Genomic DNA, 54,207 nt, shown 5'->3' with positions numbered 1-54,207 from the left:
CGACACCAACCTCGCCGCCTTCCGCACCGCGCTCGACGACGCGGCGGTGGCGGGCACCGTGTACTTCGCGAAGAAGGCCAACAAGGCGGCCGCCTTCGTCGAACGCTGCGCCCGCACGGGCGCCGGGGTGGACGTCGCCGGCCACGGCGAGCTGCGCGAGGCCCTCGGCCACGGCGTCCGCGGCGAGGACCTGGTCGTCACCGGCCCCGCCAAGAACGAGCGGCTGCTGCGCGTCGCCGCCCTCCACGGCGCCCTGATCGCCGTCGACGCACCCGACGAACTGGAACACGTCCTGCGCCTCGACGTGCCGCGGCCCGTCCGCGTCCTGCTGCGCCGCCTCCCGCCGGGCCCGACCGGCAGCCGGTTCGGCCTGGACGGAGCCCAGGTGCACGCGGCCCTGCTGCGCTGCGCCGACGCCGGGGAGCGGGTCCGGATGGAGGGCTTCAGCTTCCACCTGTCCGGCTACGCGGTGCAGCCCCGCACCGACCTCGCCGGCGACCTGGTCGAACTCTGCCTCAAGGCCCGCACCCTGGGACTGCCGGCGGACCGGATCAGCATCGGCGGCGGCTTCGCCGTCGACTACACCTCCGCCGAGCACTGGCGGACCTTCCTCGCCACCCAGACCCCCGACGACTACCACGCCCAACGGTCCTTCGAAGCAGCCGACTTCTACCCCTACCACTCGCCCGTCGCCGGGGCCGACGCACTGCGTGCCGTCCTCGCCGCCCGGCCCCACGGCGCGGGCGCCCCGCTCGCCGCCCGGCTGCGCGAGGCGGGCGTCAGGCTGCTGCTGGAACCCGGCCGTGCCCTGCTGGCCGGCGCCGGATCGTCGGTCTTCGCCGTACAGGGCGTCAAGGACCGCGCCGGGTACGGCATCGTCACCGTCGACGGCACCAGCCTGAGCCTGTCCGAGCAGTGGTTCAACAGCGAGTACCTGCCCGACCCGCGGCTCCTCACCGCGGACACCGGCTCCCCCGCCGAGGAGTACCGGGCCTGCGTGGGCGGCGCCAGCTGCCTCGACTCCGACCTGCTCACCTGGCGCAAGATCGCCTTCCCGCGCCGCCCCGCACCCGGCGACCTGCTGGTCTACCCCAACACCGCCGGCTACCAGATGGACTCCAACGAGTCGCCCTTCCACGACCTCCCGCTGCCGCCCAAGGTCGTCGTCCACCGCGAGGACGGCCGGCTGCGCTGGCACCTGGACCGCCGTCCCGCCTGCTGACCACCCCCTGCCCCCGAGGGAGCCCCACCGCCATGACCGACGCCCTGCACCGCCCCCCGGTGGTCACCCGGATCTCCGAACTCATCGGCTTCACACCGCTGTTCGAGCTCGCCCGGGCCGACAACGGCGCCCGCCTGCTGCTCAAGCTGGAGATGTACAACCCCACCGGCAGCGCCAAGATCCGGATGGCCCGCCAGATGGTCCTCGACGCCGAGGAGCGCGGCGAACTGCGCCCCGGCGGCCACATCGTCGAGTCCACCTCCGGCAACACCGGCCTCGGCCTCGCCGTGGTCGCCGCCGAACGCGGCTACCGCTTCACCGCCGTCGTCGACAACCACGCCGCGGCCGACAAACTGCGCGCCATGCGGGCCATGGGCACCGAACTCGTGCACGTCGCCGAGGACGGCGGCGAGGAGCTCAACACCGCCGCCCGCGAGGAGCTCGCCGAGGAACTGGCCAGGGGAAAGGACAACACCTTCTTCACCGAGCAGCACAACAACCCCAGCAACGCGGTCGGTTACCACCCCGTCGGCCGGGAGATCGCCCAGGCCCTCGGCAACCGCGTCGACGTGCTGATCGGCGCGGTCGGCACCGGCGGCGGCCTGTGCGGCACGGCACGGGAACTGCGCAAGCACGTCCCCGGCGTCGCGGTGATCGGCGTGGAGCCGAAGGGCTCGATCGCGTTCGGCCCGCCCGCCCACGACTACTACCAGTCCGGCACCGGCACCCCCGAGGGCGCCAGCATCGGCCTGCTCGTCGACTACGACCTCATCGACGAAGGGGTGAAGGTCGGCGACATCGAGGCGTTCGCCACCGCCCGCGTGGTCGCCCGCCGGACCGGCCTGCTGATCGGCGGCTCGGCCGGCGGCGTCGTCCACGAGGCCCTGGCCCGCCTGCGCTCGCTCCCGCCGGACGCCACCATGGTCGCCTTCGTCAACGACGGCGGCGAGAAGTACCTGGACACCGTCTTCGACGACGACTGGATGAACGCCCGCGGTCTCATCGACCCCGCCGTCGAGGCGGACGTCGACGAGACCCTCACCAAACTCCGCAGGCCCTGACGGTCGGAGACGTGAAACCCGCCATGCAGCAGCTGACCACCCTGGCCCGCGACAGCCGGGCCCTCGCCGTCCTCGCCGTCCCCCTCGCGCTCACCCAGCTCGCCCAGGTCGCCCTCACCACCACCGACACCGTCATGATGGGCGTGCTCGGCACCGAAGCCCTCGCCGCGGGCGGCCTCGCCCTGGTCGTCTTCAACCAACTCCGCACCATGGGGGTCGGCCTGGTCACCTCCGTCGGCAACCAGGTGGCGGCCGCCGCGGCCCGCGCCGAACGTACCGGCCACCACCCGGCCGCCGGCCAGGACACCGAGGTCCGGGACCTGGTACGGGCGGCGATGGCCGTCGCCACCCTCGCCGGGATGGCCGGCGCCGTCCTGATGGTCCTGATCGGCCAGGCGGCGACCCTGCTCGGACAGGACCCCGCCGTCGCCCACCGCACCCAGGGCATGCTCGCCGCGCTCGCCCCCGGGCTGATCCCCTGCCTCTGGTTCCAGGCGATCCGGCAGTTCACCGTCGGCATGCGCCGCCCGCAGGCGCTGCTGCGGATCACCATCGCCTCCGTCGCCGTCAACGCCGCCCTCAACTGGGTCTTCATCCACGGGAGCTGGGGCCTGCCCGCACTCGGCCTCACCGGCATCGGCGTCGCCACCAGCAGCGTCCACCTGCTGTCCTTCCTCGCCCTGCACACCGCCGCCCGCCGGGACCCGCAGCTCGCACCGCTGCTCTCCCTGGCCTTCTGGAAGGCCGACCCGAGGACCGTCGGCCGCCTGCTGGGCCTGGGCACCCCGATCGCCGCCACCTACGGCTCCGAGGCGGGCTTCTTCTCCGTCACCGCCCTGCTCGCCGGCACCTTCGGACCGGCGGCGCTCGCCGCGCACACCGCCGTCAACCAGCTCGTCTACATCGTCTTCCAGGTCGCCGTCGGGCTCTCCCACGCGGCGTCCATCAACGTCAGCCGCCACCTCGCCCTCGGTGCGTACGGCGCCGCCCGCCGCATCCGCAACACCGCCCTCGCCTGCGGGGCCGCCGTCACGGCCGCCGTCGGCGCCCTCTACCTGGCGCTGCCCGACCTCGTCCTGCGCCCCTACTTCGACCCGCACTCCCCCGCCGACCGGCCGAGCCTGGCCATCGCCACCGGCCTGCTCGCCGTCGTCGCGCTGCTCCAGCTCTTCGACTGCGCCCAGAACATCGGCATCGGCCTGCTCCGCGGCCTCGACGACACCGGGAGCGGCTTCCGGATCACCCTGATCGGCTACTGGGGCGTCGGCCTGCCCGCCGCCTGGCTGCTCTCCCACCCCTTCGGCGGCGGCACCCGCGGCCTGTGGCTCGGCCTGCTCGCCGGCCTGGCCACCACCGCCGTCCTGCTGCTGCGCCGCTACGGCCGGGCGCTCACCGCCCGGGAGAGCACGGCTGCGGCCACCGCCGTGGCCGCGACCGCCTGACCCTCCGCCGGGGCACGCCAGGAGGCCCCACCGGCCGGCCGGTGGGGCCTCGTCCAGGCCCGGAGGGCACCGGGCGGCGTCGGCCGCCCCGGTCTCACGCGGTCAGCAGCCGCCGCAGGCCTCCCGCGCGGGCCCGCTCCACCACCGGGCCGGCCCGCCCGGCCGCCGCCGTCAGGGCGAACCCGGCGGCGGTGCCGAGGACCGCGGCGAGCACGACGTCGTGCGGGTAGTGGACGCCGACCAGCACCCGGGAGAGCCCCATCGGCACCGCGAGAAGCAGCGCGAGCCGGCCGATCCGCCGCTCGACCTGCCACAGGGCCGCGGCGCCCGCGAACACGATGACGGTGTGGTTGCTCGGCAGCGACCAGTCCCCGGCGGCGGGGCAGGCCTCCAGCGTGCGGCCGGCGTCCAGGACCTGGCACGGGCGGGGCTCGGCCAGCACGGACTTGAGCAGGGTGTCGGCGGCGAACACCGCGGTGACCACCAGCGGTACGGCGAGCGCCCGCGCCATGGTGACGCTGTCGGCGCCGCGGGCGCGCCACCAGGCCCACACCATCAGGGCCGCCAGCAGCACCAGCCCGTAGGCGGAGAACGCGGTGACCGCGTGCTGCACGGGGGCGGGCAGCTGCTCGGCCCAGTGGTCGACCCGCAGGTAGAGGCCGCCGTCGAGGCCGCGGCCGTCCACCGCGAGGGCGGTGCCGGGGGCCGTGCCGGGGGCCGTCATCGGGCCCTGGCCTGACGGCGGGAGCGCAGCAGCTCCAGCAGGAGCGGCAGCAGCGACAGGGCGACCACGACGGCGACGATCGGGAGGAGGTAGTGGTCGACGTTGGGCACCGAGGAACCGAGGGCGTAGCCGGCGAGGACCAGGCCGAAGGTCCAGGCGAGTCCGCCGACCACCTGCCACAGGGTGAAGGTGCGCAGGCCGACGCCGAGCGCCCCGGCGAGCGGGTTGAGGACGGTGCGCACGACCGGGACGAACCGGGCCAGCACCACGGCCTTGCCGTGGCCGTAGCGGCTGAGGAGTTCCTCGGCCCGGACCGCGCCTTCGTGCAGGTGCCTGTTGCGGGAGCGGGCGAGCAGGGCGGGGCCGCCGCGGCGTCCGATCAGGTAGCCGGTCTGGGCGCCGGCGAGGGCGCCGACCGCGGCGGCGGCCAGGACCTGGGCGAGGTCCAGGTGGGGCCCGCTGTGGGCGCCGGTGGTGCAGAGCAGTCCGGCGGTGAACAGCAGGGAGTCGCCGGGCAGGAAGAAGCCGACCAGCAGGCCGGTCTCGGCGAACAGGACCACGGCGATGCCCAGCGCGCCGAACGCGCCGAGCAGTGAGCCCGCGTCCAGGGGGTTCACGGCCAGCAGGGCCGATGAGGACAACATCGTGGTGGCGCCTTTCCTCGTAGGGACGGGTCCGGGTCGGGGGACGGATTCAGGTCCGAGGGGGACGGTTTCGGGTCCGGGGGACGGTTCAGTTCAGACGGCGGGCCGCGGCGCCCGGCGCGCGGCGGCCGTCAGGCAGGCCACGGCGAGCGCGATGACGATCCCGAGGACGAGGCTGACGGGTCCGGTGCCGAGGTCGAGGCCGCCGCGCTGGCGGCTGACGCCGGCCCAGTCCGCGAAGCACGCGCCGAGCGGGCGGGTGAGCACGTACGCCCACCAGAACGCCAGGACGGGCGGTGTCCGCAGGGCACGGTGGCCGAGCGCGGGCACCGCGATCAGGCCGAGGAACAGGAGGCCGGAGGGCAGGTAGCCCCAGCCGAGGGTGGCCGCGGTCAGGTCTCCGACCGCCGTGCCGAGCGCGAAGGTGGCCATCACCGTCGCCCAGTAGAAGACCTCGCGGCGCCCGCCGTCGACCGTCCCGACCGCGAGCGTGCCCTCGGTCCTGCGCCACACCCCGAACAGCGCCGCGAGGGCGAGGGCGAAGGCGAGCGCGGAGGCGGCGTACGGCACTCCGAGCGCGACGTGGGCGACGTCCGCGGCCATCGTGCCGAACACGCTGACCATGACCACCGCCGACCAGTACACGGCCGGTACGTACCGGCGGCTGCGGGCCTGCGCAAGCAAGGTGACGGCGAGGAGCAGCGCCGCCGCCGCGACCGCCGGGACGGGGCCGAGGGCGCGGGCCAGGTAGTCGGAGGTGGTCTCGCCCATGCCGGTGGTGAGGATCTTGACCAGCCAGAACGCCGCGGTCACCTGCGGGACCTTGCTCCGGACGGTCGCGCCGGGCCCGGTGCGGGGGACGGCCTGGGCGGGTGCGGTGGTGCTCACGGGATCAGCCGCCCAGCGTGGTGTTGCCGGTGATGGTGTCGCTCGTCCCGTCGACGGTGACCAGGTGGCGTATCCCGTCGGGGCCGAGGACGACGGCCTGCCAGGCCCGGCCGCCGCCCTGCTCGGGCACCGCCCGCAGCGACTCCACCTTGCCGCCGGGCACCCCCGAGGAGGCCTTCACCACGGCGTCGGCCGCGTCCAGGGCCGGCAGCGGCGCGGGCGCGCGGCCGCCGTCCCGGCCTTCGTCGTGGCCGCCGTCGCGGCCCTCGCGGCCCTCGGCCCGCCCGGCGCCGTCCCCGGCCGCGGCCGCGTGCCCGCCGTGCGCCTCCCGCTCGTGGTGCAGGGCGACGGCGGCGCCGCCGCCCACGACCACCACGGCGGCCGCACCGGCCGCGATCCAGCGCGCGGAACGTCCGCGCGCCCACCGCCGGACCAGCACCGCCCTGCCCGGCTTCCCCTGCGACTGCTCCGCACCGACCGGCTCGCTCATGACGCCCACCCCGACTCCCTACCGGGTCCGGGACCCTCGCCCGGACGACACGATCAGCTTGACCGGACGGGGCTGAAGGGTTCCTGAAGACCTGAAGAAGCCTTCAGCCGACCGCCCGCGGGACCTGCCACCCTGGGGGTATGCGAGTACTGGTGGTGGAGGACGAGCGCAGGCTGGCGCTGGCGTTGCAGCACGGTCTGACCGCGGAGGGGTTCACCGTCGACATCGTCCACGACGGCCTGTCCGGCCTCGCCCGGGCGACCGACCACCCGTACGACGTGATCGTGCTGGACATCATGCTGCCCGGCCTGAACGGCTACCGGGTGTGCTCCAGGCTGCGGGCGGCCGGGAGCGACGCCGGCATCCTGATGCTGACCGCGAAGGACGGCGAGTGGGACGAGGCCGAGGCGCTGGACACCGGCGCCGACGACTACCTGACCAAGCCGTTCTCCTTCGTCGTCCTGGTCGCCCGCCTGCGGGCGCTGGCCCGCCGGATCGGCAGCCGGGCACCGCGGCGCACCGTCCTCGGGGACCTCGTCGTCGACTCCGCGGCCCGTACCTGCACCCGGGGCGGCACCGCCGTCGCCCTCACCCCCCGCGAGTTCGCGGTGCTCGACCACCTGGCCCGGCACGCCGGTGAGGCGGTCTCCAAGCGGGAGATCCTCGAGGAGGTCTGGGACAGCGGCCCCGACAGCGACCCGAACACCGTCGAGGTCCACATCAGCGCCCTGCGCCGCAAGATCGACACGCCGTTCGGACGCGCCGCCGTGCAGACCGTGCGCGGCGCCGGCTACCGGCTGGCGGCCGACGGTGGCTGACCGGTCCGTCCCCGCCCTGCTGCGGGCCGTGCGCCGCCGGACGGCCGCGACGGCCGACCGGCTCACCCGCCACCCGCGCGTCGCCGCCCTGCTGCACCTGCTCGCACCCCGGTCCGTGCGGACCCGCACCACCGCCGCGGCCTGTGCCGGGGTCGCCGTCGTGCTGCTGGTCGCCTGCGGCGCCGTACTGCTGGTGCTGCGCGTCAACCTGGAGCGCAGTGTCGAGACCGGCGCCCGCGAACAGGCCCAGGTGGTCGCCCACCTCGCCGCCGGCGGCCACCTCGCCTCGCCACTGCCGCTCGACCACGGCACCGACTTCATCCAGGTCCTGGACGCGGGCGGCAACGTCGTCGCCGCGAGCCAGAACCTGCTGGGCCGCCCCGGGCTCGTCCCCACCGACGGCAGCTACAACCTCGGCCACCGCGGCGAGGACTCCCACCAGCGCGTCACCACGGTCACCACCGACACCCCGGGCGGACCCGTCACCATCCACGTCGGCGCCTCCCTGCGGACCGCCGACACCGCCGAGGACCTCACCACCGCCGCGTTGGCCGCGCTGAGCGCCCTGGTGCTGGTCACCGTCGCGATCCTCACCTGGCGCACCACCGGCCGCGCCCTGCGGCCGGTGGAGGCGATCCGCGCCGAGGTCGCCGCGATCAGCGACCGCGACCTCGCCCGGCGCGTCCCCGATCCCCGCAGCGACGACGAGATCGCCCGCCTCGCCCACACCATGAACGCCATGCTGGCCCGCCTCGAGGCCGCCGGAGACCGCCAGCGCCGCTTCATCGCCGACGCCTCCCACGAGCTGCGCAGCCCGCTCGCCGTGCTGCGCACCCAGCTCGAGGTGGCCCACACCCACCCCGACCCGGCGGTGCGCCGGACCATGGTCGAAGGCGCGCTCCAGGACACCGAACGCCTGCAGGACCTCGCCGGCGACCTGCTGCTGCTCGCCCGCCTCGACAGTCCCGGCCGGCCCCGGCCCGACGACGCCCTCGACCTCGCCGACCTCGTACGCTCGACCGTCCACGGCCGCATCCCGCCGCCCCACCCGATCGAGCTCCGGGTCCCGGACAGCGTGACCGTGCACGGGCAGGCGCAGTGGCTCGGCCGCCTGCTGACGAACCTGCTCGACAACGCGCAGCGGCACGCCGCCCACCGGGTCACCGTCCACCTGCACCTGGACCCGGCCACCGGGAACGCCGTCCTGGACGTCACCAACGACGGCGCCCGGATCGCCCCCCGGGACCGCGAGGCCATCTTCGAACGGTTCACCAGACTCGACGACGCCCGCAGCCGCGACGACGGCGGCAGCGGCCTGGGCCTGTCCATCGCCCGCGAGATCGCCACCCTCCACGCGGGCACCCTCACCGTCCACGACACCCCCGGCGGCACCACCTTCCGCCTGACGCTGCCCACCGCCCCGCCCCCCGTACCGCACGCCCCCACCTGACCGGCCACCTGACCGGGCACGCGGGGGCCGGTGCTGCCCGGCCGGGGCAACCCGGTTGCCGGGGAGGCGGGTTCGCGGGTTCAGCGGCCGGTTCGGCGGGCCGCCGGGCCGGTGGCGGGCCGGGCGGCCCGGGCCAGCAGGGTGATGTCGCCGGCGACGGCCTCCGGGGCGGGCGCGACGGTGATCCCGGCGACGGGGTCCAGACCCGGGTGCGAGCCGACCCGTACCGCCCGCTCCGCGTGCCGGAGCAGGTCGAAGTCGTCGATGTCGTTGCCGAACGCGACGTACTCCGTGATCCCCATCGACGCCAGGGCCTCCCACTTGGTCGTCGAACCCGGTGCGAAGCCGATGATCCCCTCGTCCAGGTGTGGTTGACCGTCACCCCCAACCCGCGCCCGGCCTCGGCGAGTTCCGCCATCTCCGCGCGGCGCGAAGACCGGTCATCAGCGGATCCTGTCCGGATGCCCCACGGGTCACGCCAGGTCGAGGAGTTGCTCGTGGAAGCCGCCGAATCCGCGCACCTCGTCGACCAGGTGGACCTCCAGGATCCAGTGGCAGCGCCGGCCGGCCCGGTCCGTGCGGCGCAGCGGACGGTCGTTGTCCGGGGTGATGTAGGACTCGGCCTTGGCGCCGTCGACGGTCTCGTGCGGGAACTCCCCCACCAGGTGCCCGGCGTGCCAGCCGCCCAGGCCCCAGCCCCGTTCGGCGGCGAGCCGTTCGACCTGTGCGTACAGTCCGCTGCCGGTGATCGCCGGGTCGGCGTGGAAGGCCGCCCGGCCGGCGTCGAAGACGGCCGTGAGGTCTTCGCGCAGGCGGTGCTTGTGGGGGTCGTCGCCGAGGACGAAGGTGCGCCCGAAGTCGGCCTCGTACTCCTCGAAGATCGGCCCGAAGTCGGCGAAGGCGATGTCGTCCTCGCCGATCACCCGGTCCGGCGGGTTCTCCTGGTACGGGAACTGGGTGTGCGGGCCGGAGCGCACGATGCGCTTGTGCCAGTGCTTGGTGGTGCCGAACATCTCGTTGGCGAGGTCGCGGATCCGGTCGCTGACCTCGCGTTCGCCGGCGCCGGGGGCCACCAGGCCGCGTGTCCGGACCTCGGCGAAGAGCCGTTCGGCCTTGCCCTGGGCGTGGACGAGACCCAGGGCGCGCAGCTGCTCGTCCATCCGGTCGGGTGTTCCCATGGTGCGTTTCCTCTTCCTGATGTGCTGTCACGGGGTCGCGCGTACGGGGACGGAGGGCCGGCCGGAGCCGCCGTCCCGGGCGTCGCGCCGGTGGCGCAACCGGGTGTGGGCGCGACCCCTGGCCCACTGCTTCGACAACCCCGTGGAAGCATCCTGCATCTGCGAGGGACAGTTCGTAAAACGCCTGGCAGATACTTGTCATTTCGGCCAATTCGCCCGCAGCTGCCAGGTCCGTGAATCGTTCTCCCCGCCGAGTGCCACGGCCGCCCGCGCCGGGCTTACGCCCGTGCGACCAAGCGGGTGGGAAGGCGCGGTCCCCGGCGAGGCGGCGGAGCCACCGTCGGCGGCCCGCGGACGCTGGGAGCCACAGACCGGCTGCCGAGGAGGTAGAGCCCATGAGGTTCGTTCAGATCATCGAGTTCAAGACGCGTCGCATCGACGAGTTCACCGCGCTGCTCAACAGCTGGGTCGAGCAGAACGCCGGCCGGTCGCTGGTGACGCGGGCTCTGCAGACCCGCGACCGCGACCAGGAGAACGTGTACCTGAACATCGTGGAGTTCCCGTCGTACGAGCAGGCGCAGGAGAACTCCGACCGCCCCGAGACCGCCGCGTTCGCCGCACAGCTCGCGGCGCTCTGCGACGGTCCCCCGGTGTTCCGCAACCTCGACCTGCTGGACGAGATGCACCCCCAGGGCTGACGGATCAGCTGAGGCTCGCCCGGGTGAGACCGGGTCAGGTCACGCCGGGTCAGATCAGGTGAGCACGAAACAACCCCGCCGCTCCAGCTCGCCGAGCACCGGAAGGGCGGGGTCCACCTCGTTCCAGCGCAGATCCAGCTTCTCCAGCGACGGCAGTAGGGCGAGCCAGTCGGGTACGTGAGTGAGGCGGTTGCTCCGCAGGTCGATCTGGCGCAGGCGCGGCAGGCCGGCCAGCGGTTCCGGTACCCGGGTCAGGGCGTTCTCGCGCAGGTCCAGGTGGCGCAGTTCGGACAGCCCGGCCGCCGACGCCGGGAGGCGGTCGACGGCGTTGCCCCGGAGCCACAGCTCCCGCAGGTTGCGGAGCCCGCCGATGCCGTCCGGGAGGGTGGTGAGCCGGTTGTGCTGGGCCCTGAGCTCGATGAGGCCGCTCATGGCGCCGATGGTGGGCGGGAGAGCGGTGAGGGAGTTCTCACCGACGTTGAGGTACCGCAACCGGGCCAGGCCACCCAGCGAGTCCGGCAGCCGGGTCAACCGGTTGTCGTGCAGGTAGAGGCAGCCGCTGAGGCCGGTCAGTCCGCCGAGTTCGCCGGGCACCGAGGTCAGTGCGTTGTGTCCCAGGTCCAGGGTTTCCAGCTGGTGGAGCCGCCCGATGTCCGGCGGGAGCGCGGTGAGTCCGTTGTCCGCGAGGATCAGCACCCGCAGGCCGGTCCGCCGCCAGACCGACTCCGGTACCGCTCCGAGCTCCTGACGCCACAGATTCAGGGTGTGCTCCACTGCCGTCCCCCTTCGCGGGCCGTGGACGGCCGGGACCGGCTCGACCTCGGCCAGCCTAGGCGGCCGGGCGGCCGGGCGGCCACGAGGCGGTGCGGGGACCCGGCAGCGGGTGCGCGGGCCCGGTGGGGCCGCTGGTCCGGATGGCGCCGTGCGGGTGCGGCCGGGCGGCCCGGCGGCCACGGTGAGGGGATGAACATCGTGCTCGTACTGGAACTGGACGTGCCGACCAACGTGCGGCTCCTGGGAACCGACCGCTCGCCGGCGGACCCGCAGGGGCCGGTGCGGCACGCCCATGCCGCTCCCCTGGACGCCTCGGGAGCCTGCGGCCCCCTCACCCTGTGCGGCCGCGACACCGGCGAGATGACCCTCGCCCCGCACCGCGCGCCCGACCCGGACCAGCCGTGGTGGCCGACCCAGTGGCACGCGTGCCACACCTGCCGGACCACCAAGGGCGGCGCCGCTCCGGTCGCCGACACCCCGGCCGTCACCGCCGTCACCGCCGACGACCCGGCCGGCGGTGACGGCGACGGGCCGGCGGCGGACCGGGCGGCGCGCCGGACCTGATCCTCCGGCACCCGTTCACCCGGCGGCGCGCTGCCGGCGGCCGGTCCGCCGCGCAGCCGCCGACCCACCCGGGACGGCGCCGGGGAGGGCCGGGTGGTCAGCCGTACCGTCAGGGCACCCGGATCGACCGCCAGGCCCTACCGCGTACGGGGCCGAGGGTCGCCGCCGTCCCCGTACCGGCACGGCACGACCCTCCTCAGTGGACGCAGAACTGGTTCCCGTCCGGGTCCCGCAGCACGGTCCAGGTGAGGCCCGGAGCGCTGTGCTCGCCGACGACGCTCGCGCCGAGGGCGACCAGCCGCTCCACCTCCCCCGCCATGCCCCGGTCGGGGGCGGCGGCGAAGTCGACGTGGAGGCGGTTCTTGTCCCGCCGCTCGTCGGCCACCCGCTGGAAGCCCAGGGCCAGCGGCTGCGCCTTGACGATGACGAAGTCGCCGTAGTCCTGGGCGATCTCGCCTCCGACCGCGGTCGCCCACCACCGGGCCAGCTCCTGCGGCTCCGCGCAGTCCATCGTGATCATCACTGGTGTCAGACTCATGATCGTCACCCTAGCCACGACCGCCGACAGCCGTCAGTGCCGCGCGGCGTGCGCTGGTGCCGGTGGGCGGGCGGGAGCAGGCTGAGAAGTGCACACCCGATGCCCGCCGAAGCCTCGGAGGCCTTCCGTGACCGATGCTCCTGTCCCCCACCCGGCCGGCCCGATCGTGGTCGGCACGGACGGTTCGGCCCCCGCCACGCAGGCCGTCGCCTTCGCGCTCCGCGAGGCCCGCCTGCGCGGTACCCGGCTGCGGGCCGTGTGCGCGTACGAGTACGCCCCCACCCAGCACTCCGGTTTCGAGTGGACGGCCGCCGCCGGGCCGGGCAGCGGTCCCGTCCCGCAGCAGAGCGATCTCGTCGCGCAGGCCGTCGCCGACTCCGTCGAGGACCTGCAGCGGCAGCTCGGCGGGCCGTCCGTGGAGGTGGAGATCGTCTGCAGTCCCGGCCGCCCGGCGCAGGTCCTCCTCGACGCGAGCGAGGACGCCGCTCTGCTGGTGGTCGGCTCCCGGGGATCGGGCGCCTGGGGACGGCTGACCCTCGGCTCCACCAGCACCGAGGTCGTCCACCACGCCCGGCTGCCGGTCGTGGTCGTCCCGGCGGACCACGTCGCCGCGTCCTGAGCGCCGATACCGCGGCCTCCCCCCACCCGGCCACCCGCTGACCTGCTGGAATGGAGAACACCGCCGGGAGCATTACGGTGGAGGCATGGGCCGTTTGGAGTCTCCGGGCGGCGCGGACCGAATGAGGCGTTTCGCCCGCGCCCTGTCCGCGGACCCCGTGGAGACCCTCCTCTACCTGCCGGAGGAGCTGAGCCGGCACCTCGAGCACCCGGTGGCGTACGACGTCGACACCGCGTGGGAGGAGCACCTGCACAACCTGCTCGGCGCCCCGTGGCCGTGCCCGGAGGCGCCGCACGCGGCCGAACTGTGGGGGTCCGTCGAGCGGGAACTGCACGACCGGGGGCTCGCCTTCGGGCGGCACACGTACGGCGGCTACAGCGACGCGGACGAGTCGCTCGCGCGGGCCGTGCGGTGCGTGGTGCTGCACCGGCACGCCGAGGTCGTCGTGGAGACGGGGGTCGCCCGCGGTGTGATCAGCCGGTACGTCCTGGAGGCGCTGGAGCAGAACGGCCGCGGCCACCTGTGGAGCATCGACCTGCCGCACCCCTTCCGTCCCGGCCTCCGCCCGGAGACGGGCGCGGCCGTCCCCACCCGCCAGCGACGGTCCTGGTCGTACATCGAAGGGTCCAGCCGGCGACGCCTGCCGCGGCTGGGACGGCAGTTGGGCCGGGTCGACGTCTTCGTCCACGACAGCCTGCACACGGCGCGCAACACCCGGTTCGAGATGGACCGGATCGGCCGGATCCTGGCGCCCGGCGGTGTGATGCTGATCGACGACATCAGCACCCACCAGGGCTTCGCCCGCTGGACCGGGGCCGCCACCGGCATCACCTCGCTGGTGTGCCCCTCCGCCGACGGCGAGGGACTCTTCGGGGTGGTCTGCGCGAGCGGCGCCTGACCGCCCGCGGGCCGCGGCCCGGGCGGCGGGCGGCGCGGTGCGGGGCGACCATGGGCTGAGGGACGCCCGTGAGTCCCCGTTCCCGCGACGACGTGACCGCCGATCCGAGGAGGGTCCCGTGACCGAGCAGGTGCTGGCGAGCTGGCGCGAGGGTCCGGCCAGGCGGGCGGTGCTGGACCACCTCCGCGGGGCGACGACGCCGGGGGCTTCGTTCGTCGAGCCGGCCGACCGGATCGCCACCTTCGACAACGACGGCACGCTGTGGGTCGAGCAGCCGCTGCCGCCGCAGTTCGACTTCGTGTTCCGCGCCTGGGAGCAGGAGGTGGAGGCCGACCCCGCACTCGCGCAACGGCAGCCGTACAAGGCGCTCGTGGAGCGGGACCAGGGGTTCTTCGAGGGCCTGGCCACGCAGGAGCCGGAGGCGGTGGCGAGCCTGCTGGAGGCGTTCGCCCGGTCCTGGGCGGGCACCACGCCCGAGGAGTTCGACGCGCGGGTACGGGAGTGGACCAGGACGGTGCGGGACCCGCGGTTCGGCGTGCCGTACGTGGAGCTGGTCTACCGGCCGATGCTGGAGCTGTTCGACCTGCTGCGGGGAGCCGGGTTCCGGGTGTTCGTCTGCTCGGGCGGCGGCCGCGACTTCATGCGGGTGTTCGCCGAGGAGACCTGGGGGATCCCCAGGGAGAACGTCATCGGTTCGGCCGCCGCCTACACCTACACCGACGGCCGGATCGTCCGCTCCCCCGAGCTGCTGGGCGGCCTGGACCTGGGCCCGGGCAAACCCGAGCACATCTTCGCCCACACCGGCCGGCTGCCCGCCTTCGCGGGGGGCAACGCCGACGTCGACATCGAGATGCTCCGCAGCGCCGCGTTCGCCCTGCTCGTCCGGCACGACGACGACCGGCGCGAGTACGCCTACACCAAGGGCGCCGAGGCGTCGCTCGCCACGGCCGAACAGCTCGGCTGGACCGTGGTGAGCATGAAGGACGACTGGACCACACTGTTCTGAGATCGGAGTTCTGAGATCGGACCAGGAGGACCCGATGAGCGACCTGACCGCCGTGGACGTGCTCGTCGACCCGGACGAGGCGACGGTGCGGCACGCCCACGCCTGGAACACCCGGATGCGCGGCAGCGTCCCCGACGGCTTCGCGCTCGACGCCTCCCACCGGCCGCACATCACCACCCTGCAGCGCTACGTCCGGACCGCCGAGCTGGACGACGTGTACGAGGCCGTCCACCGGACCCTGGCCGCGACCGACACCGGTGCGCTCTCCTACCGGGCGGTCGGCATCCGGCACGCAGACTGGGGCGTGCCCGGCCAGGGCCTGGCGGTCATCCTGCTGGAACCCGGTCCGCAGGTCCTCGACCTCCAGGCCGCGCTGCTGGCCGCGGTCTCCCCGTTCACCGGGTCCGGCGGCACCGCCGCCGCCTTCGTCACCGACCCGGGCGGGGGCATCAGCCGGTCCACCCTCGACTGGGTCGACGGGTACGTCCCCGCCCAGATCGGGCCCGGCCGGTACACCGCGCACATCACCGTCGGCTTCGCCACCCTGGCCGACCTCGCGGAAATCGAGGCCGAACCGTTCGACGCTTTCACGGTCCACCCGGCCGCCGTCGCCGTCCACCAGCTCGGGGACAGCGGAGCCGCCCGCCGGCTGCTGCGGAGCTGGCCCACCCCGAACTGACCCGCCCACCCCGAACCGACCGGCCCCGCCCGGGCGGCGGGGTCAGACGACCGGGGCCGGCGGACGTGGCACCAGGATCTCCTCCACCGGGCGGCGCGGGGTGGCGGCACCGGGCGGCCCGTAGCCGAGGCGGAGCACCGCGTGGACGTGGCCGGGGCCTTCCGCCGGGTCACGCAGCGCCCACCTGGTCCCGGCCCATTCGACGGCCTGGTGCAGGACGGTCAGCCGTACGCCGTGCAGGGTGGCGAGCAGCCAGACGTGCTCCAGGGCCTGGCCGCTGCGCAGCCAGTCGGGCGGGGTGTCCGCGCGGGTGGTGAGGGTGCACAGCTGGGGCAGTGCCTCGAAGCGGCGGGTGGGCGGGGCCTCGCCGGGCCGGTACGGCGGCGGGCCGGCGAACTCCCGCATCGGGATGCGCGCGTCGTGGTCCTGCGGTCCCAGGGCGGACAGCGGGATGCCGTCGGCGGCCCCGGACCCTGCGCGCAGCCAGCCCCTGGTCTCGGCCAGCCGGCCGGGGTCGGCGGTGAGCCGGTGCTCGGCCTCGTCGGTCAGCTCGAGCACCCGGCGCACCGCGGCCTCCTCGAGCGGGGCGAACTCCACGCCCTCCGCCGCGGCGGCGGCGGCCAGTTCACCGAGGACGGACTCCGGCACGTCCCGGTTGGCGAACGGTTCGCGGCTGGAGTGGCGGAGGGTGATCGCGGCATCGAGCCGGGCGAGCCCGGCCGGCTCGGCGCGGTCGTCCGCTACGGCTGACGGTACGACAGCGCGCCCGGCAGGCACGGCGGCCAGGGTGACGACGGCCAGCAGGTCGGGTTCGGCCGGGTCCGGCAGCATCCGTACGCGGGCCGTCCGCCCGAGGCGGGCCGCGGCGGCCACCCGGAGGTTGAACACGGCGGCTCCGACGGAGACGTGCAGCGCGGCGCCGTCCGGATCGGCGAGCGGTACGGCCCGGCGGCGGTCCGCGTACACGGCGATCCCGGTTCCGTCGGCGGTCGGCCGGAACTGCCAGGGCTGGCTGTTGTGCAGCGACGGGGCGGCGCCCGCGGCGGAGACGAGCAGGCGCAGATCGGCCTGGGTGAGGGCGGGATTGGACATGCTGATCCTCTCCTTACCGGTTGCCTCACCGGTGGCCGCGCGGCGGCGGCGTTCACCCGGATTCGGTACTCCTGAGCCTCCGCCGCCGGCCGGGCCAGGGCCAGGGCCCAAGGGCCCGACCTGCGGGGACCTCCGTCGGACGGGTCAGGCCGGGCCGGTCCGGGGGTCACCAGCCCAAGGTGCCCGGGCCGCCCTTGTACGGGCCGGTGATCTCCGCGGTGATCCACCCTCCGTAGAAGTCGCCGTCCTGGGCGCGCACCGCCTCGCCGTCCACCGTGCAGCGGTCCACCCGTCCCGGGTAGAACGCCAGCAGGTCGCGCAGCTCCCGGTACGCGGGCAGCGGCTGCGGGTAGCTCCACGCCGCCTGCCCGGCACGGCGGGGGCCCGCCGCCAGGTCCCAGTACCGGGCGCGTCCCTTCCACTCGCAGAAGCTCGCCCCCTCGGCCGGGGTGAGCAGTTCGGTGGCGACGTCGCCGGGCGGCAGGTAGTACACCGGCGGATGGCTGGTCTCGAGCACCCGCACCGCGGACCTGGTGGACGCGACCAGCAGGCCGCCGAACCACACCTCGACCAGCCGGCCGGCGGCGGACCTGACCTCCGGCGGGCGCGGGTAGTCCCACACCGACTCCACGGCTCGACCGGCGTCCGTCATCGGGTCCCTCCCCATCGGTACGAGGACACGTCCACCGTGCCCGGCCGGTCGGGGTCGAGCCCGAACGCGGTCCTGAGCCGCGTCAGGCCGCCCCGGATCCGGGACTTGACGGTACCCAGCGGCACGTCGAGCAGCCGCGCGATCTCCCGCTGCGAGTACCCGCCGTAGTACGCCAGCACCACCGCCTCGCGCTGCACCCGGCTCAGGCCCGCGAGGGCGGACCTCACCTCCGCGCCGTCCAGCGAGCGGACCACCTGCTCGTCCGCGGGGTCGCTCCGGCCGCCCGCCGGCGGCTCGCGCAGGGCGCTGCGCCGCTCGCGGTCGGCGGCCGCCCGGGCGGAGCGTACCCGGTCGACGGCGCGGTGGTGGGCGATGGTCAGCACCCAGGCCAGCACCGATCCGTGCTCGGGGCGGTAGGTCGCGGCGGTGCGCCACACCTCGAGCAGCACCTCCTGGGCGACCTCCTCGGCGTGGGCCCGGCTGCGCAGCACGCGCAGCGCGACGCCGTACACCGGTCCGGCGATGGCGCGGTACAGCAGCTCGAAGGCCGCCTCGTCGCCGCCGCCCGAGCGTGCCAGCAGCCGGCGCAGCTCGCCGCCCGGCACCGGCTCCGGTACCGGCCCCGGCCGTTCGGCGGGGGGTGCGGCTGCGCGGGTCTGCGTCGGCGTGGTCACGACGCCACGGTGCAACGGTCCGACCTGATCGGCCCAGTTGCACCGTTTGTGCGGCGGTCGGCCGGGTCGGCTCACGGAAGCGGTGCGGTACCGCTGCGACTGTCGGATCCCGCTCCCGGGGCCGAGGCTGGCACCCGGGCCACGTCCTGCCCGCCGGTCCGCGAGCAAGGGAGCCTGACCATGGATCTGCCCGGCGAACCCCCGCACCGGGGCCCGGAATGACCGGCCCGCGCCCGCACTGGGTCTTCGGCGACCAGCTCGGACCGCACTTCCTCACCCCTGCCGCGGACGGTCCGGGCGGCGACGGCCCGGACCCCGGCGCGCCCGTGGTGATGATCGAGGCCCGGTCGGTGCTGCGCCGGCGGCGCTTCCACCGGGCCAAGGCCCACCTGGTGCTGTCCGCGATGCGCCACGCCGCGGCCGCTCTCGGGGACCGGGTGCGCTACGTGCAGGCCGACACCTACCGCGAGGGCCTGGCCGCGGCGGCCGGACGGCGGCGGGTCACGGTCTGCCATCCGACCTCGCGGGCGGCGCTGCGCCTGGTGGAGGGCCTGCCGCAGGTCACGGTGGTGGCGCCCCGGGGGTTCCTGGTGCCGTTCGCCGACTTCCGCAGGTGGGCCGGGGTTCCGGGCGAACGGCGTCTGCTGCTCGAGGACTTCTACCACCGGGTGCGCCGCGCCGAGGGGTTGCTGCTGGAGCCCGACGGCACCCCGGTCGGAGGCCGGTGGAACCTCGACCGGGACAACCGCGAGCCGCCGCCGAGGGGTGCGGCCACCCTGCCGGTGCCGCCGCCGTTCGAGCCTCGGGAGGACGAGATCGACGACGGGGTGCGGGCCGATCTGGACCGGTGGGAGCGGGCCGGGGAGGTGGCGTTCGTCGGCCGGGACGGCCCGCGCCGTTTCGCCGCGACCCGGTCCGAGGCCGAGCAGGCGCTCGGCCATTTCGTCGCCCACCGCCTCGCCGACTTCGGCCGCTACGAGGACGCCGTGCTGGGCGCCGATCCGTGGATGGCCCACAGCGCCCTGTCCGTCCCGCTCAACCTCGGGCTGCTCGACCCGGGTGAGTGCGTGCGCGCCGCCGAGGCCGCGTACCGCGAGGGGGCGGTCCCGCTCAACAGCGCGGAGGGGTTCGTGCGGCAGGTCGCGGGCTGGCGCGAGTACGTCTGGCAGCTGTACTGGCACCTGGGCGCCGAGTACCGCGACGCCAACCGGCTGGGCCACCACGAGCCGTTGCCCGCCTGGTTCCGGGAGCTCAACGCGGAGGCGGTCACCGCCCGCTGCCTGGCCCGCACCCTGGCCGAGGTCCGCGACCGCGGCTGGGTCCACCACATCCCGCGCCTGATGATCCTCGGCAACTGGGCGCTGCAGCACGGCTGGGACCCGCGCGAGCTCACCGACTGGTTCCACCGCTGCTTCGTCGACGGCTACGACTGGGTGATGGCCGCCAACGTCATCGGCATGTCCCAGTACGCCGACGGCGGGCTGATCACCACCAAGCCCTACACCGCCGGCGGCGCGTACCTGCACCGCATGAGCGACCACTGCGGCCCGTGCCGCTACCGGCCCACCGACCGGCTCGGCCGGTACGCCTGCCCCTTCACCACCGGCTACTGGGCGTTCGTGGACCGCCACCGCGACCTGCTCGCCGCCAACCACCGCACCTCCCGCGCGGTCGCGGGCCTGCGCCGCCTGGACGGGCTCCCCGAACTCCTGGCCGCCGAACGCGCCCGCGGCCAGGCCCCGCCGTGACCGTCCGGCCCGGCGGGGGGCTACCCGACCGGGTCGCCGGGGGCGTGGGTGATGATCTCGTACAGGCCGTGGGCCACCTTGCGGAACCGGCCGCCGACGGACCGGGCCAGGCGGGCCCGCTGCACGTCCATCGGGTCGATCGCGACGCCCGGCGGCACTTCCACGTACTCGTGGACCAGTGCAACGTCCTCGGGAGTCAGCGTGCTGTCGGACATCCGGCCACCTCCGCGTCGACGGGGCTCCTCACCTCCAGCGTCCGGGACCACCGGGCCCGGACCACCCGCAACCATCCTGCATCGATTCCCCGCACCGCTTCCCCGCACCGACCTGCGGGCCCCGGCAGCGCCGCTGCCCTCGCCACGCAGCCGCTACCGGGGCCGGGCCGCCACCCGGCCCTCGGGGCGGCCGGGCCACCAGAAGCGCCGGCCGGTGAGGAGGACCAGCGCGGGGACGAGGACGGTCCGCACCAGCAGGGTGTCCAGCAGGACCCCGATGCCGACGATGACCCCGATCTGGGTGAGCGTGATCAGCGGGAGGACGCCGAGGACCGCGAAGACGGCGGCGAGCAGGACGCCGGCGCTGGTGATGACGCCGCCGGTGGAGGCCAGGGCGCGCAGCACGGCGCGGCGGGTGTCGTGCCCGGCCAAGGTGTCCTCGCGGGTGCGGGCGATCAGGAAGATGTTGTAGTCCACGCCCAGCGCGACGAGGAACAGGAACGACAGCAGCGGGACGTTCGTGTCCAGGGCCGGGAAGTGGTACACGGCGCGGAACAGCAGCCAACTCGCCCCGAGGGCGGCGAAGTAGGAGGCGATGACGGTCGCGACGAGCAGCACCGGGGCGACCAGCGCGCGCAGCAGGAGGACCAGGACGGCCAGCACGATGGCCAGGACCAGCGGGACGACGACCCGGGTGTCACGGGCGTTGGCCCGGGCCGTGTCGTAGGCCTCCGCGCTCGGGCCGCCGACCAGGGCGTCGGCTCCGGGGATCCGTCCGAGATCCGTGCGCAGCTGCTCGATGGTGCGGTCCGACTCGGCGGTGCCGGGGGCCGCGACCAGGACGGCCTGGGCGGTGGCGTACCGGTCGGTGGCCGGGCCCTCGGTGACGGAGGCGACGCCGGGCACCCGGCGGGCGGCGTCGAGGACCTGGCCCGCCGCGCCGCGGGTGGCCGTGAGGGTGAGCGGGGCGGCGGACCCGGCGGGTTGGACCGCGGCGAGGGTCCGCTGCCCGAGGACCGCCTCCGGGGTCCTGCGGAAGGAGTCGGACTGCGCAAGGCCGGTGTGCAGGCCGAGCGCCCCGGAGGCGAGCAGGACGAGGACCGCGCTGCCGGCGGCCGCCGTACAGGCGGGGTGTCCGGCGACGGCCTGGCCGATGCGCGCCCAGACTCCGTGCCGGTCCGCGGCGACCGGCTCGCCGACCTTGGGAACCAGGGGCCAGAAGAGCCGGCGTCCGGGCAGGACGAGGGCGGCGGGCAGGACCAGCAGCCCGAAGACCATGGCGGTGAGGATGCCGACGGCTCCGGCGAATCCGAGGCCGCGGTTGCCGGTGAGTTGGGCGGCGAGCAGGGTGAGCAGGCTGAGGACGACGGTGGTGCCGCTCGCGACGACGGCGGGGGCGGTGCCGCGCCAGGCCCGGGCCATGGCGGTGAACCGGTCGTCGGTGCGGCGGAGTTCGTCGCGGTAGCGGGAGACGAGGAGCAGCGCGTAGTCGGTGCCGGCGCCGAAGACCAGCACGGAGAGGATGCCGGCGGCGGAGGCGTCGACCACGACGCCGGCGTGCGGGGCGAGGGCGCCGACCAGCAGGCCCGCGGTGCGGTCGGCCGCGCCGACGACCAGCAGCGGGACCAGCCACAGGACCGGACTGCGGTAGGTGATCAACAGCAGGACGGCGACGACGGAGGCGGTGGCGATCAGCAGGCTGACGTCGGCGCCGGCGAAGACCTGGGCGATGTCGGCGCGGAACGCGGGGCCGCCGGTGACCTCGGCGCGCAGCGGTGCGGGCAGGTCGGCGGCGGCGGTCCGGCGGATCAGGTCGACCGTGGCGGTGTTCGAGTCGTCGGGGGCGTCGGTGCGCAGGAGGACGGCGACGGTGGCGACCTTGTCCTGGACGGTCCGAGGGCGGGCGGCCTCGGGGGCGAGCCCCAGGGCGCCGAGGGCCGAGGCGCGCTCGGTGATCAGGGTGCGCTGGGCGTCGGTGAGCGGGCTGCCGTCGGTGGTGCTGTAGACGACGACGGCGGGCGCCGCCGCGCCGGTCGGGAGGGTCTTGAGGATCTCGGCGACCTCGGCGGACTGGGACCCGGCGGGCAGCGCGGCCCCGGTGGCCCGGGTGGTCGTCGCGTCGGCGGGCCCGAGGGCGAACGCGGCGCCGAGGCCGAGGACGGTGAGCAGGAGGACGATCCAGGCCGTCACGCGGGGCCGTCCCGGGCTGCCGGCGGGGACGGGCGGCCGGGCGGGAGCGGACAGCCGGGCAGGGCCGGCCGGGCTTCGTGACACGGGGCGCAGCCTCATTCGCAAGTAGTTAAGTAACTTAGCGATAGTCACCGTGCCAGAATTCCCGGTATGGCGCAACGTCCACCCACCGGACCGGGCGGCGCGGCGGGCCCCTCCGACGGGCCAGCCCCGCCACCGGCAGGCGACGAACTCTCCCAGGCCCTGCGTGAGGTACTGACCCTCACCCAGCTGGCCCGGGCCACCCTCGCGGAGCGCCTGGAGATGCCCCTGACCAACGTCGAAGCGGTCGAGCACGTGGTCATGGCCAGGGCCGCGGGCGAGCCGATCGGCCCCGCCGCGCTCTCACGCCGACTCGGCGTCACCACCGCGGCCGGCACCCAGTCGGTGAACAGGCTGGTCGCCGAGGGCCACCTCACCCGCGAGCCGCACCCCAGCGACGGGCGCCGCCAGGTCCTCGACGTCACCGCGGACGGCTTCCACCACGTGATGGGCGAACTCGCCCCCCTGCTGCGCCTGCTCCACCAGGCCGGCGAGGATCTCGACGACCACGACCGGGCCGCCGCACGGCGCTACCTCCTGAACGTGGCCGACGCCTACCGCACCTACCTGGCCGCCGACCCGGGGGCCGCCGGGCCGGGCTGAGCACACCGGTCGCGGCACCGTCGCGCACGGGTGGACGGCGGTGGAGCCGGGACGGCCGCGAGCACGACGCACTGATTCCGCGACAACTCGGCTTCGCGGAGCCGTTCGACGGCCTGTACCGCACCTGGCGATCCCGCCTGCCGACCGGGGCCGCGCCCGGACGCGCCGTCACGTGCCCGGCCGCCGCGGCCGTCACCCGGCTGCGACGATCTCCACGCCGAGTGCCTCGAGTTGCCCGATCACCGGGTCGCGGGGGTCGGCGTCGGTGATCACGCCGTCGACCTTCGCCCACGGCAGCACCCGGAACTGCGAGGCCGTACCGATCTTCTCGGACGAGGCGAGGATGTAGGTGTCCGCGGCCCGCGCGGCGAGCGCCCGCTTCATCGCCGCCTCCTCCGCGTCCGCGGTGGTCAGTCCCGCCTCGGGGTGCACGCCGGTGACGCCGAGCAGGCAGAGGTCGGCCGAGACGTTCTGCGCGGCCTCGACCGCCGCGGCCCCGCAGGCGACCGCCGAGTGCTTGAAGACCCGGCCCCCGAGGAGGAAGAGCTCCGCCCGCGGATGCTCGAGCAGGGCGACGGCGATCGTCGGACTGTGGGTGATCACCGTGCAGGCGAGGTCCGGCGGGAGGGCGTGGGCGACGGCGAGGGCCGTGGTGCCGCCGTCCAGGATCAGCGTGCCGCCCGGCCGCACCAGCGCGGCCGCCGCCGCGGCGACCTTCCGCTTGCCGTCCGGGGCCAGCTGCTGCCGGGCGGCGTAGTCCACCACCGCCGGCGAAGCCGGGAGCGCGCCGCCGTACACCCGTTGGCACAGCCCCTCGGCGGCGAGGTCGCGCAGGTCGCGCCGCACGCTGTCCTCGGAGATGCCCAGGTCGGCGGCGACGTCCTTGGCGACGACCTTGCCCTCGCGGGCGAGCAGACCGAGCAGGTGGTCGCGCCGTTCAGCAGCCAGCATGCGTATTCTCTCCTGTTCTTGCACGTTTCTGCATGTATCGTAGCGCGTATGACCGACAAGCCCATGCTCATCCTGATCGCCGGCCCGTACCGCTCCGGCACCGGCGGCGACCCGCAGGCCATGGCCGCCAACCTGGCCCGGCTCGAGGCCGCCGCCTGGCCCGTCTTCGCCGCCGGGCACGTCCCCGTGATCGGGGAGTGGATCGCCCTGCCCGTCCTGCGCTCCGCCGGCGCCGGACCCACCGATCCGCTGGCCGACCAGGTCCTCCACCCGACCGCCGACCGCCTGCTCGCCCACTGCGACGCCGTCCTGCGCCTGCCCGGTGCCTCCGTCGGCGCCGACCAGGACGTCGCCACCGCCCGCCGCCGCGGCCTGCCCGTCTACCAGGACGCGGCCGAGATCCCCCACCGCACCCCGCAGGTGACCGCGTGACCGGCCGCCCCGGGATCGACGTCCCGGACCACCGCGGCCGCACCGGCCTCGACCGGGCCGGACGCGACCTGGACCGCAACCCCGCCGTCCGGGTCCGGGACGTCGAACTCACCTCCCGGGGCTGGCACGTCCTGCGCCGCACCACCTTCGACTTCCGGCGCCGCGACGGACGTTGGGAGACCCAGCAGCGCGAGACCTACGACCGCGGCAACGGCGCCGTCGTGCTGCCGTACGACACCGGGCGCGGCTGCGTGCTGCTCACCCGTCAGTTCCGCTACCCGGTCTACGTCAACGGCCACCCCGACGGCATGGTCGTCGAGGCCGCCGCGGGACTGCTCGACGCGGACGACCCCGCGACCGCGATCCGGCGCGAGAGCGCCGAGGAGCTCGGCGTCACCCTCGGACCGCTCACCCACGTCCTGGACGCCTACATGAGCCCCGGCTCCGTCACCGAGCGCCTGCACTTCTTCGCCGCCGCCTACACCCCGGCCGACCGGACCGGGACCGGCGGCGGACTCGAGGAGGACGGCGAGGACATCGAGGTCCTCGAACTGCCCTTCGCCGAGGCCCTCGCCATGACCCGCGACGGACGCATCACCGACGCCAAGACCGTCATGCTCCTGCAGTGGGCCGCACTCGACGGTCCGTTCGCCCCGGCGACGGCTCACCGCTGACGCCACCGCCCGCCTCGGCGGCGGTCAGGCTGCTGCGGGCCGGTGGCGCTGCGGACCGGTGGCGGTGAGGTACGCCGACCGGAGTGCCCGGCGCCGGGGGTGCACCACCGTCCGCTACCGCCTCGGTCCGGCGACGGCGTACAGCGCGGTGCCGACCGCCAGCAGGGCCCACGCGGTGGCGGTCGAAGCAGCCGTGCCCGGAGGCGCGACCATCCAGCCGACCACCTTGCCCGCGGTGCCGCCGGGAGCCGGGGCGAGCAGGGAGTACGCGAGCCAGCCGGTCGGCAGGCTCCATGCGAACGGGGCCCCGCACAGCACCGCCCCGAGCGCGGCGAGGCCGGCCAGGCCGGCGCTGTCGCGGACGATGAGCGAGGCCGGGGCGAGGTCGGGCCCCGCGGCCCGGACCGCGAGCAGCACCGCACCCGCGGCCGTCCCGATCACCAGCACGTGGGCTGCCCGGCGGGGGATCCACCGGATCGCCGCGGTCCTGTCCAGCAGGTCGTCCGGCCCGCCGAGTCCGATGGCGGCGGCCGCCACGTTCGTGGCGAGGGCCAGGAGCACGATCCCCAGGTCCGTCGGGCCCCGGCCGCTGCCGTGGGCGAAGGCCAGCACCGCCAGTGCCACGAGTGCGGCCGCGGCCGCCGAGGTCGGCACCTGCCGTGAGCGCGCGTACAGCGTCAGCCACCTCATGGGGACGGCTCCCCGGTGAGTGCCGCGTGCTTGTCCTCGCAGGAGAGCGCGGCGGCGTGCGCGCCGGCGATCCGCGAGCGCTGCTCGGCCGGCGGCAGGGCCGTCAGCTTCGCCCAGGATGCTTCGGCGCCCGCCCAGCGGTACTGCGAGTACGTGTCGGGCTTCTGCAGCGGCTGGAGCCGGTGATCGCCCAGCGCCCAGCTCGCGGCGATGCTCTGGAGCGGGACGTCGGCCAGCCCGCCGCTCTCCCAGGGGGTGCGCGGTGCGCAGTTCGGCACCAGGCCCTGGGCGAGCAGGACGCGGGTCAGTGCGTCGCCCGAGGCCCCGGCGATCAGCGGGTCGTCGAAGTCGACCAGGACGACGCCACCGGTGAGTTCGCGCGGGTCGCCGAGCGCGCGCAAGGCGGTGTTCTCCCGGATCTCCGTCGGGGCCTGCCCGCCCAGGGCGTCGCGCATCAGGCGCAGCGCCTCCCTGCCGCGCACCGCGAGTTCGGGCAGGTGCGAGCGGTTCGCCCGGGTCACGCACACCGGGCCGTCGCAGACCATGGCCGCGGCGGCCTTGTCGACGACGTAGGTGCCGTGTGCGTCCGCGGGGAGGACCAGCAGGGCCAGGACCGCACCGGCCAGCGCGGGGACGGCTGCGAGCAGCCGCGCCCGCTTGCCCGCGGCCGACAGCAGCGCGAGTCCGGTGGCGAGCAGACCGAGCAGCCACAGGGCCTGGCCCAGGTCCACCGACGCGGACAGGGTCAGCAGCAGCTGCCTCGGTTGCGCGGTCGCCGGGGACAGCAGGGCGATCCGGCTGGGCACCGACGGCAGTCCCTCCTCCGCGTTCTGCTGCAGGATCATGCACGCCATCAGGAGCGTCAGCACCAGGACCGGCGGGGTGAGCACCGACGGCAGGGCCCGCGCGATGCCCATGCCGAACACGGCGGCGGCGACCAGCGCCAGCACCGCCACCAGCGAGATCGGCAGCCAGCCGAGCGGCAGGTAGGTGGTGGGGCCGAGAGCGACCCGGACCGCGCCCACGGCGGTGAGGAGGCCGAAACCCGCCGCCAGCGGGAGCGCCATCGCGCCGGCCGACAGCGTCGCGCGCCGCCAGGCCGGGCGCGGGGTGGTCGCCACCAGTTCGGTCATCCGCGAGCGGGACTCGCGCAGCCCGTGCACCGCGCCGAGGCCCGCCGCGAGGGGCCACCAGTAGAGCAGCCAGGACCGGGTCCACAGGGCCATGGGGGTCCAGTGGGCCGTCCACCCGGCGGTGCCGCGCCACCAGATTCCGTCGAACAGGAAGAAGATCGCCAGGCTGCCTGCGAGAACGACGAGGCCGGGCCACGGGGCGGCCGACCGCTTGAGCTCGGTACCGAGCAGACGCCGGTTCACCAGACACCCCCCTGGCGCCCGGAGCCCTGGAGGAGCGCCGAGTAGCCGCGCTCCAGCGGGCTGTCGCCGGGGTGTTCGGGGCGGCCCGCGGCGGCCAGGTCCTGCGGCGTGCCCTGGAAGACCAGTCGGCCGTTGGCGAAGAGCACCACGTCGCTGCAGGCGGCGGCGACGTCCTCGACCAGGTGGGTGGAGACCACCACGCAGGTGTCGCGGCCCAGTTCCTGCAGCAGCTCGCGGAAGCGCAGCCGCTGTGCGGGGTCGAGGCCTGCGGTCGGTTCGTCCAGGAGCAGCAGGACGGGGTCGTTGACGATGGCCTGGGCGATGCCGGCGCGGCGCACCATGCCGCCGGACAGCGTCTTCATCCGGTGGTCGGCGCGGTCGGCGAGGCCCACCCGCTCCACGGCCCGTTGGACGGCTGCGGGGATGTCGGCCTTGGGGACCTCCTTCAACCAGGCCATGTACTCGACGAACTCACGGACCGTGAACCGCTTGTAGTAGCCGAAGTCCTGCGGCAGGTAGCCGATGCGGCGGCGCAGGGCCCGCAGGTCGCCCTGGGCGCTCATGCGGGTGCCGCACAGTTCCAGTTCCCCTTCGGCGGGGCGCAGCACGGTGGCCAGTGAGCGGATCAGGGTGGTCTTTCCGGCCCCGTTGGGTCCCAGGAGCCCGTGGGCGCCGGTGCCGAGGGCGAGGTCGAGTCCGTCGACGGCCATCTTCTTGCGGCCGGCCCGGACCTTCAGGCCGGTGGCCCGGATTTCCCAGGCGTAGGTCTTCGGCGCGGTGTCGGCCGCGCTCGTTGCGGGTGTCATGCGGCGGTCCCTTTCGGGGGTCGACGGTGGTTTCACAGGGTCGAGTAGGCGTTTCGGCGGGCGATCACGGCGCCGGTGCCGAGCACGAGGAGCAGACCCCAGACCGGGAGCTGGTCCGGGTGCAGGACGGCGGGGAGACGGCCGGCGAACCACGCGGGTGCCGCGATGACGACGACCCAGGCGGTCACCAGCGCGACGGCCGCGCGGGTCACCCCGATGACGCTGCCCAGCGCCAGGGCGGTGGAGGTGAACGCCAAGGAGGGCAGCAGCCACTGGGCGGCCGTCATGGCCCCGGTGAGCCAGCCGCCCGCGAGGAGCGCCGGCACCACCACGGCCAGGGCGGTGGTGGCGCGCCGGAGGAGCAGGGGCAGGCCGGCCCGGGCGGTGGAGGCGGTCAGTTCGTGCGCCGGGTCCAGCGCGCGCGACCACGACGCGGCGACCGCGCACAGCGGCAGCACCGGCGCGACCAGGACGACGAGCTGGGCGCCCCCCAGGTGCATCGGCGGCGCGGCCACGGCCAGCAGCAGTGCCAGCAGGGTGATGCCGAGGATCATGGCCAGCCACGGCGCCATGACCGGGGCCAGCCAGGCCGGTACCCACCCGGGGCGGCGGCGCCAGGAGGTCGCCGGGGCGGCCGCGTCCAGCTGCGGTTCCAACCCGGCCCGCACGGTGGCGACGAGCGCGGCGATGTCGGGTGCCTCGGTGGCCACGGACGTCGCCAGGCGGCCGCGGCACGGGGCGCAGGTCTCCAGATGGGCCTCCAGGGCCCACAGGGTGTCGGCGGCGATCGTCGTGTCACCGCGTGCGTAGTCGTCGATCAGACGCATCGAGGCGTGTTCGCCGCTCATGCCAGTGCCTCCCGCATTGCGATCCGGGCCCGGCGGGCGCGGGTCTTGACCGTGCCTTCGGGCAGGTGCAGCAGCACGGCGGTCTCCCGTACCGTCAGTCCGTCGAGCACCAGGGCCTGTAGGACCTGTCGCAGTTCCGGTGCCAGTTGCCGCAGCGCGTCGCCGATGTCCCCGCCGACGGTGGCGGCCAGTGCCTCGTCCTCCGCCGCGGGTGCCACGGCCCGCTCGGCGGCTGCGGCCGGCGGGTCGGCGTGGTGGGCACGACGCCGGAAGGCGTCCACCAGGCGGCGCGCCGCGATGGTCCACAGCCACCCGACGGCCGTCCCGCCGGCCGCGCTCCCCGCGAACGCGCCGGCGGCGCGCCACACCGCCAGGAAGGTCTCCTGCATGACCTCGGCGACGATCTGCTCGTCCGCGCAGCGGCGGCGCAACCGCACCGCCAGCCATGGCGACGTGCGCCGGTACAACTCGTCGAACGCCCTGCGGTCGCCCCTGGCCACCAGCCGGAGGAGGCGTTCCTCGTCCAGCTCGTCCAGTGCTCTCCTGCGTGATCTCACACCTGCCAGACGGCGTCGGTGCCGTCCAGGTTCTCCGTAATCCGTGACCTCCGTCACAGTGCCGGGCGCGGCGGACGCGTCCCCTCCGGCGGAGCCGGGCGTGACCGGGGTACCCGCCGGGCACACCCGGTCCGCACCACGGCGAGAATCACGTCAACGAGCCGCCACCGCGGACGCGGCTCCCGCTGCTTCTCCCGCTGCTTCTCCCACCGATCGGCCTTCGGACCCACCCACGCCAACGGCAGCAACGGTTCCACCAGCGCCCGCTGCTCGCCCGTCAGGTCCCGGCGGGCATCCCCCGGAACCACTCACCCCAGGCTCGACAACCCCGTCGCCCCCACAGCACGGCAGATCTCAGACGCGGTCCGAGGCCCCGCCCTCGGCCGCGCCCGCTCGGCGGACGGGGCGTCCGCATCGGCCACGACACAGGCCGCCCGTGCGCGGCGCGCCGCCCCCAGGCGTCCGGCGTCAGTCGTGTCCGCGGCCGGAAAATGGCGAAGGCAAGGAGATCCAGCTCTCCTTGCCTCTCCTAACGTATAGCGCACCCGGGGGCTTGCGGCAAGGCCCCGGTCAGGGCGCAGAATCGTCGGCCGAGGCCACTACCTGCGGAAATGAGGGCACACGACGTGCGGGTGTTGTTGTCGACGTACGGGGGACGCAGTAGCGAGGGACCGGCGGCGGGAGCGGCAGCACGGCTGCCGGCCGGTGCGCTGCGAGGGGACACGGCCGGTTCGGAGGTGTCGCGATGAGCGAGCAGTACGTGCTGGACCTCCAGGAGGTCGACGAGACGCAGACCGCGGTCGTCGGCGGCAAGGGCGCGCACCTGGGCGGGCTGTCGGGGATCGAGGGCGTCCACGTGCCGCCCGGTTTCTGTGTGACGACGACGGCCTTCGGGCAGGTCGTGGCGCAGCACCCGGCGTTCGTCGACCAGCTCGACCGGCTGTCGCGCCTGGCCCCGGACGACCGGGAGGCGGTCCGCGCGCTCGGCGCGGAGATCCGCCGGACCGTCGAGGGGATCGCCGTCCCGGACGGTCTCGCCGCCGCGGTCACCGCCGCGCTGGCCCGGCACGGCGAGCAGGCGGCGTACGCCGTCCGGTCCAGCGCGACGGCGGAGGACCTGCCGACCGCGTCCTTCGCCGGCCAGCAGGACACCTATCTGAACGTGGTGGGCCCGGCCGGGATCCTCCGGCACATCAGCCGGTGCTGGGCCTCGCTGTTCACCGAGCGGGCCGTGACCTACCGTCAGCGGGCCGGCATCGACCACCGCACGGTCCGGATGGCCGTGGTCGTGCAGCGGATGGTCCTCCCCCGGGCGTCCGGCATCCTGTTCACGGCCGACCCCGTCACGGGCAACCGGAAGGTCGCCGCCGTGGACGCCGGCTTCGGCCTCGGGGAGGCGCTGGTCTCCGGGCTGGTGAACCCGGACGTCTTCAAGGTCCGCGACGGCGAGGTGATCGCCAGGACGGTCGCCGCCAAGCAGCGCGCCGTCCTCGCCGTGCCGGGCGGCGGGACGCAGGAGGTGGCGGTCGACCCGGAGCAGCAGGAGCAGCCCTCGCTGACGGATGCCCAGGTCCTGCGGCTGGTGGCGCTCGGGCGTCGGATCGAGGCGCGCTTCGGCCGCCCGCAGGACATCGAGTGGTGCCTGGTCGACGACGACTTCCGGATCGTGCAGAGCCGGCCGATCACCACGCTGTTCCCGGTCCCCGAGGCCGGGGACACGGAGAACCGCCTCTACGTCTCGGTCGGCCACCAGCAGATGATGACCGACGCCATGAAGCCGCTGGGGCTCTCGATGTGGCAACTGACAGCCATGGTGCCGATGCACGAGGCCGGCGGGCGGCTGTTCGTCGACGTCACCGGGCGCCTGGCCGCGCCCGCGAGCCGCGCCGGCCTCCTGGACCTCATGGGCAAGGGCGACCCGCTGGTCAGGGACGCGCTGGAGACCGTCCTCGACCGCGGCGACTTCATCCCCTCGCTCCCGGCGCCCGATCCGGCCTCCGGTGGCGCCGCGACGCCCGCCCGCGGCACGCCCGCCCCGGCCGGGACCGACCCGGCCGAGGCCGACCCGGCCATCGTCCCCGAGCTGATCGAACGCAGCCGGGCCTCCCTCGCCGCCCTGCGCCGCGACATCCGGACGAAGACCGGACCGGCGCTGTTCGAGTTCCTGCTGGACGCCTTCGAGGAGCACAAGCGCCTCCTCGGCGACCCGCTGAACATGCGGGCGATCATGGCGGGGATGGAGGCCACCTGGTGGCTCAACGACACGCTGCTCGACTGGCTGGGCGAGAAGAGCGCGGCCGACACGCTCACGCTGTCCGCGCCCGGCAACATCACGTCCGAGATGGGCCTGGCGCTGCTGGACGTCGCCGACGCGATCCGCCCGCACCCGGAGGTGGTGGCGTACCTGCGGGGTGTCACGGGCGATGACTTCCTGGACGGGCTGCCGAAACTCGCGGGTGGCACCGAGGCGCACGACGCCATCGAGGGGTACCTCGACCGGTACGGCATGCGCTGCGTCGGCGAGATCGACATCACCAGGCCGCGGTGGGACGAGCGGCCCGGCACGCTGCTGCCGGTGATCCTCGACAACGTCAGGCTCTTCGGACCGGGCGCCGCCGAGCGCCACTTCGAGCAGGGGCGACAGCAGGCACAGCAGAAGGAACGGGATGTCCTGACCCGCCTGCGGGCGCTGCCGGACGGCGAGCGGAAGGCCGACCGGACCAAGCGGATGATCGACCAGGTCCGGGCCTTCGCCGGGTACCGCGAGTACCCGAAGTACAACATCGTCAGCCGTTACTCCGTCTACAAGCAGGCCCTGATGGCGGAGGCCGGGCGTCTCGTACGGGCCGGCGTGCTGCGCGACGCGGAGGACGTCTTCCACCTCACCTTCCAGGAGTTCCACGACCTCGTCCGCACCCACCGGCCGGACGTCCGGCTCATCGAGCGCCGCAAGGAGGACTTCCGCGCGTACGAGACGCTCACCCCGCCCCGGGTCCTCACCTCGGACGGCGAGGCCGTCGCGGGCGCGTACCGGCGCGAGGACGTGCCCGACGGCGCCCTGGCCGGCCTGCCGGTCTCGGCCGGGACGGTGGAGGGGCGGGCCCGCGTCATCCTCGACATGGCGCAGGCCGACCTCGAAGCGGGCGACATCCTGGTCACCGCGCACACGGACCCCAGCTGGTCACCGCTGTTCGTGGCCATCGCGGGCCTGGTGACGGAGGTGGGCGGCCTGATGACCCACGGCGCGGTGATCGCCCGCGAGTACGGCCTCCCCGCCGTCGTGGGCGTGGACGGCGCCACCCGCCTGATCCGCGACGGCCAGCGAATCCGCGTCCACGGAACCGACGGCTACGTCGAACTCCTGCCCTGACCGCCCTCCCTCCTCGGCCGGCCCGGCGATCGTTCGCCGTGCCGGCCCCCGCCCTGTGCGGACGGGACGACAGCCGCTCGGTCCGCCCACTGACGCGCCCCGCAACCCGGCGACCCCGCCCTGTGCACCGGCGATCCCCCGATGCGCCCTTGATCCGCGGCGCCGGTCAGCGGACCGTCAGCGTCTGTCGCCGTTCGCAGGACCACCGATCGGGGGATTCACGTGCCCGTTTCAGACTCCACCAGCCCTTGGGCGCACCTGGTCACCTCTGCCGAGCTGCTACCGAGCAGGGCCTGCCAGGGTGCTGATGGGCAGCAGCGGCGAGGTCTCCCGCTCGGGCTTCGGGATGCGCCGGACCAGTTCCGCCGGGGGCTCCTCCCCGTCCTTGACGGCCGTGACGTACGCCTTCGCCTGGTCGGGTCCCAGCAGCGGTGCCTGCTTCCGCAGGTGTCGCATCGCGGCCATCGTCCCGGCGGACCGAACGAGTGCCTGGACAGCCGTGAGCAGCGGATCGGGCTCGTCCGCCGGCCGGACACCCTTGCCCTGCTGGAGGTGGAGCTCCTCCCAGCGGCCACTGACGAAGGTGGTGACCGGGATGTGGTGGATGCTCCCGTCCTCCCGGTCGACCAGATACGGGCCTTGGCCGATGAGCATGTCCTGGGGATCTCGGCTGCGGATGTACTCCACCGACTGCACGGAGACCAGCCACCCGAAGGCGTGCTCGTGTACACCGGCCACGACCCGCTCGGGTTCCCGCGCCATCCATGGTGACTCCCGCCGCTCTCGCGGCAGCAGTGCCTCGACCAACTCCACCGCGTGTTCCCTGGTGACCACGGCATCCATCCTTCACCACGGCGCAACCGGGTTTCCGACCCGCCCACCGCTCGGAGCTGCGCGGGCAAGACCCTGCCCCCGTCCGGGCGGCGCCTTCTCCTGCTCCTACTGCCCGGGGCCGGGCGGGGGTACGACGGCGACCGGGCAGTGGGCGTGGTGGACGACGGCCTGGCTGACCGATCCCAGCCGTCCGAGGGGGCCCTCGGGGGTGCGGTGGCGGCCGACCACGACCAGTTGGTGCGTCTTCGACAGGGCCACCAGGTGTTTGGCGGGCCCGGCGCGTACGGCGTCCTCCTCCACCGGGACGTCGGGGTACTTCTCCTGCCAGCCGGCCATGACCTCGGCGAGGAGCCGCTGCTCCTCGGCCAGCACGTGGCCGGACTCGTACACGGGCGGGAGCGCGTGACCCGGGCCGAGGACGATCGGGTAGCTCCAGGCGTGGATCGCCCGCAGCGGCAGGCCGCGCCGGCGGGCGCTGTCGAAGGCGAAGTCGAGGATCTCGTCCGACGGATCGCGGCCCTCGACGCCGACCACCACGCCGTCCGACGCCTCGGCGGCCGCGGCCCGGACGGCCACGACAGGACAGGCGGCATGGGCGGTCACATGCAGGCTCGTGGATCCGACGAGCAGGCCCTGGAACCCGCCGCTCCCGCGCGAGCCCAGGACCAGCAGGCCTGCCTCGGCGCTGACGGCGACCAGTGCCTCGCGCGGGCTCGCGTCCACGACCTCGCTGCCGACCTCGAGGCCCGGGTGCCGGGCGGCGACGCGGTCGGCGGCCAGCCGCAGCGCCTCCTCGCCCGCCCCTCGTGCCGCGCGGGCGTCCAGCGCTTCCGGTGCCTGGTCGGGCTCCCACAGCCAGGCGTGGACCAGGCGCAGGCTCATCCCCCGGGACCGGGCCTCGTCCGCGGCCCAGTCGACGGCCGCGCCCGCGCTCTCGGGATCGTCGACCCCGACGATCACTGGATATGCCATGACTCGCTCCTTCGCTGGCTCGCCCATCGCCGGCATGCCCCTTGAAGCACTCCTCGGCGCCGGGAACGCTGCCCTACCGGCGCTGCCGTACCGGCGCTGCCCTACTGTCGATCGTCGGACGGCGGTACCGCACCGGCAACCGGCACCGGCACCGGCGACCGGCAACCGGCGACCGGCCGGAGCGGTGCGAGGCACCGCGGGCGGAACCCTCCGCGCGGGCACCCGCGTACGACACGCCGCGGAGAGCGCCGGATGAGCGTGCACCGGCACTCCGGCCGCGCGAACATGGCGGGTAGTCAATCAACTACTCCCGGTGACATCCCCGGTCGCCCCGGTCCACGGTGGTCCGGCTCGCGACCCGACGGGATTCCGGCGCCGCAGCCACACGGCCGCCGCACGGCCCGGGCCCGCCCGTCGAGAGGTCCCGTGATCACATCGATCCGCCGGCTCCAGCCGCCGGCCACGCGTTCCGTGCACGACTCATGCCGCTCCGGCGTTCGGGCGGCCCACCCGGGGAGCGGGCATGCGGGCTGAACGGCGGCGTCCGGACTCCAAGGCGGCCCCGGCCAGCACCCGGGCCGAGCCGGCCGGCCCGGGCGAGGCCCTGGCCGACTGGACCGACGGGCGTCTGGGCATCTACGCCCTCGCCAAGTCCAACCTGCGGAAGATCTTCCCGGACCACTGGTCCTTCATGCTCGGTGAGATCGCGCTCTACACCTTCGTCATCATCATCCTCACCGGCGTCTGGCTGACCTTCTTCTTCCAGCCCAGCATGTCGGAGGTCACCTACCACGGCTCCTACACCCCGCTGGACGGCGTGCGGATGTCCGACGCGTACGCCTCCACGGTGAACATCAGCTTCGAGGTCCGCGGCGGCCTGCTGATCCGTCAGATCCACCACTGGGCGGCGATCGTCTTCGTGGCGTCGATGCTGGTCCACATGATGCGGGTGTTCTTCACCGGCGCCTTCCGCAAACCGCGGGAGCTGAACTGGATCTTCGGCGCGACGCTGCTCATCCTCGGCATGTTCGACGGGTTCATGGGCTACTCGCTCCCCGACGACCTGCTCTCGGGCACCGGCATCCGCTTCATGGAGGGCGCGGTGCTCTCGGTGCCCGTCGTCGGCACGTACCTGTCGATGTTCATCTTCGGCGGCCAGTTCCCCGGGACCGCCATCGTGCCGCGCCTGTTCACGGTCCACGTCCTGCTGATCCCGGGCATCATGGTCGGCCTGCTGGCCGCGCACCTGATCCTGGTCTTCTACCACAAGCACACCCAGTTCGCGGGGCCCGGCCGCACCCAGAAGAACGTGGTCGGCATGCCGTTGATGCCGGTCTACATGGCGAAGGCCGGCGGCTTCTTCTTCCTGGTCTTCGGCATCGTGGCGGCCATGTCGGCCATCGCCACGGTCAACCCGATCTGGGCCTACGGCCCCTACCGGCCGGACCAGGTCTCCACCGACGCGCAGCCCGACTGGTACATGGGCTACTCCGAGGGGCTGGTCCGGGTCATGCCCGGCTGGGAGATCTCCGTCTGGGGCGGGCACACCCTGAACCTCGGCGTCTTCCTGCCGCTCGTCATCTTCCCGCTCGTCCTGGTCGCGATCTGGGCCTACCCGTTCGTCGAGGCGTGGATCACCGGGGACAAGCGCGAGCACCACATCGCGGACCGGCCGCGCAACACGCCGGTGCGCACCGCCTTCGGCGCCGCGTGGATCTCGCTCTACCTGGTGCTGCTGATCGGCGGCGGCAACGACCTGGTCGCCACCCACTTCCACCTGTCGATCAACGTCATCACCAACGCGGTCCGGGTCGGGTTCTTCGTCGTCCCGGTGATCGTGTTCTTCATCGCCAAGCGCTGGTGCCTCGGCCTGCAGCGCCGGGACAAGGAGAAGGTGCTGCACGGCCGCGAGAGCGGGATCATCCGCCGTCTCCCGCACGGCGAGTTCATCGAGGTGCACACCCCGCTCGCACAGGGCGACCTGTACAAGTTCACGGCGCACGACCAGCCCCGCCCGGCGCCGCTCCCCGTCCGCACCAACCGCAAGGGCAAGCCGCGCCGGCTCGACGTCCTGCGCTACAAGCTCTCCGAGAGCTACTTCGGCACCACGGGCCAGATCCCCAAGCCCACCGCCGAGGAGCACGAGGCGATCAGCAGCGGCCACGGCCACCACTGACCGCCGTCACCACCGGAGACCTCCGCAGCGCGGAGGTCTCCGGCCGTCCGCGGGCCGGTGGCCGCGTCCGCGCGCGGCCGGCGGGCCCTCAGTGGTCGAGCAGCACCGGCACCGCGGCGAGCAGCGCGGTCACCGCCACCGCCGCCAGGCAGACCGCGGCCCACAGCCCGGCCGCCCGGCGGCACTTCGCGGCGTAGTCCTGCCCCATCTCCTCCGCCCGGGCGAACGCCCGGTCGAACACACCCCGGGCGTAGCAGAGCCGGTCGCCGGTGTACGCCTGCGCGATCTCCTCCCGCTGCTCCTGGGCGAGCCAGCGGAACTGGCCGGCGAACTGCTGGGCGTCCCGTTCGGCCGCGCAGACCTCCGCCTCCCAGACCAGGTACCCCTCGAGCCGGGCCAGGCCCGCACCGGTCTGCGAGGCCCCGCGCCGCGCGGCCGGGGAGGTACCGCCCGTACGGTCCCGCCGCAGAGACCTCGCCTCGCCCATGAACTCTCCCTCGTCCGCCCGCGGACATCGCCCGCCGCGGCACGGTCAGCTCGTGACGTCCGCCGCCCGACGCCCGGCGCGCCGGGCCGGCCGGTTCACTACCGAGGCGGACCATTCACTACTATCTGTGACCGATCGGCCGGGAGCCCGTCTGCCACGCCGAGTCCCGGCGGGCAGAGCCGGGCCCGGCACCGCCCGGGCCGACCCGGGCGGCCGGAGAGGTTGGGAATTGCCAGGCGGGCGCGGCACCATGGACAGCAGGGCGACGCGGGTCGGCGGGAAGGGAGAGCAGCTGATGGCCGAGGAGCAGTTCTTCCACGCCGGTGCCGTCTACCGCCACTTCGAGGACGGCCGGCCCTCGGGCGAGGGGGTGTTCGTGGTCGTCCACGTCGGCAAGGCGCCGGCGGGGTTCCAGTGCCCGTCGGAGGCCGCCGAAGTCGCGTTCGGCTGGCGCCGCGGCCCGGGCCCGGGCGGGCCCGACCAGCCGATGGGCGCCTACATGACCACGGACTTCACCGGCTGGCGCGAGATCGGCGACACCGACCTGGCCGAACTCCTGGGCGACAGCCCGGTCCCCGCGCAGGCCGCCCCGGCCCCAGGCCGCCGGGAGCCCACCGGGCGGCCCACCGACGCCGGGCGGGCCCCGATCCGGCACTGGTGACGGCCCGCCGGGAGGCCGGTCCCGGCCCCGTCGGCAGCCCGGGTCAGGAGCAGTCCCAGTGGTACCCGACCGGCCGGCCCGGACACGTGACGCATTCGAAGACGTAGACGCCACCGGCGTCACCGAACATCAGACCGGCCGGATTGTGCGCACCGCAATTCCCGGCGGAATCTCGCTTCTCCCGTCCTGTCCCGGCGTCACGGTCCTCGACCGGGAGCCAGCTGCGCCAGGATGCGCCGTCGTACTCCCAGCTGCTCACCGTCAGCAGGTGCTCCATCGTCCGCCCGCAGTCCGGGCACTCCGGCCAGCACTCCTCCTGGGTCCAGCTCGGGAACCCGCCGAGCTTGATACCCGGCGCGGCCGCCAGGTGGGAGTGGTACTCCCAACCGGTACGGGCCTCCATGACCTCGATGCGTCCGCCGAGTGCGGCGCCGACGTCCTCCGGCATGTCCCAGCTCGGATACTCGGTCACCGGCTCGGGATGCAGGACGCAAGGGTCCGGGATGCTGTGCTGCGGCGCGGTGCTCACGGTCGGCGGCGCCGATTCGAGGATCCGCCCGATCGCGTCCGCACTCCGCCAGTACACCTTCGGTATCGGCTCGGGACAGCAGTCGACGATGAAGGGGCACCAGAGCACCTGGAGCAGGTCGCAGCCTTCGGGGAAGGACAGCTCCGGCACGTCGCGGCGGTGGATCTGGACGATGCTGACCAGCGGCACGGGGCCGTCCGTCGCGGGGCCGCCCCAGGGCTCGTGGTGGCTGGTGCTCGGGCAGACGGGCCACGGCTCGTCGGCCGGCCACATCAGCGGGCCGCCGACCGAGCTCTCCCCCGGGCCCGGGGCACCGGCGCGGGGATGGAGCCGTATCGCGCTACGACGCAGCGGGGCCAGCTCCGGGAAGAGCGCCTCCACGTCGACGGGCCGGGGCGGTGTCGTGCGGGTCATCGTCGTCTCCGTCGTGTGCTGCTGCCGTTGCGGGACGACCGTAGCGCCCGCCGGTGACAGCGCCTCCGCGGGCGAGGGCGCGGCCGCAGCAGTCACCGGCCGTACACCTGCGCCAGGGCCTCGCCGAGGGCCCCCTCGGACGGGCGACACGAGCGCTCCCGATCGCGGCATCGGCCACGACCGAGTACCCGGACGCCCTGCCGGACGCCCGGACGGGCGGTGCCGGGAGAGTGCGGGTGCGGCGGAGGAAGGAGGGGCGGAGAGGGCAGGATTCGAACCTGCGCGGGCCCCGGGGGACCCTGCTCGGCCGTTGCCGGCCAGGCACCCGATGAACCGCTCCGGGCACCTCTCCCGATCGGGGACCGGCCGTGTACCGCGGCCCCTTGACGCGCCCTCAGAATGCCCCGGCCACCTGACGCTGCGCTGACACCGGACTGACCTCCGTCCCCGGCGGCGGCGGGGCGAGCCCGGCTTCCTCGGCCGTCCGGGTGTCACTACTTGACGGTAGGTTTCGTCTGCGCGGGGGGCACGCGGACGTATCCCGCCTCCGAACCACGCGGGGGCGACGGGTCCTGCTGTCTCCGTCACCCCTGTGCGAGATCCGCCGCGGCCACCGGGTCGCGCGCGACACCACACCCTGGAGAGACATGACTTCGCGATTCCGGAGCGCGCGCCTCGGCGCCTCCGCCGTCATCGCCGCGGCGGCGCTCGGCCTGGTGAGCGCCCCGGCCGCCCAGGCCGCACCCGTCGGCACCGTCAACGGCGACTTCGAGGCCGGGAACACCGGCTGGTCGTCGTTCTCGACGCCGTTCGGCGGTGCCCGGCTGATCAACGCGTCCTCCGCCTACCCGGCCCGCTCCGGCAGCTGGAAGGCCGAGTTGGGCGGCCAGGGTTTCACCGGCGTCAACCGGATCACGCAGCAGGTGACCATACCCGCCAACCGGGTTCCGGTCCTCACCTTCTGGCTGCGCGTCCCCCCGCAGGGCCCGGGCGGCCTCGCCTACCGGGAGCTGGACGTCGAGGCGACCGCGGCGGACGGCACTCCGTACCTGCTGGCCAGCCGTACCAACAAGGACGGGAACAGCAGCTACGAGCAGGTCACCGTCACCCTGCCGGACGCCTTCTACTCCACCACGGAGAAGACCGCGGTGCTCTCCTTCATGGTGGTCGAGGACAGCGCCAACAAGGTGCCGTTCCTGGTCGACGACGTGTCGATGGCCTACCGCCTCAAGATCGTCCGGCCCTGGTTCCCGCCGGTGCCGACGTTCTGATCCCCCCTCCCCGACGGGAGGCGCGTCGTAGGGCCGGCGCGGCCGAACGCCGGTACGGCCCCAGGTCATCGGGCGCAGTGACGCGGCGAGCGACCCGGGACCGGACGGGGGGTGCGTCCGGTGCGCCCGGCGCGTCCGGTTTGATCGTCCCCGTGGCAGTGCGTCATGGATTGTCGCCGAGCGGGGCCGATCCCCTATGGTCGGCCAATGGCGAAGTACTTCGATGTGCACCCGCAGACCCCCCAGGCCCGGACCATCGGCACCGTGGCCGACAGCCTCCGCTCCGGGGCCCTGATCGCGTACCCGACCGACTCCTGTTTCGCCCTGGGCTGCCGGATGGGCAACCACGACGGCGTCGAACGGATCCGGTCGATCCGGCGGCTCGACGACCGCCACCACTTCACCCTGATGTGCGAGAACTTCGCCCAGCTGGGGCAGTTCGTCCAGATCGACAACGCGGTCTTCCGCGCCGTCAAGGCCGCGACCCCGGGCAGCTACACCTTCATCCTGCCCGCCACCAAGGAGGTGCCGCGCCGCCTGCTGCACCCGAAGAAGAAGACCGTCGGCGTGCGGATCCCCGACCACACCGTCACCCAGGCGCTGCTCGCCGAACTCGGCGAGCCGCTGGTCTCCAGCACCCTGCTGCTGCCCGGCGAGGCCGAGCCGATGACGCAGGGGTGGGAGATCAAGGAACGGCTCGACCACGTGCTGGACGCCGTGGTGGACTCCGGCGACTGCGGAACGGAACCGACGACGGTCGTCGACTTCTCCGGCGGCACCGCGGAGATCGTCCGGTACGGAGCCGGCGACCCCACCCGCTTCGAGTAACGACCCCGGGCCGCCGGGACGGGCGGTAAGGGGCGGGCCTCACGGGACTGAGCGCCCCCTGCGGCGTGTCCCGCGGCCGGGCGGCTCGGCCGCCCTGTCCGGCGCTGCTAAGGTCCCGATAAGATCGTCCTGGTGTGCCGGGAAGTCTGGTCGGCTCGGGGGACGACTGCGGCGATCGGGCGGCAGCGCCCCCGCTCCTCGTGATGGGGGCTTTCGCAGATGCGCGCCGTGGGGATCGTCCTCTTCCTGGTGGTGCTGGCCACCGCCGTGGCCACCTTCGCGCGGCGCTGGCGCCTGCCGGCCCCCTCACTGCTGGTGCTGGCCGGTATCGCCGTGGCGCTGATACCGGGCGTGCCCGCACTGCACATCCCGCCCCAGGCGATTGCCCTGGTCGTGCTGCCCCCGCTGCTGTACGCCTCCGCCGAGGAGCTGTCGCTGCGCGATCTGCGCACGGTGTGGAAGCCGGTCACGATCCTCGCATTCGGCCTGGTCTTCGCCTCGGCGGCGGCCGTCGGCTTCGTGGCGGTCGCGGTGACCGGCCTGCCACCCGCGATGGCCTTCGTGCTGGGCGCCGTACTCGCGTCCACCGATCCGGTGGCGGTCACCGCGCTCGGCCGCCGGCTGGCGCTGCCGGGCCGTGTCCAGGTCCTGGTGCAGGCGGAGAGCCTGTTCAACGACGCCACCTCGCTGGTGCTGTTCAGGGTGGCCGTCGGCATCGCGGTGGCGGCGGGCGGTTCGGTGAGCCTGCTCGCCGCCGGCGGGGAGTTCCTGCTGCTCGGCGGCGGCGGGAGCCTGATCGGCGCCGCCGTGGCGGGGCTGGTGTGGCTGATCCGCCGCCGTACCACCGACCCGGTGCTGGAGACCGTGATCGCCCTGGTCACCCCGTACGCGGCGTACGTGGTGGCGGAGGCCGGGCACACCTCCGGGATCACCTCGGTCGTGGTCGCCGGCGTCCTGCTGGGCCGCAGCGGCCGCCGCCTCACCGACGCCCACATCCGCCTCCAACTGCACGCCGTCTACGCGGTGGTGGTGTTCATCCTGGAGAGCGTGGTGTTCGGCATCGTCGGTCTGGAGCTGCCCGCCCTGGTACGGGACCTGCCCGAGGGTACGGGGTGGTGGCCGGTGCAGGCCCTGGCCCTGGCCGCCGTGCTGATCGCCGTCCGGGTGCTGTCGACGCTGCCGCTGACCCGGGCCGTCCGGCCTTCCCAGGAGCTTCCCCGAGGGCATTCTCGGGGCCTTTCCCCGGAGCCTTCCCGGAGCCGGATGTCGTGGCGGGTGGCCGGGGTGGTGACCTGGGCCGGCACCCGTGGTGTGATGCCGCTGGCCGCCGCCCTGTCGATCCCGCTGCTCGCGAGCGACGGCACCCCGCTGGCGGGACGTCCGCTGGTACTGGTGCTGACCACGGCGGTGGTGGTGTTCACCCTGGTCGTCCAGGGGTTGACCCTGGCGGCCGTGGTCGACCGCTCCGGCCTGGCGCTGGAGCCCGAGCACACCGCCCGGGAGGAGGCGGAGGCCCGGGACACCCTCACCCACGCCGCGCTCGCCCACGTCGAGGAGCTCGCGACCCTGGACGTCCTGCCCGAGACCGTGATCGACCGGGTGCGGCGCGGGCTCGGCGCCCGCCTCGACCGCAGCGTCGACGGCCCGGACGGCAGCACCGTCGACGCCACCTACCGCGAGCTGTGGCACGCCGTGATCACCGTGCAGAACACCGAGTTGCACCGTCTCTACGACGAACACCGGATCAGCGACACCACCCGCCGAACGATCCAGCACGACCTCGACCGCGAGGAAGCCGCTCTCGGCTGAGGCCGCCCGCCGGGGCCGGGCGTTTCGCAGGTCAGCGGGCGATGGAGATCGCGAAGGGGGTGAATCCGCTGGAGCGGATGACGTGCGGGACGAACAGGATGGCGGCCTCGGTGGCGCGGGCGGTGCGGATGCCGCCGAGGTCGGTGATCCAGTCCTGGTGCCAGCCGAGGTCGGTGAGCAGGTCGCGGACGGTCTGCTTGGCCTGGGGGTCCTCGCCGGAGAGGAACGCGGTGGGCGCCTGGGTGAGTGAGGCGGGGGCGGTCATCACCGGGAAGAGCATGGTGTTGAGGGTCTTGACGACGTGGGTGCCGGGGAGCGCGTCCTGGAGCTGTTCGGCGAGGCTGGAGCCGGGGTAGATCAGGTCGGCGGGCAGTCCGTCCGGTCCGTCGGTGGTGGCGTTGGAGACGTCGACGAGGATCTTGCCGTTCAGTTCCTCGCGCAGGGCGGCGAGGCGCTCCAGGGAGCCGGCGCCCGGGGTGGCGTTGATGACGACCTCGGCACTGCGGGCGGCGGCCGCGGCGGCGCCGGGGTCGCGGTCCACCACGGTGACCTGGTGGCCGGCCAGGGTGAGGGCTGCGGCGAGGTTGCCGCCGACGCGGCCGTTGCCGAGGACTGCGATGGTGGTCATGGTGATCTGTTCCTTTGCGTTGGTGCGGGTTGGCGTGCGGGTCGGTGCGTGCGGGTTGGTGTGTGCGGGTTGGTGTGTGCGGGTTGGTGTGTGCGGGGTCGGGGCGGGTGGTCAGCGGGTGAGGGTGGCGGCGGCCCGGGCGTGGACGGCGGGTGCGGCGGCGAGGAAGCTTGCGCTCTGCGGGGTCCAGGGGCGGCCCTGGGTGTCGGAGACGGTCCCGCCGGCCTCGGTGACGAGCAGGGCGCCGGGCAGCAGGTCCGCGCGGGCGCCGGCGAACTGCCAGAAGGCGTCGATGCGTCCGGCGGCCACGTTGACCAGGTGCAGGGTGGCGGGGACCGCGACGCGCACCACGAGCGCGTCGGAGAGCATCGCGGTGATCGAGGCGCCGATCTGCTGCACGACCTGCTCGTCCTCGTCGGGGCGGGCCTGGCTGGTGGCGACGATGCCAAGGCCCAGGTCGGCGGTGGCGGAGACGTGCAGCGGCCGGCCGTCGAGGTGGGCGCCGGCGCCGGTGCGGGCGGTGTAGGTCTCGCCGGTCAGCGGCAGGTGCACCACCGTGAGCTGCGGCCGGTTGTCGCGCACCAGGGTGGCGGTGACCGCCCACTCCGGCAGGCCGTGCAGGTGGTTCACGTTGCCCTCGGCCGGGTCCACCACCCACCACTCGCCGTCCGGCAGCGCCCCGCCGTCCAGCTCGTCCTCCACCCATCGGGCCTGCGGCCGCAGTGCGGTCAGGGCGGGACGCAGGATGTCGAGGGCCGCGTCGTCGTTGACGGCCAGCGCCGCCATCAGCTCCTCGCGGCTGCCGTAGCGGACCACCTCGCCGAAACGCGCGCGCAGCGCCGCACCGGCCTCACGCACCGCGTCCGCGGTCCCATCGAGCAGATCGGCGTCGGAGAGGGCTGTCGTCTGAAGCGTTTCGGACATGGCGGTACTCCTGTGCGAGTAGGGGTGGTTGGGGCCGGTCGGGCCGCGCTGTGCGGTGCGTCCTGTGCTCCGGTATCGAAGGTAGCCAGCCCCGGCATTACCTTCAAGTGCATGTCAAGCACGGCTAGGATGACTCTCATGCAACTGGACTTGAACCTGCTCGCCGCCCTCGACGCGCTGCTCGAGGAGGGGAGCGTGGCCGGGGCCGCCGCGCGTCTCCATGTCACCGCCCCCGCGATGAGCCGGAGCCTGGGCCGGATCCGGCGCACCACCGGGGACCAGATCCTGGTGCGCACCGGACATCTGGGCCGAGAGCGCGGGTGAGACCCGCCTCGTCGTCGTCGTGCGGACCGGGCACCCCCTCACCCGCGTCGAGGCCGTCACCGCGCAGCGGTACGCCGCCGGCGAGCACGTCACCGTCTCGCGACGCGGAAACCTCGGCAACGCCCTGGACGGCGCCCTCGCCCAGCTCGGCCTCGCCCGCCGCGTGGTGGCGACCGCGCCCACCGAAGCGGCCGCGTTCGAGTTCGCGCGCGACTCCGATCTGCTGGTCAGCGTCCCCGAAGCCACCACCCGGTCCGCGGTCGCCGACCTCGGTCTGGTCGCTCTCCCCCTCTCGCTCGAACTGCCCGCGGCGCCCGTGTACCTGTCGTGGCATCAGCGCTACGACACCGACCGGGCCCACGCCTGGCTGCGCGGGCTGGCGCGAACGGCGCTGGCAGCGTGCGCAACGGCGTAGCCGGCGCCGCTCATCCCCGCGCGGACGCGATGCAGGCCGAGCACCGCCGGACACCGCCGGACCCCGACCAGGAAAATGCATAAAGGATGCATATAAAGGCTCTATGCTTCAGGCATGAGTCGCCGAGACGCCGCACACCACGCTTCCGATGCCATCGGGTCCGCTCTCTACGGTCTGGCCACCAGGGCCGTCAGACGCCTTCCCCGCGACATGAGCCTGACGTCCGCCGCCACCTTGGCCACCCTGGACCGGACCGGCCCGCGAAGGATCACCGATCTGGCGGCGGCGGAGGGCGTCACCCAGCCCGCGATGACCGTCCTGGTCCGGGTGATGGAGGAGTCCGGGCTGGTCGAGCGGAAGGGCGATCCGTCCGACCGGCGGGTCACACTGGTGTGCCTGACCGAGACCGGCGCGGCGTACGTCCGGACCCGACGCCGGGCGGGCGTCGACGCGTACGCGCGGTTGATCGACGAACTCACCGGCGACGAGGTCGAGGCCTTGGCGGCGGCCCTCCCGGCGCTGCTGCACCTGGCGGAGCTCGAGAGCCGCGCCCCAGCGGAGTCGGACCGGTGACCGCGGCCCAGGCTCATGACCGGCCCGTGGGCACTGCCCCGGTACGGCCCGAGGCACGTGCGCTGGTCCCGGCCCTGACGTTCATCGCCCTGGTCGTGGCGGCGGTCGCCAGCCTCGGGACGCCGCTCATCACCAGCGTGGCGACCACGTTCCACGTCCCCCTCGACAGCGCGCAGTGGACGCTGACCATCGCCCTGCTCAGCGGCGCCGTCGCCACCCCCGTCCTCGGCCGGCTCGGCGCCGGTCCGCACCGGCGGGCCGCCATCCTCGCCACGCTGGCGGTCGTCGTCGGCAGTGCGCTCACCGTGCTGCCGCTGCCGTTCGCCTGGCTGCTCGTGGGCAGAGCGGCCCAAGGCGTCGGGCTCGGTCTCACCGCGCTGATGATGGGTGTGGCCCGCGACCACCTTCCCGAGGAGCGCAGCGCGGCCACCATCGCGCTGATCTCCGTGGTCTCCATCATCGGCGCCGGGGTCGGCTACCCGCTGGCCGCGCTGCTCGCCGAGTTCGGCGGACTGCGGGCCGCCTACGGCCTCGGCCTGCTCGTCACCGCCGTCGCCTTCGTGACCGCGTGGCGTTCCGTACCCGCGGCTCCCGAAGGCCGTTCCGCCCACGTGAACGTGGCCGGTGCGCTCGTCCTCGCGGGTGGACTGCTCCTCGTCCTGTTCCTGGCCGGCGAGAGGAGCCTGTGGAGCCGGCACCTGACCGTGGCGGTGGCCCTTGCCGTGGCCGCCGTCCTCCTGCTCTGCGTCTGGACCGTCTCCGAACTGCGGACCACGACGCCCCTGGTCGACGTCCGGGCGGTACGGCACCCCGCGGTCGCCGGGGCGAACCTCGCCATGTTCGTCGGCGGGAGCGGCATGTACCTCCTGCTCACGCTCATCACCCGCTACGCGCAGACGCCGCGCAGTGCCGGCTACGGCTTCGGGCTGACCACCTTCGAGGCGGGGCTGGTCCTCATCCCGTTCTCCGCACTGGGGTTCGTCGCAGGCAAGCTCACACCGCGGGTCCGGGTGCGGATCGACGGCCCGCTGGTCCTGGCCGGCAGTGCCGCCGTCGTCGGCGGTGGGTTCGTCCTGTTCGCCACCGCCCGGTCCGACGTGGCCGAACTGCTCGCGGCCATGGGCGTGCTGGGCTTCGGCGTCGGCAGCTTCTCGGCCGCCATGCTCGGCGTCATCCTGGCCGCCACCCCGAAGAGCGAGACGTCGAGCGCGATGAGTTTCAACTACGTGGTCCGCAGCGTCGGGTACTCGCTGGGCAGCGCCGTCGGCGGTCTGGTCCTGGCCGCCGGCACCGCCACGGGCCGCCTCTTCCCGGACGACGACGCCTACACGACCGCGGCGCTGGTCGGCGTCGCCGCGATGGCGATCACCACGATGGTCAGTGTCGCCCTCGCCCGCCGCCGCTCCCCCGGGGCCGAACCGATCACAGCCCCGGCCGGTGTGCCGGGCCCGGGCCGGTCGAGTCGGACCGGAGGCTGAGGCCGAGGCCGAGGATCGAAGCCGTCCGAGTTCGGCGCCGTCTCCGCCGGCCCCCGCAGCGCGCCGACCATGGATCCGGGCATGCTGCTGAGCATCGATTCCGAACACAGGAGGTACCGTGGCCAAGGGCTACTGGGTCAGCGCCTACCGCACCATTGCGGATCCCGAGAAGCTGGCTGCCTACAACAAGCTGGCCGCTCCGGCCGTCGCGGCCGCGGGCGGGCGGGTGCTCGCCCGCGACGGCCGGGTCGTCGCACACGACGCCGGGATCGCCGAGCGCACCATCCTGATCGAGTTCGACAGCTTCGAACAGGCGGTCGCCGCCCATGCGAGTGCGGCCTACCAGGAGGCGCTGGCCGCACTCGCCGACGGCGTCGAACGCGACTTCCGCATCATCGAGGGCCTCGACTGACGAACGCGCCTGAACCGACCGGGCTCGCCGGCGCCGGGCCCGGTCGGTACATCTCATGTCCGCCGCCGCCGAACGCGGTCCCGGGAGGGGAACGCCCCGGCGGGGGGCGGGGCCCGTCACGGCGAGCCCGCGTCCCGGGTCGGAGCCGCGGGTACGGAGCACGGTGGCGAGGTCGGGGCCGGTCCGTGCGGGGCCGGGTCGAGTCCCGCCCCGCGAGGCGAAGTTCGGAGCAGTTCACCGGAGGCCCCGCCGTACCGGCCAAGGACCACCAGCGCGACTCCGAGGTCGATCAGTGCAGCGGGCACGCCCACCGTACGGGCCGCGCACCAGCGGCCCGGGGCCGTGAGCAGCAGCGCCGCGATCCAGGGGGGGGAGGACCACCGCGACCGGGCCGGCCTCCTCCGCGAACATGCGGGAGCTCGCCTCCGGGGAGACCGAGGCGAGCTGGGCCAAGGCCGGCGGGAGCCCGGACGTGCACTCCTCCGCCGCCAGGGCGACCCGATCGGGGCGGCGGCGGCCAGGGTCCGGCCGGCGGCACCGCCCCCGCCTGCCGGACGGGTCGGGTCGGTGGGCGCCTGCTCGCCGCATCTGCCTGTCGGTCAGCTCGCCGACCAGGCCCCGGGAGCGGTCGATCCGGCCGTTCCGACAGGCGGAACGGGCCACGCTCCGGGCACGAGGCTACGCCGGGGCGGACGGAGGCGGCCCTGGGGAGGGCGGACCTGATCGACACGGGAAGGCCGCGCGGACGGGACCGTGGAGCCGGCTCAGGAGGCCGCTGCGGGGACGAGACGGTCGAGTCCCTGCGCGCTGCCCATCGCGGCCTCGGCCGAGCGCGGAAGCATGATGCCCTCGTAGGCGCGGACGGCGTCGTCGACGCCGGGTGCGGTGACCAGGGCGTGGGCGAGGTCGGAGCCGTCGAGCATGGCGAGGTTGGCGCCCAGGCCGGCCGGCGGCATCAGGTGGGCGGCGTCGCCGAGCAGTGTGACGCCGGGGACGTGCTCCCAGGTGTGCGGGGCGGGCAGGACGAACAGGGACCGGTTGATGAACCCGGTGTCGCTGTTGCGCAGGACGTGGCGCAGGCTCTCGTCCCAGCCGTCGAACACCGTCAGCAGGTGCCTCCGCACCGCCCGCCGGTCGCCGAGGTCGACACCGGCGGCCACGTGCCAGTCCTCCGGGGCCCGGAGCGCGATGTAGGCGCGGATGTGGCCGTTGCTGTTGCGCTGGGCGACCAGGGACCGGCCGGCGCCCTTGGCCAGCATCGATCCGCTGCCGACCAGCTCCGCGAGGCCGGGGTGGCGGGTGTCGCACTGGTCGAACCCGGTCTCGATGAAGGTGACGCCGGTGTAGCGGGGTACGGCGGGCGACAAGGCCGGGCGGACCCGCGACCAGGCGCCGTCGGCGCCGACCACCAGGTCGAAGTCCTCGGCGGTGCCGTCGTCGAGGAGGATCCGGCCGGTGCCGTCCGGCAGCGGGACGACCCTGCTGACGGCGCGGCCCCAGCGCACCGCGCCCTCGGTGACCGAGTCCAGGAGCAGGCTGCGCAGTTGGCCGCGGTCGATCTCCGGCCGGCCCCCGGCGGCAGGCGGCCCCTGATGCGCGAGGAGGGCGGCGTCGGCGAAGCCGAGCACGCGCCATTCCGCTCCTTCGGGGCGGGCGAGGGCCTGGAAGCGCTCGAGGAGGCCCGCCGCCCGCAGGGCGGCCTGACCGGTGTCGGCGTGCAGGTCGAGGGTGCCGCCCTGCGGGCGGGCGTCGGCGGAGGCCTCGCGTTCGAAGACGGTGACGCGGTGGCCGTGTTGCTGCAGGACCCGGGCGCAGGTGAGGCCGCCGAGGCCGGCGCCGACGATCGCGATGCGGGGACCACGGGCAGGGTGCATGGGTGTCTCCCTCGGGAGGGGGTGGGCCGCCGGGAGGTCCGGCCGCACCAAGAAAGCACACTCGCTAAATAAGTGCAACGAATCAACTTTTGAAGTGGATTCACCTTGCGGTACGGTGGGCGTGTGACCGACCCGACCGGGCGCCGCGAGCGCAAGAAGGCCCAGACCCGCCAGTCCCTGGCCGACGCCGCACTCGAGCTCTTCCTCGACCGCGGCTACGACCAGGTCGGCGTCAAGGAGATCGCCGACGCCGCCGACGTCTCGGTGACCACCCTGTTCAAGCACTTCTCCGGCAAGGAAGCCCTGGTCTTCGACCAGGACGACGACCTGGAGGCCGCGCTCGTCGCCGCCGTCCGCGACCGCGCCCCCGGCACGTCGATCCCACAGGCCCTGCGCGAGCACATCCTGCTGAACCAGACCCGATTCGCCGTCCACGCCAAGGACCCGCGGTTCGCCGACTTCACGCGCATGGTGCAGGAGACCCCCGCCCTGCGCGACTACGCCCACCGCCTGTGGACGCGCCACGAAACGGCCCTGGCCCGGGCCATCGCCGAAGCTGCCGGCGCACCCGAGGACGACCTCGCCTGCGCCGCCCTGGCCCACTTCGCCCTTGCCGCCCGCGGCCTGATCCTGCGGCACGCCGAGCCGCACCGCGCCGCCGACCAGGCCTTCGCGCTGCTCGAGCACGGCTGGGCGGCCTCCCACCCGGGCAGCTGACCGGCCGGTCGCCGCGCCCCGGCGGTCGCCGACCCCATCCGGCGGCCACGCGCAGGGCCACCTCCCGTCCGCCGCCCCGCAGAACCTCGATCATCCGCGCAGCCTCCCGCGCCCGGTCGGACCACGGTGCGGGCCGCAGCGTCGCGCTGTCGAGGCGCGCGACGGTGCGGGTGCCGTACGCCTACGCGGCGTCCCCGTAGGCCGAGCGTGAAGATCGCCGGACGGCGCAGGCGGCCCGGGCCGCGGTGCTCAGCCGGCGTCCCGCAACGTGCCTGGCGGCAGGCCGAGTTCGCGTTCCGCGGTGGTGAAGACGAGGGCGTCCAGGGCGGGGTGGGTGAACAGCGAGTCGCCGTTGGCGTAGGCGCCGAGTCCGTCGATCGCCACCAGGATGACCAGGCACGCCCCCAGCGGGTCCGCGGTGGTGAAGTCGCCGGTGCGCACGCCGTCCTCGATCACGGCGGTCAGGGCGTCGCGCATGACCGCCTCCTGCTCGGCCACCACGGCGCGCAGCGTGGGGCGGTAGCGGGAGAGGTGGCGGGCGTTGAGCCAGAGCCGGCCGAAGTCGACGAACTCCTCGCCGTTCAGGCGGTGCAGCAGGCGGCTCAGGCGCCGGGCGGGTGCGAGGCCCGCGTCGGCCTCCGGGAGGAGGGACTCGCGCTCGCCGGTCACCGCGCAGGCGAACGCCTCGCACAGCAGGTCGTCGATGCTCGGGAAGTAGTGGCCGATCAGGCCGGGGCGTACTCCCAGCTCGTCGGCGACCTGCTGCATGGTCGTGCGCTCCAGTCCGCGTTCCAGGGCCAGGCGGGCGGCGGTCCGCAGGATCTCCTGGCGGCGTTCCTCCGCGGTCTTGCGGGTCCGGGCGGCCCGGGGGGTTGACGTCATGCGGAACAGCCTATTGGATATCGCACCAACAGCTTATTGGTGTCGACATCAATAAGGGTCGTGCCCCTCCGCCCCCACCCGCCCGGGCCTCACCCACCCGGAACGGTGCCGCCGACTCCCCCACCCCCACCGCCTCCCCCACGAAGGAACCCCATGGAGCGTTCTGCAACCGGCCCCGCCGTGGCCGCGGCCTCCTCCGGACAGGACCGTGCCGGTTCGTTCGAGAGCCGCGGCATCGACTGCGTGCCCGACTCCGAACGGCACGGCAGAGCCCGCGAACTGTTCGCGCTCTGGGCCGCGCCGAACGTGAGCTACCTCAGCTTCGTGGTCGGCGGAGGCCTGATCCTGGCGGGCCTCACCCTCGTCGAGGCGCTGGCCGTCACCGTCGCCGGCAACCTGGTCTGGCTCCTCACCGGCTTCATCGCCGTCAGCGGCCCCGCCGCCGGCACCTCCGGCTCCGTGATCTCCCGCGCCATGTACGGCGTCGTCGGCAACAAGGTCGTCGTGCTCACCGGCTGGCTGATCGCCTCGCTCTACCTCGCGCTGAACTGGTCGGCGGCCTCCGTCGCCGGGCTCGGCCTCACCAGCCGCCTCGGCCTGCCCGACACCCCCGCCGTGGACGCCCTGGTCGTCTGCCTGATCGCCGGCGCCACCGTCCTGCTCGCGATCTACGGCCACGCGACGATCGTCCGCCTCTACGGCGCCCTGAGCGTCCTGCTCACCGTGGTGTTCCTCGCCGTCGGCGTCATGGTCCTGGCCCGCACCGACTGGTCCTACACCCCGGCCGAGCCCCTCACCGGCCTCGGCCGGCTGACCGTCCTGGCCTCCGGCTTCACCATCGTCGCCTCCGCCCCGCTGTCGTACTCCAACAGCCCCGATCTCTCCCGCTACCTGCCCCGGGACACCAGCGCGAAGGCGATCACGCTGTGGACCGCGTTCGGCGCCTTCCTGCCGAGCGTCCTGTTCACCGCGATCGGCTCCCTCGCAGCCACCACCCTCGACATGAGCGACCCGCAGGCCGCGCTGGAGGGCGTCATACCGTCCTGGTTCGCCCCCGTCCTCGTCCTCGCCGTGGTGCTCAACACCGTGGCGAACAACGGCATCACCGCCTACAGCTCCGGCCTGTCGATGCAATCCGTCGGCGTACGGCTGCACCGGGTGGTCGCCGTGCTGGTGGTCGGGCTGATCGGCACCGCCATGACGCTCTTCGCCCTCCTGGTCTTCGACTTCCTGACCGCCGTCGACACCCTGATGGAACTCGTCGTCGTCATCACCGGCCCCTGCATGGCCGTCTACGCGACCGACATCGTCCTGCGGCGCAACCGCTACGACGGCGAGCAGCTCCACGACCAGAGCCGCACCAGCCCGTTCTGGTACCGCGCGGGCGTCAACCGGGCCGGTGCGCTGGCCACCCTCGGGGGCGCCGTCGCCGCCACCCTCTGCGCGAGCACCGGCTCCTGGGCCGGACCGGTCTCCGCGGCCATGGGCGGCCTCGATCTCGCCGTCCCCGTCGGGATCCTCGGCTCGGCCGCCCTGTACTGGGCGCTGTCCCGGGCCTTCGGCACCCGGCCGTCCGGCACCACCGCGCGTCCCGCCACCACCCTGCCGCCCGCCACCGCACAGCCCGCCACCGCAGGGCCCGCCACCGCAAAGCCTGCCACCGCACGGCCCGCCGCGACCGCCGGGCCCGCCGCACCCACCCAGCACTGAGAGACCGACCATGACTGCCGACCTCATCCTGCGCGTGGCACGGATCGAGAACTTCGACCCCGTGCCCGGCCCGGCCACCGACACCGTGGTCGCCGTCCGCGACGGACGGATCGTCGCCGTCGGCGGCGACGACGTCCTCCTCGAGTGGACCGGACTCGCCACCGCCGTCCTCGCCTTCCCGGGCGCGACCCTCACCCCGGGACTCACCGACCCCCACGCCCATCCGGTGTGGGGCGCCATCGAGACCGGCACCGGCCTGGACCTCGATGGCCTGACCACCCTGGACGCCGTCTGCGCGCGCATCGCCGGGCACCTCGCGGCCCGGGGCGCAGGCACTGACGCCGACCCGTGGGTCACCGGCTTCAACCTCGACATCAACGTCTTCGACGGCGAACCCACCGGACACCCGTTCGAACAGCACCTCCCCGGTGTACCGGTCTCGCTCATGACCCGCGACGCGCACTCGCTCGTCATCAGCCCCGCCGCCGTCGCCCGCGCCGGCCTGACCGGCGCCGAGACCTTCGACGACGCCTCCCGGATCGCCACCGGACCCGACGGGCGGCCCACCGGCTTCGTCGTCGAGCTCCAGGCCATGGACCTCGTCCTCGCCCACTACCCCGAGGTGCCCCTGGCCGAAGCCGCCGCACACGTCGCCGACCGGCTGCGCCGGTTCGCCGCGGCCGGCCTCACCGGCCTGCACGCACTCGACTTCACCGCGCCCTCCGAGGACGTCTACCGGCGGATCGAGGCCGACGGCGACCTCCCGCTCCGGGTACGGTGCTCACCGCTCGTCCCCGCCGACTCCACCCGCGAGGTCTGGGAGGCCGTCGCCGCCCAGCAGGGCCTGGCCGGCCGCCGCTGGCACGTCGCCGGTGCCAAGTTCATGCTGGACGGCACCGCCGACAACGGCTCCGCCTGGTTCGACCACCCCGACGTGCACGGCCAGAACCGCGACCCCCTGTGGAAGAACGTCGACGGCTACCGCGAAGCCGTCCGCTTCTTCACCGAACGCGACATCCCCACCGTCACCCACGCCATCGGCGACCGGGCGGTGCGCACCGCCCTCGACGTGATCGAGGAGACCGGCCACGCCCCCTCCGCGCCGCACCGGATCGAGCACCTCGAGTCGATCCCCGACGACCTGCTGCCGCGCTTCGCCGCCCTCGGCGTCGTCGCCGGCCTCCAGCCCGCCCACGCCACCCGGCTGACCAGCGCCGACCAGAGCGACAACTGGTCCGTGCGGATCGGCCCGCAACGGGTCGCCCGCGGCTGGCGCACCCGGGACCTGCTCGACCACGGCGCGGTGGTCGCGCTCGGCTCCGACTGGCCGATCGGCGTCGCCGACCCGCGCACCGCACTCGCCGACGCCCAGCTGCGCCGCCCGGTCGAGCAGCCGGACGCCGCCCCCGTCCAGCCCGGCCAGCGGATCACCGCACGGGAGGCCTACGCCGGGATGACCCGGGCACCGGCCGTCGCCGCGGGGGCCGCCGACCGGCTCGGCCGGATCGCCCCCGGCCACCTGGCCGACCTCACCGTCTTCGCCCGCAACCCCCTCGACCTGACCCCCGAGGAGCAGGCGGTCAACCCCGTCCTCGCCACCGTCGTGGACGGCACCCCGCTGCACCACGCACCCCGGC

General features: G+C 74.3%; 54 protein-coding genes, 1 tRNA gene and 1 pseudogene (2 of these 56 cut by a window edge). 28 read left to right on the top strand and 28 right to left on the bottom strand.

Annotated elements, in window-relative coordinates; all coding sequences use genetic code 11:
- The 3 genes in view from AC2TEW_RS05930 to AC2TEW_RS05920 are tightly spaced (at most 32 nt apart) and all read left to right on the top strand, a layout consistent with a single transcriptional unit that may run on beyond the window.
- Nucleotides 1–1,222, top strand: the 3' portion of a protein-coding gene (locus AC2TEW_RS05930) for a type III PLP-dependent enzyme domain-containing protein (protein WP_484622243.1). 122 nt of this gene lie to the left of the window's left edge; 1,222 of the gene's 1,344 nt are visible here — the last part of the coding sequence; its start codon lies beyond the left edge, outside the window; its stop codon occupies nt 1,220–1,222.
- A gap of 32 nt (nt 1,223–1,254) precedes the next feature.
- On the top strand, nt 1,255–2,283 hold the full coding sequence (locus AC2TEW_RS05925) for a cysteine synthase family protein (RefSeq protein WP_484622242.1): 1,029 nt from the start codon (nt 1,255–1,257) through the stop codon (nt 2,281–2,283).
- Between the two features lie 23 nt (nt 2,284–2,306).
- Nucleotides 2,307–3,725 carry an MATE family efflux transporter gene (locus tag AC2TEW_RS05920; protein ID WP_484622398.1) on the top strand — a complete coding sequence of 473 codons (1,419 nt, stop codon included), beginning with the start codon at nt 2,307–2,309 and terminating at the stop codon, nt 3,723–3,725.
- A gap of 94 nt (nt 3,726–3,819) precedes the next feature.
- Here AC2TEW_RS05920 and AC2TEW_RS05915 read toward each other — a convergent pair whose 3' ends face one another.
- The 4 genes from AC2TEW_RS05915 to AC2TEW_RS05900 form a co-directional block, all read right to left on the bottom strand.
- Nucleotides 3,820–4,449, bottom strand: coding sequence for a phosphatase PAP2 family protein (locus AC2TEW_RS05915; RefSeq protein WP_484622241.1), 630 nt, complete (start codon nt 4,447–4,449; stop codon nt 3,820–3,822).
- Nucleotides 4,446–5,093, bottom strand: coding sequence for a DedA family protein (locus AC2TEW_RS05910; protein ID WP_484622240.1), 648 nt, complete (start codon nt 5,091–5,093; stop codon nt 4,446–4,448). The genes AC2TEW_RS05915 and AC2TEW_RS05910 overlap by 4 nt, the downstream gene beginning before the upstream one ends.
- 93 nt (nt 5,094–5,186) lie before the next feature.
- Nucleotides 5,187–5,981 (bottom strand): COG4705 family protein, encoded by a 795-nt coding sequence (locus tag AC2TEW_RS05905; protein WP_484622239.1) that lies wholly within the window; start codon nt 5,979–5,981, stop codon nt 5,187–5,189.
- Nucleotides 5,982–5,985: 4 nt separating this feature from the next.
- Nucleotides 5,986–6,471, bottom strand: coding sequence for a hypothetical protein (locus AC2TEW_RS05900; protein WP_484622238.1), 486 nt, complete (start codon nt 6,469–6,471; stop codon nt 5,986–5,988).
- A 140-nt stretch (nt 6,472–6,611) separates the two neighbouring features.
- On the opposite strand from AC2TEW_RS05900, the gene AC2TEW_RS05895 reads away from it, so the two are divergent.
- Nucleotides 6,612–7,289 carry a response regulator transcription factor gene (locus AC2TEW_RS05895; protein ID WP_033821112.1) on the top strand — a complete coding sequence of 226 codons (678 nt, stop codon included), beginning with the start codon at nt 6,612–6,614 and terminating at the stop codon, nt 7,287–7,289.
- Nucleotides 7,282–8,739, top strand: coding sequence for a sensor histidine kinase (locus tag AC2TEW_RS05890; protein WP_484622237.1), 1,458 nt, complete (start codon nt 7,282–7,284; stop codon nt 8,737–8,739). The genes AC2TEW_RS05895 and AC2TEW_RS05890 overlap by 8 nt, the downstream gene beginning before the upstream one ends.
- An 80-nt stretch (nt 8,740–8,819) precedes the next feature.
- Here AC2TEW_RS05890 and AC2TEW_RS05885 read toward each other — a convergent pair whose 3' ends face one another.
- Both AC2TEW_RS05885 and AC2TEW_RS05880 read right to left on the bottom strand, forming a co-directional pair.
- Entirely contained in the window at nt 8,820–9,041 is a 222-nt protein-coding gene (locus AC2TEW_RS05885) for a hypothetical protein (protein ID WP_484622236.1), read from the bottom strand.
- A gap of 171 nt (nt 9,042–9,212) precedes the next feature.
- Nucleotides 9,213–9,917: a M24 family metallopeptidase gene (locus AC2TEW_RS05880; protein ID WP_484622235.1), complete on the bottom strand. Its 705-nt coding sequence runs from the start codon at nt 9,915–9,917 to the stop codon at nt 9,213–9,215.
- Between the two features lie 395 nt (nt 9,918–10,312).
- Between AC2TEW_RS05880 and AC2TEW_RS05875 the strand changes: the two genes are divergently transcribed.
- Nucleotides 10,313–10,615: a hypothetical protein gene (locus AC2TEW_RS05875; RefSeq protein WP_484622234.1), complete on the top strand. Its 303-nt coding sequence runs from the start codon at nt 10,313–10,315 to the stop codon at nt 10,613–10,615.
- A 54-nt stretch (nt 10,616–10,669) separates the two neighbouring features.
- On the opposite strand, the gene AC2TEW_RS05870 is transcribed toward AC2TEW_RS05875, so the two are convergent.
- Entirely contained in the window at nt 10,670–11,389 is a 720-nt protein-coding gene (locus AC2TEW_RS05870; RefSeq protein ID WP_484622233.1) for a leucine-rich repeat domain-containing protein, read from the bottom strand.
- Between the two features lie 189 nt (nt 11,390–11,578).
- Between AC2TEW_RS05870 and AC2TEW_RS05865 the strand changes: the two genes are divergently transcribed.
- Nucleotides 11,579–11,953, top strand: coding sequence for a hypothetical protein (locus AC2TEW_RS05865; protein WP_484622232.1), 375 nt, complete (start codon nt 11,579–11,581; stop codon nt 11,951–11,953).
- A 196-nt stretch (nt 11,954–12,149) separates the two neighbouring features.
- Here AC2TEW_RS05865 and AC2TEW_RS05860 read toward each other — a convergent pair whose 3' ends face one another.
- Complete coding sequence (locus AC2TEW_RS05860) at nt 12,150–12,491, bottom strand: VOC family protein (protein ID WP_484622231.1); 342 nt, start codon at nt 12,489–12,491, stop codon at nt 12,150–12,152.
- 127 nt (nt 12,492–12,618) lie between these two features.
- On the opposite strand from AC2TEW_RS05860, the gene AC2TEW_RS05855 reads away from it, so the two are divergent.
- The 4 genes from AC2TEW_RS05855 to AC2TEW_RS05840 all read left to right on the top strand — a co-directional run bounded on the left by AC2TEW_RS05855 (nt 12,619) and on the right by AC2TEW_RS05840 (nt 15,693).
- On the top strand, nt 12,619–13,110 hold the full coding sequence (locus AC2TEW_RS05855) for a universal stress protein (RefSeq protein WP_484622230.1): 492 nt from the start codon (nt 12,619–12,621) through the stop codon (nt 13,108–13,110).
- Between the two features lie 121 nt (nt 13,111–13,231).
- Nucleotides 13,232–14,008, top strand: a complete 777-nt coding sequence (locus AC2TEW_RS05850) for a class I SAM-dependent methyltransferase (protein ID WP_484622229.1) — start codon at nt 13,232–13,234, stop codon at nt 14,006–14,008.
- Between the two features lie 118 nt (nt 14,009–14,126).
- The gene (locus AC2TEW_RS05845; RefSeq protein WP_484622228.1) at nt 14,127–15,014 is read left to right on the top strand and encodes an HAD family hydrolase; all 888 of its coding nucleotides are present in this window, start codon (nt 14,127–14,129) and stop codon (nt 15,012–15,014) included.
- Between the two features lie 34 nt (nt 15,015–15,048).
- Complete coding sequence (locus tag AC2TEW_RS05840; protein ID WP_484622227.1) at nt 15,049–15,693, top strand: hypothetical protein; 645 nt, start codon at nt 15,049–15,051, stop codon at nt 15,691–15,693.
- Nucleotides 15,694–15,735: 42 nt separating this feature from the next.
- On the opposite strand, the gene AC2TEW_RS05835 is transcribed toward AC2TEW_RS05840, so the two are convergent.
- From AC2TEW_RS05835 to AC2TEW_RS05825, 3 genes are all read right to left on the bottom strand, one after another.
- Nucleotides 15,736–16,785 (bottom strand): Acg family FMN-binding oxidoreductase, encoded by a 1,050-nt coding sequence (locus AC2TEW_RS05835; protein ID WP_484622226.1) that lies wholly within the window; start codon nt 16,783–16,785, stop codon nt 15,736–15,738.
- Between the two features lie 166 nt (nt 16,786–16,951).
- Nucleotides 16,952–17,437 (bottom strand): DUF427 domain-containing protein, encoded by a 486-nt coding sequence (locus tag AC2TEW_RS05830; protein WP_484622225.1) that lies wholly within the window; start codon nt 17,435–17,437, stop codon nt 16,952–16,954.
- Nucleotides 17,434–18,111 carry a sigma-70 family RNA polymerase sigma factor gene (locus AC2TEW_RS05825; protein WP_484622224.1) on the bottom strand — a complete coding sequence of 226 codons (678 nt, stop codon included), beginning with the start codon at nt 18,109–18,111 and terminating at the stop codon, nt 17,434–17,436. Before AC2TEW_RS05825 ends, AC2TEW_RS05830 begins: the two co-directional genes overlap by 4 nt.
- A 218-nt stretch (nt 18,112–18,329) precedes the next feature.
- Between AC2TEW_RS05825 and AC2TEW_RS05820 the strand changes: the two genes are divergently transcribed.
- A complete protein-coding gene (locus AC2TEW_RS05820) occupies nt 18,330–19,859 on the top strand; it encodes a cryptochrome/photolyase family protein (RefSeq protein ID WP_484622223.1) in 1,530 nt (509 codons plus the stop codon).
- 20 nt (nt 19,860–19,879) lie between these two features.
- On the opposite strand, the gene AC2TEW_RS05815 is transcribed toward AC2TEW_RS05820, so the two are convergent.
- Both AC2TEW_RS05815 and AC2TEW_RS05810 read right to left on the bottom strand, forming a co-directional pair.
- Nucleotides 19,880–20,074: a hypothetical protein gene (locus tag AC2TEW_RS05815; RefSeq protein ID WP_484622222.1), complete on the bottom strand. Its 195-nt coding sequence runs from the start codon at nt 20,072–20,074 to the stop codon at nt 19,880–19,882.
- Between the two features lie 153 nt (nt 20,075–20,227).
- Nucleotides 20,228–22,264, bottom strand: coding sequence for an MMPL family transporter (locus AC2TEW_RS05810; RefSeq protein ID WP_484622221.1), 2,037 nt, complete (start codon nt 22,262–22,264; stop codon nt 20,228–20,230).
- Between the two features lie 150 nt (nt 22,265–22,414).
- On the opposite strand from AC2TEW_RS05810, the gene AC2TEW_RS05805 reads away from it, so the two are divergent.
- A complete protein-coding gene (locus AC2TEW_RS05805; RefSeq protein WP_484622220.1) occupies nt 22,415–22,948 on the top strand; it encodes a MarR family winged helix-turn-helix transcriptional regulator in 534 nt (177 codons plus the stop codon).
- Nucleotides 22,949–23,140: 192 nt separating this feature from the next.
- Here AC2TEW_RS05805 and AC2TEW_RS05800 read toward each other — a convergent pair whose 3' ends face one another.
- On the bottom strand, nt 23,141–23,899 hold the full coding sequence (locus tag AC2TEW_RS05800) for a DeoR/GlpR family DNA-binding transcription regulator (protein ID WP_484622219.1): 759 nt from the start codon (nt 23,897–23,899) through the stop codon (nt 23,141–23,143).
- A 48-nt stretch (nt 23,900–23,947) separates the two neighbouring features.
- On the opposite strand from AC2TEW_RS05800, the gene AC2TEW_RS05795 reads away from it, so the two are divergent.
- Both AC2TEW_RS05795 and AC2TEW_RS05790 read left to right on the top strand, forming a co-directional pair.
- Nucleotides 23,948–24,331: a DUF4406 domain-containing protein gene (locus AC2TEW_RS05795; protein WP_484622218.1), complete on the top strand. Its 384-nt coding sequence runs from the start codon at nt 23,948–23,950 to the stop codon at nt 24,329–24,331.
- Entirely contained in the window at nt 24,328–25,005 is a 678-nt protein-coding gene (locus tag AC2TEW_RS05790) for an NUDIX domain-containing protein (RefSeq protein WP_484622217.1), read from the top strand. Before AC2TEW_RS05795 ends, AC2TEW_RS05790 begins: the two co-directional genes overlap by 4 nt.
- Nucleotides 25,006–25,119: 114 nt before the next feature.
- Here AC2TEW_RS05790 and AC2TEW_RS05785 read toward each other — a convergent pair whose 3' ends face one another.
- The 5 genes from AC2TEW_RS05785 to AC2TEW_RS05765 are packed head-to-tail and all read right to left on the bottom strand — an operon-like array spanning nt 25,120 to nt 29,282.
- Nucleotides 25,120–25,695 (bottom strand): hypothetical protein, encoded by a 576-nt coding sequence (locus AC2TEW_RS05785; RefSeq protein WP_484622216.1) that lies wholly within the window; start codon nt 25,693–25,695, stop codon nt 25,120–25,122.
- Nucleotides 25,692–27,071 carry a hypothetical protein gene (locus tag AC2TEW_RS05780; protein WP_484622215.1) on the bottom strand — a complete coding sequence of 460 codons (1,380 nt, stop codon included), beginning with the start codon at nt 27,069–27,071 and terminating at the stop codon, nt 25,692–25,694. Before AC2TEW_RS05780 ends, AC2TEW_RS05785 begins: the two co-directional genes overlap by 4 nt.
- Complete coding sequence (locus tag AC2TEW_RS05775) at nt 27,068–27,877, bottom strand: ABC transporter ATP-binding protein (RefSeq protein WP_484622214.1); 810 nt, start codon at nt 27,875–27,877, stop codon at nt 27,068–27,070. Before AC2TEW_RS05775 ends, AC2TEW_RS05780 begins: the two co-directional genes overlap by 4 nt.
- A 32-nt stretch (nt 27,878–27,909) precedes the next feature.
- The gene (locus tag AC2TEW_RS05770) at nt 27,910–28,725 is read right to left on the bottom strand and encodes a zf-HC2 domain-containing protein (protein ID WP_484622213.1); all 816 of its coding nucleotides are present in this window, start codon (nt 28,723–28,725) and stop codon (nt 27,910–27,912) included.
- Nucleotides 28,722–29,282 (bottom strand): RNA polymerase sigma factor, encoded by a 561-nt coding sequence (locus AC2TEW_RS05765; RefSeq protein WP_484622212.1) that lies wholly within the window; start codon nt 29,280–29,282, stop codon nt 28,722–28,724. Before AC2TEW_RS05765 ends, AC2TEW_RS05770 begins: the two co-directional genes overlap by 4 nt.
- A gap of 745 nt (nt 29,283–30,027) precedes the next feature.
- Here AC2TEW_RS05765 and rph point away from each other — a divergent pair.
- On the top strand, nt 30,028–32,652 hold the full coding sequence (rph, locus tag AC2TEW_RS05760; RefSeq protein WP_484622211.1) for a rifamycin-inactivating phosphotransferase: 2,625 nt from the start codon (nt 30,028–30,030) through the stop codon (nt 32,650–32,652).
- A 279-nt stretch (nt 32,653–32,931) separates the two neighbouring features.
- Here rph and AC2TEW_RS05755 read toward each other — a convergent pair whose 3' ends face one another.
- Together AC2TEW_RS05755 and AC2TEW_RS05750 are read right to left on the bottom strand one after the other, a co-directional pair.
- On the bottom strand, nt 32,932–33,486 hold the full coding sequence (locus tag AC2TEW_RS05755; protein WP_484622210.1) for a YrhB domain-containing protein: 555 nt from the start codon (nt 33,484–33,486) through the stop codon (nt 32,932–32,934).
- A 105-nt stretch (nt 33,487–33,591) separates the two neighbouring features.
- Nucleotides 33,592–34,458, bottom strand: coding sequence for a universal stress protein (locus AC2TEW_RS05750; RefSeq protein WP_484622209.1), 867 nt, complete (start codon nt 34,456–34,458; stop codon nt 33,592–33,594).
- A 523-nt stretch (nt 34,459–34,981) separates the two neighbouring features.
- Between AC2TEW_RS05750 and qcrB the strand changes: the two genes are divergently transcribed.
- Complete coding sequence (gene qcrB / locus AC2TEW_RS05745; RefSeq protein ID WP_484622208.1) at nt 34,982–36,634, top strand: cytochrome bc1 complex cytochrome b subunit; 1,653 nt, start codon at nt 34,982–34,984, stop codon at nt 36,632–36,634.
- Between the two features lie 88 nt (nt 36,635–36,722).
- On the opposite strand, the gene AC2TEW_RS05740 is transcribed toward qcrB, so the two are convergent.
- Complete coding sequence (locus AC2TEW_RS05740; RefSeq protein ID WP_484622207.1) at nt 36,723–37,121, bottom strand: cytochrome C oxidase subunit I; 399 nt, start codon at nt 37,119–37,121, stop codon at nt 36,723–36,725.
- Between the two features lie 295 nt (nt 37,122–37,416).
- On the opposite strand from AC2TEW_RS05740, the gene AC2TEW_RS05735 reads away from it, so the two are divergent.
- A complete protein-coding gene (locus AC2TEW_RS05735; protein WP_484622206.1) occupies nt 37,417–37,782 on the top strand; it encodes a hypothetical protein in 366 nt (121 codons plus the stop codon).
- A gap of 43 nt (nt 37,783–37,825) precedes the next feature.
- Here AC2TEW_RS05735 and AC2TEW_RS05730 read toward each other — a convergent pair whose 3' ends face one another.
- Together AC2TEW_RS05730 and AC2TEW_RS05725 are read right to left on the bottom strand one after the other, a co-directional pair.
- Complete coding sequence (locus tag AC2TEW_RS05730) at nt 37,826–38,725, bottom strand: YwqG family protein (protein ID WP_484622205.1); 900 nt, start codon at nt 38,723–38,725, stop codon at nt 37,826–37,828.
- Nucleotides 38,726–38,982: 257 nt separating this feature from the next.
- Nucleotides 38,983–39,077, bottom strand: a tRNA-Cys gene (locus AC2TEW_RS05725).
- Between the two features lie 295 nt (nt 39,078–39,372).
- Here AC2TEW_RS05725 and AC2TEW_RS05720 point away from each other — a divergent pair.
- The 3 genes from AC2TEW_RS05720 to AC2TEW_RS05710 all read left to right on the top strand — a co-directional run bounded on the left by AC2TEW_RS05720 (nt 39,373) and on the right by AC2TEW_RS05710 (nt 42,633).
- A complete protein-coding gene (locus AC2TEW_RS05720; RefSeq protein WP_484622204.1) occupies nt 39,373–39,996 on the top strand; it encodes a hypothetical protein in 624 nt (207 codons plus the stop codon).
- A gap of 207 nt (nt 39,997–40,203) precedes the next feature.
- Complete coding sequence (locus tag AC2TEW_RS05715) at nt 40,204–40,824, top strand: L-threonylcarbamoyladenylate synthase (protein ID WP_484622203.1); 621 nt, start codon at nt 40,204–40,206, stop codon at nt 40,822–40,824.
- A gap of 219 nt (nt 40,825–41,043) precedes the next feature.
- Complete coding sequence (locus AC2TEW_RS05710; protein WP_484622202.1) at nt 41,044–42,633, top strand: Na+/H+ antiporter; 1,590 nt, start codon at nt 41,044–41,046, stop codon at nt 42,631–42,633.
- A 31-nt stretch (nt 42,634–42,664) separates the two neighbouring features.
- On the opposite strand, the gene AC2TEW_RS05705 is transcribed toward AC2TEW_RS05710, so the two are convergent.
- Both AC2TEW_RS05705 and AC2TEW_RS05700 read right to left on the bottom strand, forming a co-directional pair.
- Nucleotides 42,665–43,261: an NADPH-dependent F420 reductase gene (locus tag AC2TEW_RS05705; protein WP_484622201.1), complete on the bottom strand. Its 597-nt coding sequence runs from the start codon at nt 43,259–43,261 to the stop codon at nt 42,665–42,667.
- A 111-nt stretch (nt 43,262–43,372) separates the two neighbouring features.
- Nucleotides 43,373–44,185 carry a 3'(2'),5'-bisphosphate nucleotidase CysQ gene (locus tag AC2TEW_RS05700; RefSeq protein WP_484622200.1) on the bottom strand — a complete coding sequence of 271 codons (813 nt, stop codon included), beginning with the start codon at nt 44,183–44,185 and terminating at the stop codon, nt 43,373–43,375.
- Between the two features lie 138 nt (nt 44,186–44,323).
- On the opposite strand from AC2TEW_RS05700, the pseudogene AC2TEW_RS05695 reads away from it, so the two are divergent.
- The 4 genes and pseudogenes from AC2TEW_RS05695 (at nt 44,324) to AC2TEW_RS05680 (ending at nt 47,387) form a co-directional block, all read left to right on the top strand.
- Nucleotides 44,324–44,924 (top strand): annotated as a pseudogene (locus AC2TEW_RS05695) (LysR family transcriptional regulator).
- A 114-nt stretch (nt 44,925–45,038) separates the two neighbouring features.
- A complete protein-coding gene (locus tag AC2TEW_RS05690; protein WP_484622199.1) occupies nt 45,039–45,497 on the top strand; it encodes a MarR family winged helix-turn-helix transcriptional regulator in 459 nt (152 codons plus the stop codon).
- A gap of 26 nt (nt 45,498–45,523) precedes the next feature.
- On the top strand, nt 45,524–46,975 hold the full coding sequence (locus tag AC2TEW_RS05685) for an MFS transporter (RefSeq protein ID WP_484622198.1): 1,452 nt from the start codon (nt 45,524–45,526) through the stop codon (nt 46,973–46,975).
- Between the two features lie 118 nt (nt 46,976–47,093).
- Nucleotides 47,094–47,387 (top strand): DUF1330 domain-containing protein, encoded by a 294-nt coding sequence (locus tag AC2TEW_RS05680; protein WP_484622197.1) that lies wholly within the window; start codon nt 47,094–47,096, stop codon nt 47,385–47,387.
- A gap of 764 nt (nt 47,388–48,151) precedes the next feature.
- Here AC2TEW_RS05680 and AC2TEW_RS05675 read toward each other — a convergent pair.
- Nucleotides 48,152–49,261 (bottom strand): FAD-dependent oxidoreductase, encoded by a 1,110-nt coding sequence (locus AC2TEW_RS05675; RefSeq protein ID WP_484622196.1) that lies wholly within the window; start codon nt 49,259–49,261, stop codon nt 48,152–48,154.
- 123 nt (nt 49,262–49,384) lie between these two features.
- Here AC2TEW_RS05675 and AC2TEW_RS05670 point away from each other — a divergent pair, with 123 nt between their 5' ends.
- Entirely contained in the window at nt 49,385–49,978 is a 594-nt protein-coding gene (locus AC2TEW_RS05670; protein ID WP_484622195.1) for a TetR/AcrR family transcriptional regulator, read from the top strand.
- A gap of 249 nt (nt 49,979–50,227) precedes the next feature.
- Here AC2TEW_RS05670 and AC2TEW_RS05665 read toward each other — a convergent pair whose 3' ends face one another.
- Nucleotides 50,228–50,860: a TetR/AcrR family transcriptional regulator gene (locus AC2TEW_RS05665; RefSeq protein ID WP_484622194.1), complete on the bottom strand. Its 633-nt coding sequence runs from the start codon at nt 50,858–50,860 to the stop codon at nt 50,228–50,230.
- A gap of 153 nt (nt 50,861–51,013) precedes the next feature.
- Here AC2TEW_RS05665 and AC2TEW_RS05660 point away from each other — a divergent pair, with 153 nt between their 5' ends.
- Both AC2TEW_RS05660 and AC2TEW_RS05655 read left to right on the top strand, forming a co-directional pair.
- The gene (locus AC2TEW_RS05660; RefSeq protein WP_484622193.1) at nt 51,014–52,570 is read left to right on the top strand and encodes a purine-cytosine permease family protein; all 1,557 of its coding nucleotides are present in this window, start codon (nt 51,014–51,016) and stop codon (nt 52,568–52,570) included.
- A 10-nt stretch (nt 52,571–52,580) separates the two neighbouring features.
- Nucleotides 52,581–54,207 carry the 5' portion of an amidohydrolase gene (locus AC2TEW_RS05655; RefSeq protein ID WP_484622192.1) on the top strand. It continues 26 nt past the right edge of the window, so only the first 1,627 of its 1,653 coding nucleotides appear in the window; it begins with the start codon at nt 52,581–52,583; the stop codon falls past the right edge of the window.

This window comes from Kitasatospora sp. NEAU-CNBT7 (assembly GCF_057220535.1).
Note: the sequence above shows the minus strand (reverse complement) of the source record. Positions and strands in the feature narration are given on the sequence as shown.

What these genes read in the sequence shown, in the direction of transcription:
- AC2TEW_RS05925 (WP_484622242.1), top strand. Translation starts at nt 1,255, where the DNA reads ATGACCGACGCCCTGCACCGCCCCCCGGTGGTCACCCGGATCTCCGAA.
- AC2TEW_RS05920 (WP_484622398.1), top strand. Translation starts at nt 2,307, where the DNA reads ATGCAGCAGCTGACCACCCTGGCCCGCGACAGCCGGGCCCTCGCCGTC.
- AC2TEW_RS05915 (WP_484622241.1), bottom strand. Translation starts at nt 4,449, where the DNA reads ATGACGGCCCCCGGCACGGCCCCCGGCACCGCCCTCGCGGTGGACGGC.
- AC2TEW_RS05910 (WP_484622240.1), bottom strand. Translation starts at nt 5,093, where the DNA reads ATGTTGTCCTCATCGGCCCTGCTGGCCGTGAACCCCCTGGACGCGGGC.
- AC2TEW_RS05900 (WP_484622238.1), bottom strand. Translation starts at nt 6,471, where the DNA reads ATGAGCGAGCCGGTCGGTGCGGAGCAGTCGCAGGGGAAGCCGGGCAGG.
- AC2TEW_RS05895 (WP_033821112.1), top strand. Translation starts at nt 6,612, where the DNA reads ATGCGAGTACTGGTGGTGGAGGACGAGCGCAGGCTGGCGCTGGCGTTG.
- AC2TEW_RS05885 (WP_484622236.1), bottom strand. Translation starts at nt 9,041, where the DNA reads ATGGGGATCACGGAGTACGTCGCGTTCGGCAACGACATCGACGACTTC.
- AC2TEW_RS05880 (WP_484622235.1), bottom strand. Translation starts at nt 9,917, where the DNA reads ATGGGAACACCCGACCGGATGGACGAGCAGCTGCGCGCCCTGGGTCTC.
- AC2TEW_RS05875 (WP_484622234.1), top strand. Translation starts at nt 10,313, where the DNA reads ATGAGGTTCGTTCAGATCATCGAGTTCAAGACGCGTCGCATCGACGAG.
- AC2TEW_RS05865 (WP_484622232.1), top strand. Translation starts at nt 11,579, where the DNA reads ATGAACATCGTGCTCGTACTGGAACTGGACGTGCCGACCAACGTGCGG.
- AC2TEW_RS05860 (WP_484622231.1), bottom strand. Translation starts at nt 12,491, where the DNA reads ATGAGTCTGACACCAGTGATGATCACGATGGACTGCGCGGAGCCGCAG.
- AC2TEW_RS05850 (WP_484622229.1), top strand. Translation starts at nt 13,232, where the DNA reads ATGAGGCGTTTCGCCCGCGCCCTGTCCGCGGACCCCGTGGAGACCCTC.
- AC2TEW_RS05840 (WP_484622227.1), top strand. Translation starts at nt 15,049, where the DNA reads ATGAGCGACCTGACCGCCGTGGACGTGCTCGTCGACCCGGACGAGGCG.
- AC2TEW_RS05835 (WP_484622226.1), bottom strand. Translation starts at nt 16,785, where the DNA reads ATGTCCAATCCCGCCCTCACCCAGGCCGATCTGCGCCTGCTCGTCTCC.
- AC2TEW_RS05830 (WP_484622225.1), bottom strand. Translation starts at nt 17,437, where the DNA reads ATGACGGACGCCGGTCGAGCCGTGGAGTCGGTGTGGGACTACCCGCGC.
- AC2TEW_RS05820 (WP_484622223.1), top strand. Translation starts at nt 18,330, where the DNA reads ATGACCGGCCCGCGCCCGCACTGGGTCTTCGGCGACCAGCTCGGACCG.
- AC2TEW_RS05815 (WP_484622222.1), bottom strand. Translation starts at nt 20,074, where the DNA reads ATGTCCGACAGCACGCTGACTCCCGAGGACGTTGCACTGGTCCACGAG.
- AC2TEW_RS05805 (WP_484622220.1), top strand. Translation starts at nt 22,415, where the DNA reads ATGGCGCAACGTCCACCCACCGGACCGGGCGGCGCGGCGGGCCCCTCC.
- AC2TEW_RS05800 (WP_484622219.1), bottom strand. Translation starts at nt 23,899, where the DNA reads ATGCTGGCTGCTGAACGGCGCGACCACCTGCTCGGTCTGCTCGCCCGC.
- AC2TEW_RS05795 (WP_484622218.1), top strand. Translation starts at nt 23,948, where the DNA reads ATGACCGACAAGCCCATGCTCATCCTGATCGCCGGCCCGTACCGCTCC.
- AC2TEW_RS05785 (WP_484622216.1), bottom strand. Translation starts at nt 25,695, where the DNA reads ATGAGGTGGCTGACGCTGTACGCGCGCTCACGGCAGGTGCCGACCTCG.
- AC2TEW_RS05775 (WP_484622214.1), bottom strand. Translation starts at nt 27,877, where the DNA reads ATGACACCCGCAACGAGCGCGGCCGACACCGCGCCGAAGACCTACGCC.
- AC2TEW_RS05770 (WP_484622213.1), bottom strand. Translation starts at nt 28,725, where the DNA reads ATGAGCGGCGAACACGCCTCGATGCGTCTGATCGACGACTACGCACGC.
- rph (WP_484622211.1), top strand. Translation starts at nt 30,028, where the DNA reads ATGAGCGAGCAGTACGTGCTGGACCTCCAGGAGGTCGACGAGACGCAG.
- AC2TEW_RS05750 (WP_484622209.1), bottom strand. Translation starts at nt 34,458, where the DNA reads ATGGCATATCCAGTGATCGTCGGGGTCGACGATCCCGAGAGCGCGGGC.
- qcrB (WP_484622208.1), top strand. Translation starts at nt 34,982, where the DNA reads ATGCGGGCTGAACGGCGGCGTCCGGACTCCAAGGCGGCCCCGGCCAGC.
- AC2TEW_RS05740 (WP_484622207.1), bottom strand. Translation starts at nt 37,121, where the DNA reads ATGGGCGAGGCGAGGTCTCTGCGGCGGGACCGTACGGGCGGTACCTCC.
- AC2TEW_RS05735 (WP_484622206.1), top strand. Translation starts at nt 37,417, where the DNA reads ATGGCCGAGGAGCAGTTCTTCCACGCCGGTGCCGTCTACCGCCACTTC.
- AC2TEW_RS05730 (WP_484622205.1), bottom strand. Translation starts at nt 38,725, where the DNA reads ATGACCCGCACGACACCGCCCCGGCCCGTCGACGTGGAGGCGCTCTTC.
- AC2TEW_RS05720 (WP_484622204.1), top strand. Translation starts at nt 39,373, where the DNA reads ATGACTTCGCGATTCCGGAGCGCGCGCCTCGGCGCCTCCGCCGTCATC.
- AC2TEW_RS05715 (WP_484622203.1), top strand. Translation starts at nt 40,204, where the DNA reads ATGGCGAAGTACTTCGATGTGCACCCGCAGACCCCCCAGGCCCGGACC.
- AC2TEW_RS05710 (WP_484622202.1), top strand. Translation starts at nt 41,044, where the DNA reads ATGCGCGCCGTGGGGATCGTCCTCTTCCTGGTGGTGCTGGCCACCGCC.
- AC2TEW_RS05705 (WP_484622201.1), bottom strand. Translation starts at nt 43,261, where the DNA reads ATGACCACCATCGCAGTCCTCGGCAACGGCCGCGTCGGCGGCAACCTC.
- AC2TEW_RS05700 (WP_484622200.1), bottom strand. Translation starts at nt 44,185, where the DNA reads ATGTCCGAAACGCTTCAGACGACAGCCCTCTCCGACGCCGATCTGCTC.
- AC2TEW_RS05690 (WP_484622199.1), top strand. Translation starts at nt 45,039, where the DNA reads ATGAGTCGCCGAGACGCCGCACACCACGCTTCCGATGCCATCGGGTCC.
- AC2TEW_RS05675 (WP_484622196.1), bottom strand. Translation starts at nt 49,261, where the DNA reads ATGCACCCTGCCCGTGGTCCCCGCATCGCGATCGTCGGCGCCGGCCTC.
- AC2TEW_RS05665 (WP_484622194.1), bottom strand. Translation starts at nt 50,860, where the DNA reads ATGACGTCAACCCCCCGGGCCGCCCGGACCCGCAAGACCGCGGAGGAA.
- AC2TEW_RS05660 (WP_484622193.1), top strand. Translation starts at nt 51,014, where the DNA reads ATGGAGCGTTCTGCAACCGGCCCCGCCGTGGCCGCGGCCTCCTCCGGA.